The organism is Edaphocola aurantiacus, from assembly GCF_019797745.1.
GTDB lineage: Bacteria > Bacteroidota > Bacteroidia > Chitinophagales > Chitinophagaceae > Edaphocola > Edaphocola aurantiacus.
On record NZ_VOSI01000001.1, the window covers coordinates 246,928 to 304,598 of the forward strand.

Here is a 57,671-nt window from a genome sequence, read left to right on the forward strand (position 1 = left end):
ACCCACCAAAAAACTAAAATTTTTTATAATTAGTGTTGTCCCCCCCGGGCCGGGCGCCCCAACACTTTTAATCTCTTATAATCGTAATGCTTCCATCCTCTTCCCATTTCACAATCCGCGATGGGGGCTGAATGGCGGTATCGTCCTGACGGTGTGTGACTACATAGTCAACACCCTCTTTGATACGGACATCAATATCAGTAAACAATGGTGCCGTTGGCATCCCGCTGATATTGGCAGAGGTGGAGACAATCGGTTTCTTATAACGTTTCAGTAGTGTTTTACAAAAAGGATCATTTGTAACCCGGATAGCCACTGTGCCATCGGCATGCACGGCATGCTCTGCCAATCCTATCGCCTGCGGGTAAATAACTGTAGTAGGCCGGTCAAAAGACTCCAGCAGGCCCAGCAGATCAGGAATGGGATTGGCTACATAATTGAACACCGATTTAGCATCCGGCAGTAAAATGATCAGGCTCTTACGGTCATCGCGTTGCTTGAGTGCAAACACTTTTTTTACCGCTTCATCATTAGTGGCATCACACCCTATTCCCCATACCGTATCGGTCGGATACAAGATCAGTCCTCCTGCGGATAATACTTCTATAGCGCGGTTTACGTCTGCATTCATGCCCCGAAATTAATCAAGATATCTGGTTTTATTACTGTAAATTTGTTCCCTATAAATTCATTGTTGAATGACGGAACGTTTAAGCATACTCATCATTACCTATAACCGTGAAGAAGATACTCTGGAGTTATTAAAAAGCCTTAAAACCCAGGTAGATTATGATCTTTATATAGGAGAAGTATTGCTTTTAAATAATGCTTCTACCGTTTCTTACGATCGCCTTAAAGCTTATATTGCAGAGCATCCGGAAATGAATATCCGCTATATTGAGCATTCTGAGAACCTCGGGGTGGCCCGCGGAAGAAATTACCTGATCCAGGAGGCAAAATACCCCCTGCTCTTTGTGCTGGATGATGATGTGGTTTTTGATGATGTCAACGGTATTCGTAATGCTGCCGGCACCTTTAATGAACCCCTGTTTGCCCAGAACAATACTGCTATAGTTAGTTTCTGCGTATTTTACTATGATACGCTGGAGCGCCAGAAAACGGCATTCCCCCATAAAAAACAATCAAAATATATAGGCCGTCAACAATTCCTGACCTCTTATTTTATCGGAGGGGCTCATTTGGTGCGCAGGGCCTTGTTCAATGAAATTGGCTTATATCCTACCACTTTCTTTTACGGTACAGAAGAGTATGATCTGGGATTCCGTATTTTAAATGCAGGATATACAATAGGCTATAGCGAAGCGGTTAAAGTCCTGCATAAAGAGTCTCCTTTAGGCCGCGTGACCAATAGTGAGAAACAGGCCATGCTATGGTACAACAAATCGACAGTAGCCTGGAAATACCTGCCTAAAAAGTACTTTTATACCACAGCTGCCCTCTGGTCTCTGCTCGTGCTGAAAAAGACCGGCTTTGATCTGAAAACATGGTTTAAAACCTGGTCAAAGATAATGCGCATCCCGAAAGACCAGCTGCGTACTCCGATCAGTAAAGAAGCATTAAGCTATATAGACGCTGTTGAAGGAAGGCTTTGGTATTAATACTCCATTCCGGCTAAAGCACAGCCTGATATCCTAGAAAGCACTCAACGATTTTAAACTTCAAGACAATAAAAAAGCGTACTCCGAGGAGTACGCTTTTTGTATATAAATACTTTAGTATTAACCTTGTAATGCTGCTGCACCACTTACGATCTCGGTCAGCTCGGTAGTGATCGCTGCCTGGCGCGCTCTGTTGTAAGAGATTTTCAGGCTTTTCAGAATCTCATTTGCATTTTCAGTTGCTTTATCCATCGCAGTCATACGGGCACCGTGCTCAGAAGCATGTGCATCCAGGATTGCTTTATACACTTGTGTATTCAGGATACGTGGCATCAGTTCTGCAATCAGGGTATCTTTAGACGGTTCGAAGATGAAGTCCGTTTCTTTTTGATTCTCTGCTTTTTCTACTTTAGGGATCGGCAGGTATTCTTCTGTTACGAAAACCTGAGTAGCTGCATTTTTGAATTGGCTGTATGCCAGTTCTACTTTATCAAATTCTTTATTCAGGAATGCCTGTTGTGCATAGATTGCAGCTCTTTTTACATTTTCAAAGCCCAGATCAGCAAACATGCTCCAGTAATCCGCATTTACAGTATAACCATGTTTTACGAAATACTCATAACCTTTCTTACCGATAGGCAGGATAGTTACTTCTTTATTGGCATATTTATCAGCGATCAGTTGTTTCGCTGCCTTAATTACGTTTGTATTATATGCACCACAAGTACCTCTGTCAGAAGTAATAACGATAATCAGTACACGCTCAATTGCACGCTCATCTGCCAGTTCCAGCACCATATTATCACTAAGGCTACTTACGATATTGCTCAGCATTTCCTGCATCTTCTGTGTATACGGACGCATTTGCAAAATCGCATCCTGAGCACGGCGCAGTTTAGCAGCACTCACCATTTTCATTGCTTTGGTGATCTGTTGCGTGGAGGTAACCGATTGTATGCGTAATCTTACTTCTTTAAGTTGACCTGACATATATTTATAATAAAATTATCTATTAAATTTGGGTGCAAAGGTACGCCTCGTAACTTATTATTCCAAATCTAAGTACTGATATTTGCGTTTAAATTTCGACAGTAGCTTTCATCCGTCCGGCAATCTTTTTGCCCAGTCGCATAAAGGGTAGCTCTATCCAGTGATAGATGGCCAGGGCCAGCAAGGTAGAGGTTCCCAGCAGGGCAAAAAACAACAATATAAAGGTGCGTTGCTCCGACCCGCCCAGCAAATCGTTCAACCGGTCCCAGTGATCATATATAAATCGCACTAACACCCAGTGTACCAGGTAGATACCGTACGATATTTTACCATAGAACAATAATAGCTTACTCTCCAGGATACGCTGTACGCCTTTGAAATGAATACAATACACCAGGAAAATGAAAGAGGCAATGCCGGAATAGACAAAGAAATCTATATGGGTATAATCGGCAAATGTCTTAAAAAACGGTCCGAAAGCAGAGAGCCTGTCTATTTTACGTAAAGAAAAGAGTACCATGGCCACTAAAACCAGCGGAACCCGGTATCTGTACAAGGCTGATTTATGAAATTCAGGTCCGGAAATAAGATTGAAATTTGCAGCTACCCAGATACCTAATGCAAAGTGAATCATAAATGAACCGATCACCAGGTTGCCCAGGAATATGGCCAATAAGAGCCAGTTGGCCAGTTTCTTATTGTACCGCACAGCCAGGATCAGGAAAGGTATCAGGAAAGATGCTGCCATCTCAATGCCTAAAGTCCAGCCGGGAAGAAAATGCTGATTATTGCCCCGAAGCAGGAAAAATTCCTGCCAGAAGCCCCTGTCGCTGTGCAAAAGAACTTTACTCACTTCTGCCCAATTCAGATCATGGCGTATAGAATATATATAGTTGATCAGGAAGGCGGCCAGGAAACCGGGATACAGTCTAAAGAAACGATTGACGTAAAATTTCCCGATATCCATTTTCTTATCCAGGACCAGGAAAGGATATGCCAGCACAAAACCACTCAGCACAAAAAAGAAGGATACGGCATCATTTTCATTGACCAGCAGGGAAAGATAACGCACTGCCATATGATGATCAAACTTCCAGCTGATGTAATGCCCAACCAGTACCATCATGGCGGCAATGCCCCTGGCAGAATCAAGGTAATGTAAACGGGAATGATGGGTTGTTGCCATATGGTTTAAAAGTGTGATGTACCCTTTTCAAGGTACATCACTAAATTATATTCAATTAATACTGATTGATATAGAGGACATTAATCAATACCCATATCTTTTTCCACCTTTCCCAGGTCTTCGGCCATTTCAGCCATTCGGTCTGCACGTTCTTTGCTTTTTCTCGCGGCCCTGAGGTTAACCATTTCTACGATTACAGAGAAGGCCATTGCGAAATAAGCGTAATTTTTCAGGTGTAAATCATGTGCTTTTTCAGCATTCCAGCCCTCTACCAGTAGCACAAAGCCGATCATAACCAGGAATGATAAAGCCAGGATCTTAATGGTCGGATGCTTTTCAATAAAACTGGCGATATTGGGACTGAAACGGAACATTACAAACATTGCCACTACTACCGCAGCTACCATGATTTCAATATGTTTTGCAGTACCGCCTGCAGTAATGATACTGTCGAAGCTGAAGATCATATCGATCAGGATGATCTGAGAAACTGCCTGTGGCAGGCTCAGCATCGGCTTATTACCCGTCTCATGGTGCTCCTCCCCTTCCAGCTTGGCATGAATCTCTTTTACCGTTTTATATATAAGGAATGTACCGCCTAGCAGCATAACGAGGCTCGCCAGGTCAAAGCCCTTGTCCATTATCGTAAATAAAGGTTTCCCTTTCTGTGACAGTAACCAGCTCAACGCCATCAACAGCAGGCAGCGCACAGCAATACCGGTAAACATCCAGATGGTGCGTCCCTTTTTGCGCAGGTGCTCCGGGAGGCGGTTCAGGATAATGCTGACAAAGATCACATTGTCAATACCCAGTACGACTTCTAGTACGACCAGGATGACAAAACTCAGGATACTGTCAAAGGATAATAAATGTTCCATTGTGTTTTTGCGTTTTCTTGTTTTTGTTTAAGAGGTACGAAAATATATATTTTTCAGCATTCAGCATTTAAAATAAGGCCTGGTATATATCAGAGACCTTATTTACCGAACGCACTTCTATTTTGAATTTACTGATATCAAGCCCTTTAGTATTTGCTTTGGGAATAAATACGGCATCCATACCCATTTTATCTGCTTCTGCGATGCGTTGCTCAATACGGTTTACAGCACGGATCTCACCGGAAAGGCCTACCTCCCCGATAAAGCACACATTGGCCGGCAATGGCTGATCTTCGTATGAAGACAATAATGCACAAACAATCGCCAGGTCAATAGACGGGTCTTCAATACGCAGGCCTCCGGCAATATTGAGGAATACATCCTTCATACCAAAGTGAAAACCACCCCTCTTTTCCAGTACCGCCAGTAACAACTGCAGGCGACGCAGGTCAAATCCGTTCACGGTACGCTGCGGCGTGCCATATACGGCCTGCGACACCAATGCCTGTGTCTCGATCATCAGCGGACGCATCCCTTCGATAGCTGCCGCGATGGCAATACCACTCAGGGCTTCTTCATGCTGTGTAATGAGGATATCTGAAGGATTACTCACACCGCGCATCCCATTATGTACCATTTCATATATACCCAGCTCGGCGGTAGAACCAAAGCGGTTTTTCAGGGTACGCAAGATGCGGTAGGCATAATGCCGGTCTCCTTCAAACTGCAACACGGTATCAACCATATGTTCCAGTATTTTAGGACCAGCAATACTACCCTCTTTTGTAATATGACCGATTATGGACACCGGTGTATTGGTCTGCTTGGCAAAACGCTGCAGCTCGGCCGCGCATTCGCGCACCTGCGATACGCTACCCGGGGCACTCTCTATATAAGGAGACTCCAGGGTTTGTATGGAATCAATAATAACCCAGTTGGGCTGTATCTTCTTTACTTCCTGAAATATTGTCTGGGTATTGGTGGCGGTAAGCAGGAACAGGTTTGGATTGGAAATACCGATACGGTCTGCACGCATTTTGATCTGGTGCATACTTTCCTCTCCCGATACATATAGTACCCTCAACTGTGTGGCTTTCAGTGCTGCTTGCAGGAACAATGTCGATTTTCCAATTCCGGGATCTCCGGCAATGAGGGTTACAGAGCCCTGTACCAGTCCCCCGCCCAGGGTGCGGTTCAGTTCCTCATCCGGTAGTGCATAGCGTATCTCCTCTTCTGTCTGTATTTCAGATATGCTTTTGGCTTTATTCATAGCCTTAACCGTATCTTCGGTCCACAATTCTTTAATATCTGCCTTTGCAGAAGGCTTCTCTTTGACTTCTTCTACAAATGTGTTCCACTCATTACAATTCGGGCATTTTCCGGCCCATTTTGTACTTTCATAACCGCAGCTCTGGCAAAAAAAGGCCGATTTCGTCTTCATTTCTATCGTTTTTATATAGGTACTGGTAATTGCGCTGATAAAAAAAAGCGCACTCAAAAGTACGCTTTCCTGTTTTATTTAAAATAAGGTATCCTTTAAAGGGTATTGTTTTCTTTAGGGAAAATAATTGTAGGCTCATATTGCTTCGCCTCTTCAAAATCCATAATACAATAAGAGATAATGATGATCATATCTCCCGGAGTTACTTTACGTGCAGCCGGGCCATTCAGGCAGATCTGACCGCTACCTCTCTGGCCTTTAATCACATACGTTTCCAGACGCTCTCCATTATTGATATTTACAATCTGAACTTTTTCATTTTCAATGATATTAGCGGCATCCATCAGATCCTGATCGATGGTAATGCTACCGATATAGTTAAGATTAGCTTCCGTAACCGTAACTCTATGGATTTTGGACTTTAATAACTGAATTTGCATAGCGGATGCAAAGGTAGTAAAAAACCTAAATATCAAATTATTAAAGTAGATAAATTAAATTAGTTTTACGATATTCGCGATTGTTATATAACCTTCGTTAAACGTTACATCCTTAGTGATTAAGCTGTTCAAAAATCAGAATCCCTATGCAATCATCATATTGCTCATTCTGACTTTAGTCCTGAAATTCAATGTATTATCTCATGCTGTTGTACCACATATGGAACAACATCAGGTTTTATGGGGCATATTCCTGCGCAAATTCATGGACATTTTCGGTGGAGGAAGCTTTTTCTATACCTTCCTGGCCACTGTGAATATTGCCGGACAGGCACTCTACCTCAATTACATTACCAATAAATTCCATTTTTTCAGCAAACGGACCTATTTACCGGCATATACTTATATAATGGTCAGTTCTTTATTGCCGGAATGGAGCCTTTTTTCTGCAGAGATGCTGAACAACTGGCTGTTCCTGGGCCTGATCAACCTGGTCTATTCTACCTATGCCGATCAGCATGCCCGTAAAAGCCTGTTCAATATCGGTTGTCTCTACAGCCTGCTGTTTCTGCTCAGCTTCCCGAACGTATTCTTTATATTTTTCATTACCATAGCCTTACTGATCCTGCGCCCTTTCAAGCTGGTGGAGTGGATGGTGACGCTGCTGGGTATGGCTACACCAGTATATATACTGGGCGGAATCGCTTACCTGACCGATAGTCTGTATATTTTTTCCAGCATCTTCTCAGTACATTTCACCCTGCCCAAACTGCTGCCGGTACCGGCGGTAATTGCGACCGCAACCCTAGGATTATTGACGATTACAGGTTTTATCCTGCTCAACCAGCATATGAACCGCATGCTTTTCCAGATCAAAAAGATGTGGTGGATCAATATTATCTTCCTTTTTGTCAGTATTTTAAGCACAATTCCGATTTTTACTTTGGGTAATGAGATTTGGATTGTAACTTTGCTGCCTGCTACTCTGTTTATCAGCAATATCTGGTTCCTTAAAAAACCGAAATGGTTTGCAGAAAGTCTGAATTTTTTACTGCTGGCGGTAATCATTTACCTTCAGTGGTTTTATCATTAAGATTATACAATTTTAGAAATATATATACAATATGAAATTTGGTATCGTTGTTTTTCCCGGTTCTAACTGTGACAGAGACATGCAAAATGCCCTTCAGGACGACCTGCAACAAGAGGTAAAAATGTTATGGCATAAAGACAATGATCTCAGCGATTTCACAACTGATGACTGCATTGTGCTTCCGGGAGGCTTCTCTTACGGAGACTATCTGAGATGTGGTGCACTGGCCCGCTTCAGCCCAATGATGGAACAAGTGATCGAGTTTGCCAACAAAGGTGGTAAAGTACTGGGTGTATGTAACGGTTTCCAGATCTTATGCGAAGCAGGTTTATTGCCAGGTGTGTTATTACAGAACGATCACCAGAAATTCACATGTAAGAATACTTATATCGTTAATGCTGGTAGCAACAACATCGTATCTGATGTAGTAGGTAATGGTGCCCTGAAAATTCCGGTGGCACACGGCGAAGGCCGCTACCACGCTGATGCAGAAACACTGAAGAAACTGGAAGAAAACAACCAGATCATCTTCAGATACTGTGATGAGAACGGCGAGATCTCTGATGCAGTAAACCCTAATGGTACTACACTGAACATTGCCGGTATCTGTAACGAAGGCCGTAATGTATTCGGTATGATGCCTCACCCTGAACGTGCCTGCAGCCCTCAGCTGAACAACCTGGACGGACAGGCGATCTTAAGAGCATTTGCACAGAACTAATCTTCTGTTAACCATACTTTTAAAAAGGCAGCACATTTTTTGTGCTGCCTTTTTCGTTTTATAGATAATTGAAATCACCATACGGTATGCGCAAATATCTACTCTGGCTCTTTATGAGCATCCTTCCGTTTTTATCTTATGCACAGACTGCTACTTATCACAATCTGGTATTTGAGGGTGGAGGCATCAGGGGAATCGCCTACAGTGGTGTGATTAAGGTCCTGGAGCAGGAGCATATTCTACCCGGCATTCAGAAAGTCGGCGGCACCTCTGCCGGCGCCATTACCGCACTGATGGTGGCGCTGGGCTATTCCTCAGAAGAAATATATCACCTTGCTGAAGAAACACCATTCGAACAATTCAATGATGGAAAGTACTGGTTTGCCGGTGGCTGGAGCAGGATGCGCAGGCATTATGGCTGGTACCGAAAACAGGCATTTGAACGATGGCTGGGCGATGTCATATCCCGTAAAACCGGTAATGCAGACATTACCTTTGCAGCAATGCAGGCCGCCGGTTATAAATCTCTTTATGTGACCGGAACCTGCCTGAACCGGCAGCAGCTACTGGTATTCTCCCGGGAGACCTATCCGGACATGAAGGTTAAGGATGCCGTAAGCATATCCATGTCCATCCCTTTATATTTTGAAGCGTCCTTTATTGATGCACAGGGCACAGTATATAGAGGCAAACATATTCCGCCTCGTCTGGACATCGTTGTAGACGGTGGCCTTACCGGTAATTTCCCGATATTTCTTTTTGACCGTATCGATAATACCATACAGCCTGCCCTGCGCATCCCCAATCCGGCAACACTAGGTGTACGCATCGACGAGCCGGAACAGATCAGTCTGGACGGACAACAATCGGGCACACTCGCGCCTGCATCAATACGGAATCTGAACAGTTACATTACCGCGCTGTATGTTTATACTATCGAAAACCTGAATCGCAACACGCTTACACAAGCAGATTGGGACCGGACAATCTCCATTTCCTCTTCAGGGATTGGTCCGCGTATCCGTAAATTATCAGAAAGCGAAAAACAGCAATTGATCCGCAGCGGAGCATTGTATACCAAACAATTCCTGAAAAAATAATCCTATAAAAGAGCAAGCCGGGGCGTAATTACGCCCCGGCTTGCTCTTTTCATCATTCCCCGCTCAATCTCTTATTTCGGCATCAGTACACCGTCAATCACATAAGTAACGCCATTCTTACTGATCACATCAGGAATCGTAATCTTAGCACCATTAACCCACCAGGAGCCGTCTTTCATCATCAGTTTTATTTTTCCACCCTGCACCGTAGTCAGTTCCATACCATCTTTCAGGTCTTTAGAGGTATAGGCACCAGCTACCACATGGTACGTCAGTATTTTGGTCAGTGCTTCTTTTTGTTCTGGCTTCATCAGGTTATCCAGAGTAGCTTTAGGCACTTTTGCAAAGGCCTCATTTGTAGGGGCAAATACCGTAAATGGTCCCGCACCGCTAAGTGTTTCTACCAGGCCGGCTGCTTTTACAGCAGCAACCAGTGTGGTATGATCATTCGATCCCATAGCGTTTTCCACGATATTTTTAGAAGGAACCATCATATCGCCACCTACTTCTACCCCTTGCTCTGCTTTTGGAGCTTCGGTTGCAGGAGCGGCATCTTTCATTGCTGCAGTTTGCTCCGTTTCACTTTTAGAATCCGTTGAAGACATACAGGAAGCCATTCCGATTACTGAGGCACTGAACATCATCCATAATAGTGCTTGCTTTTTCATAATTAATTCGTTTAAAGGTTGTTTGGTATATCCTTACATACGAACAAAAGACCAGGATGGATTGCCCAACCTGGTCTTTTTTGAAAATTATTTATCTCGAACTGGATCTAAGGTCTGGATTTCCAGATCTTATCTGCTGCTTCCAGGTATTCCGGCAATGCTGCCGAACCGTACCAGGGGTAGATCTCCGGCTCCAACAGACCACTCTGTATCGCAGGATCAGTTTGTAACAAAGCGCCTGCTTCTTCGATAGTCTTTATATCATTCAGGATAAATATACCCCGGTAGTTATGATCATTTTTACCCAGAGGCCCGGCTACAATAATTTTACGCGCCTCGGCCAGGCGTTCAATATTAGCCAGATGCCCTTTAAAAATAGTACCGACAGAATCCTTATTGGTCATCACAACCGGACCGGTTTTCAGAATAACAAGCCAGTAGCTTTTCATACCATATTCATCCCCTCCCAGTTTACGGGTCAATGCTTCATCATACCTGGGATTGTCAATAGCTTGTGCAGTGGCAGGCATTTCCGGAAGTACCCTGTTCATGATTAATGTAAAGCCTTTAAGCCCGCCATCTGTTACCTTAACCTTCAACTCATTCGGACCAATGAGCCGGTAAATGATCTGTTTAGGAAAATCATGTGCTTTGTTCTCAAAAACAAATATACTATCCGAGCGCACCAGTTTAAAGTCGACCGGCTTACCCTTATTCTGCCCCGGCACAGTAGCCGTATATATAATATCCTTTCCCTTGTAAGTAATAGACAGGTATTCCGTAGTCTTGTGTGCATCATTCTTACGCACCTCATACCCTTCTCCTTTTAATACAGTAGGGGTCTCCAGTGCCCAATGCTCAAAAGTATTCTTCCCCTCAACCTTCCAGGTGCCGGTCAGAAAATAAGGAAATTGACTCTGTGCAAAAGTGGTTCCTGCACACAATAAAAAGATACAGGTAAAGATTGATTTCATACAAATATTTTAAAGCTAAAGTACATCAATAAAAAATGCCATACAAACAGCTCAGAGGCCATTATCTACCCTGCATTTCAGCACTTGAAATCACGCACGTCAAATTGTTTATTAACAATAGTTAACGCCGGATATTTAAAGAAACACATTGATACACAAGCCCTTTATTGCCGTACCTTTGTAGTACTGTTTCCAAATCACCAAGACTATGACCTCCACGCATACACTGATCCGTTATTTCCAGAATATTGTTTCCCTGTCTGAAGAAGAATCCAAAGCTATTGCAGACAGTATGGAGGTACGCAAATATCCCAAAGGAACTATATTGCTCAAAGAAGGTCAGATTTCGCGGGAATGTTATTTTGTACTCAAAGGCTGTGTCCGCTCTTATATACTGCATGAGGGAACAGAAAAAATAGACAACTTTTTTATTGAAGAAGACTGGATCGTTGCTTTGGACAGCTTCCTGTACCAGAAGCCATCGCTGCATTACCTTGTCTGTTGCGAGGATACGGAACTGGTAGTAGGTACCGCTTCTAAAGAGCAGGATTTGTACGAGGCGCATCCGCGTTTTGAAAGTATAGCCCGCAAAATAATGGAGCAGTCTTTTGCGCAGATGCAAACCGATATGCGCAAATTCTACATGGAAACACCTGAAATGCGCTACAAAAAGCTCATCCGCGAGCGTCCGTCTTTGATACAGAGGGTTCCTCAATACCAGATTGCCAGTTATATAGGCGTACAACCCGAAACGCTGAGCCGGATGAGAGCCCGTATGGCACGCAACCGTACCTTATAGCCTGTTCCATCCCCGGCCTATCAGGCGTATACCCAATGTCAGTTCAAACAGTCCTCCGGGAATGGATGCATATAAGCCCCAATGCAACCCGCACAGTTCAGCAACAGCACCGGCAGCAAGAAAACCATATCCGGCAAATCCCCATACAGACCAGGATAAGGGTAGTAAACGATGACGGCACAACAAGCCGCAAAAAGCCATACTACCTGTACCTAACAGCAACATTGCTACCTGGTAACAATCCCTGTAAAAAAACAGAGCCGCATTCCGAAACATGGGCTCAGGAGTAAGCTCAGTATGTATGCCGGCTCTCAAAGCAAACATCCCCATCAGCAACAAAACGGCTTCCATTAGCCTTGCAGCCAGGTATGCGGCGGCTACAGCTTTGCTATATTGCTGCAGTAAGGGATAAAGGATTGCCGCAACAGCAACTACTGTCACCGCATTCAATATCCACAACAGCGTACCAGCCGCAATCAAAACAGGATCAGCCACTGTAGTGGTCTTCAGTGCAGCGTCAAATAAAGCATTTCCCAATCCGTAAGCCAGTAATGGCAACAGGAACAGGCAACCGGTAAGGCGGTCCTGTATCAGCACACGATTCATAAGCGATTATATTTTTAAGCAAATCAAGGGTGAGTACCGCAGGAATCGATTGATTCCGGTCAAGAAATGGGCATTTCATTAATTTTTTATGCATATTGCAGACAGATTACAAACACTCATCAACATGAAATACATTCTATCAATGCTATTACTCGCCTCGCTGGCTAGTTGTGAGGTAACAACAAGCCGTACGGTAACACCGGAATATATCGATGCAAAAAAGATGGAAGCGGAATTAACAGCATTAGTTAAAGAAGCAGAAGACATCAGCATCTCGGGACAATCAATTACAGAAAACGGAAAGCAAAAAACACAGCTGGAGGTCATCATAACCAACAGTCCGGCCATTCCCAAAGCAACCGTAAAGCAACAGGAACTGGCAAGAGCCATTGCCAAAAGCCTGAAGAGTAATCTTAAGAACCAGCATGCCTACCAAACATTCGACATACAATTTGTGTATGAGGAGCATGCAACGTTCTCCGCAAAAACAGAAACAATAGAAACGATATTCGAAAATAAAGACCTTTAATATGCAGTACACACCAGAAACAACCCAGGAGCAAAACATTATTCCGGAATACACCCCGTATAAACTGTTTAAGACAGGGGCTATAGGAGCCGGTGCTTTTTTCGGTGGCATCATGGCCGGGGCTATTTTACTCTCTGAGAACTTTAAAATACTGGGTCAGAAGAAGCAGGCACGCAATACCCTGCTCCTTTCTGCCATTGCCTCCTTTACATTAGGAGTATTAATGGCCTTTATTCCTGCTATGGAAAATATACCCAGAATGGTTATTCCACTCCTCTCCGGCATTGCATTTCAGCTCCTTACCAATCGTTTTCAAAAAAACAGAATAGAAGAGCATATTGAGAATGGAGGAACCACTTTTTCTTTCTGGAGAGTATTGGGTATGGTATTACTGGGCACCGTGTGTACCGCTATACTTATTGCTATACCGATCTTCATCTCCATGCTCATACTTGAATAATTATTTGTTTTAAAATTGATATTATGGATGCAATTGTCGAAACCCAAATGATGATCCGCAGGCCGGTAGCCGAAGTATTTCGAGCATTTATCGCCCCTGCTATAACTACTAAATTCTGGTTTACAAAGTCTAGCGGACCACTCGAAACCGGTAAGACCATCACCTGGGAATGGGAAATGTACAGCGTTACTACCGAGGTACAGGTACTGGAGATCGTACCCGATCGGCTCATTGCTACGGTATGGGGTGATCCTGCCACAAAGGTTGATTATATCTTTACCGCACTCAATGCAGACCAGACTTATGTGGTGATTAAGAACTATGGTTTTGAGCTGAGCGACAATGAATTGCTGCGCACCGTAATGGACAGCACCGGTGGTTTCACCACTGTCCTCGATGGCATGAAAGCTTACCTGGAACATGGTATCCAGCTGAATCTGATTGCGGATAAATTTCCGGGCAATATACCTTCCTGAATAAGCGTTTTACATAAAACGATGGTCCATTGACGAAACTCAGATTCAGAAAAACATCGACAACATTCTATGCAGAACTGAAAGCAGAAGCTGAGGCCCTGCTCACAGAGCCGGTATTACAGCGAGCCAGGCGGCTGATGAAGATCAAATGCTGCTTCTATGCCCTGCTCTTCATCGGACTGTGCCTGAATGTATACAATCCGGCAGTCAGCGCAAGATCCTGGCTACTGATCCTGAACTATACTGCGCTGGGGCTTTCCGGCATCCTGCTGGCCTTTAACTGTGCTCATGACTGCGTACACAATACCTTTTCTTCCCGCAAGGGTACCAACAAATTATTGTTTTACCTGGTCTTTAATGCACAGGGCGTCAATGCAAGCCTGTGGCGTAAGCGGCATATCGCGTCTCATCATATCTTCCCCAATGTAGATGGCTGTGATGCTGATATAGATGACAATCCATTTATCCGTCTTTCTGCCAGTCAGCCCTTGCGCAAAGCCCAGCGATATCAGCACTGGTACGCCACCCTGCTGTATAGCCTGTATACCCTGCACTGGATATTGGTCAAAGACTTTATCTATCTACGCAAAAAACAACTGGCCAACCTGGGCGAACAGCGGTACTCCGCAGCCTTTATTGCAGAGCTGATCTTATTAAAAGCAGTATACTTTTTCTACATGATCGTCTTGCCCGTCTGGATGGGCGGCATCCCGTTTGCTACAGTATTAACGGCATTCCTGATCATGCATATATGCATTTCATTGTTCTTTGTACTCACCCTCATTATCTCTCACCTGAGTATGGAAACGGCATTTCCTGTTTCAGATGAACAAGGTTTACTACCCTATGATTACTACGAACACCAACTGGCGGTATCATTAGACTATCATCCCTGCAATCCGCTGGCCAACTGGATCTTCGGCGGGTTCAACTCTCATACAGCACATCACCTTTTTCCACATCTGCCACATACGGTATACAATTATGTAAGTCCCAGTATCAAAAAATTATCGGCAGTGCATGGCCTGCCCTATCATGAACTGAGTATTCCCAAAGCCATCGCCTCGCATTACCGCTACCTGAAGTATTTGTCCCGACCCTGATAAAGGCGGTTAATTGTATATTTGTATCCATCATCAATACCGCACATCATGAATCCGGATATACAAGCCTACAATAATGCTCTGAGCAGCGAGGATGCAGCTGTCGGTAACCTGCTCGCACAGGAAATAGATAAGCATTTACCCGAGGCCGAAAATAAGATATGGCATGCCCATCCGGTATGGTTTCTAGATGGCAATCCTGTAGCGGGTTACAGCAAATTAAAGAACTGTATGCGCCTGCTCTTCTGGAGCGGACAATCATTTGAAGAACCGGCATTACAAAATGAAGGCACCTTTAAAGCCGCAGAGATGCGCTACACCGATGTTGCACAGGTAAATGCCGAAGAGCTTAAACGATGGCTTGAAAAAGCCCGCGATATACAGTGGGATTATAAAAACCTGATCAAACGAAAAGGGAAACTGGAGCGTTTGAAGTAAACAGATATTTTTCCTATTTTTACATCAGTGAAATTCTTAAAACACATATTACGCCTGCCGTTTTTCAACAACTATTATCGCCTGACCGTAGTTCGGGCAGGGTATGTGCATGCCATTAACCAGGCATATCTATAGCAGATCATACTTACTTATTTTATATCCACCAGCCCGGACTTTATGTCCGGGCTTTTTTTATTTTAAATATCCTTAATCATGAATGTATTGAACACATTATCAGAACAGGTCGCTATTATGCTACCGGAAAGCGGCCTGAAGCAGAAACTGGCTGCAGCAAAAGCAGCACAGCGGCCGCTCCTGATCAAACTAGGTTTTGACCCTACTGCACCGGACCTTCATCTGGGGCATGCTGTTGTGCTGCGTAAGCTACGCCAGTTCCAGGATCTCGGTCATCAGGTGATCATCGTCATCGGCAGCTTTACGGCAAGTATCGGCGACCCTACGGGTAAAAACAAAAGCCGCCCGCCCCTGAGCCGCGAACAGGTTATGCAAAACGCAGCTACCTACCTGAAGCAATTAGCAAAGATCATTGATACAGAGAAGGCCACCGTACGCTTCAACGCCGAATGGCTGGATAGCTTGTCTGCAGCTGAACTGACGATACTACTCTCCAGGGTTACCCTAGCACAACTGCTGCAGCGTAACGATTTCAATAAACGCTTTACAGAACAGGTACCCATAGCGATGCATGAATTATTATACCCTATTCTACAAGGTTGGGATTCGGTACAGATCAAGGCAGATATTGAGTTAGGCGGAACAGATCAGCTGTTCAACTGCACTATGGGCCGGCAATTACAGGAAAGTATGCACCTGGAGGCGCAGGTCGTAATGTGTATGCCTTTGCTGCGGGGCACCGACGGAAAAGAAAAGATGAGTAAATCACTGGGCAATACGATAGGGCTTACCGACAGTCCCGAAGACATGTTCGGCAAAACAATGTCTATACCGGATGCATTGATACCAGAGTTTCTGCTCCTTTGTACTGACTTTAGCATAGAGAAAAAAGAAAATCTGTCTGCGCAACTTGCTGCAGGAACCAACCCTATGCTGATCAAAAAAGCAATTGCCCGTAATATTATTACACAATACCACTATGCAGCTGCAGCACAGAATGCAGAAACCCATTTCCATAAACAGTTTCAGCAGCGAAACAGTGCCAGCCAGGCTTTTGTACCCATTCAAATTGCAACGATCAGTGCAGCAAAAACGGAGATGCCACTCTGCGAACTGATTCCGAAACTCATGCAGGACCAGACAAAATCGGCTATAAAACGGCTCATAGTTAGCGGAGCAGTACAGGTAAATGATGCCAAAATCACGGAGATCATGCAGCCTGTTTCATTAGCAACAGGCACTAAAATCCGTATAGGAAAAAGAGGTTTTTACGAATTGATATAGTACTAATTGAGTATTCGCTTACGGGAAACCTAAGACTAGTATTACTGTTTATATCTATAGCTACCTTTTGCCTTGATGCAAAAGGTACCGCCAAAAAATCAAGGCTGTATAAATCCCTGGCTAAAAATCAAGGTGTCGGCCGGTCGCAAACCAGACTCGCTGCGCTCAGACAGTGGTTTCCGACTTTATCGACCGAGCCAATGATTTTATTAACGCCGGATTTATAAGGCCTTTCGAGCGATCTGTTCTGTACGGATCGCTTATTGTTTTCATCACAGCGATAGCCATTTTGGTTGGAGATGCGATCGTTGAGCAGCGAACGCGTCACACGTTAAGCTCAAACGATCAATGCACGCAACGGTACAAAATGGCGGTGCCTTGCAATCGCCTTGATGAAAACAAAGGCATTTTTGGTCCTTTTGTTGCCGGACAAAAGGACGAACAACAAGGCTGCATACATGCATCCTGTCCATTCATACAAAATATGTCGAGCATTCTCCACAAAACACAAACAATTGATTTTCAATGAAAAACAACACCATACTACCCTCTCTATATAATACACAAAATAATGAAAAAAGTCAAGCGTAAACGCCCCGAAATATTAGCCGTAAATCTACGCTGGATAAGGTTTAAACGGCATTATAGCTTTGTGTATTCACCAAAAAGCAAAATATTATGAAACGAATTCTACTCTTCATTACTGCCATATTTAGTTATCAACAATCATATACCCAAGACTTTAATGATGTCAGAGTATACATAGAAGATCTTAAAAGCAAGGCCATTAGGGATACATCCCTAATGTCAGATCAAGGGCTCAATATTTTTATGGCAAAAAAAGTAAACACTTATTTAACAGGGTCTGGTGATCTAAGTATGAATAAAAATTACTTTATCATCGACCCTACAGATGGCCGGCTGTTTCTTGGACATAATTGGGCAAAAGATCCATCACAAGATACATTCAGAACAAAATGGATATTTACAACTGGAATCAAAAGCAATGTTGCTGAAGCATTTTCCACTATATATTCTGGTAAAGATAAAAAGCTCTCAAATAATACTGGATTGGCATTAAAACTAACTCTTTTAGGAAGAGGCATTATATATTTTGGGGAAAATGGCACTCAAATACAAACGAAAGAATTAAAAAAATTTGGCCTTACTGATACTACTATGGACCGTTACCAACAACAAGAAATAGCTAACTACTATAGGGAGCAATTGAAAAATGAAATAAACGATCTCATAATTATTGATTCTACGAAGTTTGAAAACAAAATCGAAAATACTGGGACAGAAGCCTTTCGAGCACTAAAGAGAAAAGAATTCTATTCTAAAAAGGCAAAATTTTACAAAAAGATGTTTATTGAGGAAGAGTCTAGATATATTGAAGAAGAAGAAATATACAATGCATTTTGGAATCATTGGGTAAGCTTAGATATTTATATACCTATAACAAGACAGCAGTATCGCGTTGCAGAAAGTTTTACCGCTTTAATCGAAGATAGAATGCTTTATAATTTTGAAGGAACATTAATTTGGAGTAACATTTATGAAAGAAAAAAAATGAGGTTACTTGCTTCAATTGGTTTAGGAACTAAAATAATGAATAATATAACAACTGCTGAATTAGAAAAATACTCAATAGGCTCATATAAACAACTAGGGGGCACAGATACTCTCTCTCTAGCCCAAATAAAGACCGATGAAATATACATAGGAAATTATAACCAGTTTTTTATTCCGTTGCTGAAATTCAATTTAGTGAATTTTTTCCTCGCTAATAAACAAATTGGACTAAGTTTATTAGCCGAAAAACATTTTGGAGCTTATAACCCTTTAAACATTAAAGCAGGTATTCCATTCAATCTTAAAGGGAAAGATGATGACACAAAAGTCAGTTTTGAATTACAGTTTAAATGGAATGACATCAATAATAATATACTACCAGATGTAAACCCGTCTGATAAATTCATGATTGGCTTAAGTGTAGGTATACCATTAACAAGTCAATTATATTAAAAAACACCAAACGTAGAAAAGCCCGGTAGTAATACCGGGCTTTTCTATGTCCTATACATTCCATAAACATACTCCTCTTTCACTTCAATTCCATGGGGAATAATCGTCAACCTTTTCGGGGATAATCACCCGTAGAGCAGCTCCGGGACCATCCTAGCTTTGTATCAGAAAAGACACAGAGTCATTCAGCCCTTTCTTAAACGAGATTCAGATGATGTTCCGAGCGCACAATAATATCCGTTTCCTGCCCAGTGGCAGCGCATCATATGCCGTTCGATGGGCATTGCTGGAACAGGCCCGCTCAAGCATACACCTGGTAACCTTCTCTTTTATGAAAGACGAGACGACTAAAAAGCTCTTTGCACTCCTGAAACAAAAAGCCCTTGCGGGTGTTAAGGTGCGTATCATTTATGATGAGATCGTAAACCGCACCACCTTTATCATTCCGCTGATCAAGGAATTGCATCAGTATGGTATTGAGACATACGGGTATAATTCCCTTAAGGATAACTGGAATATCGATTTCAAAAAAGGGCGCCCGTTCAAACAACTGATGCTGAATGTAAAGCTGAAACTGAAACAACACTTCCATGAAAAGTACTTTATCGTGGACAATAAGCACCTCGTTATCGGGGGCATCAATTGGGGCGACAAGTATGCCTATGGCGGCATTCAGCCCAAAGCATGGAGAGATACGGATGTGTATATTACAGGAGAAGTCGTACAGGATGTACAGGACCAGTTCCTCAGCGATTTTGAAATGCAGAAGACCTGGCAGATCCTGAAACATACCAAGATACAGTATGCAGCATTTGCGCATCAATACCAGACCATATATAAGGACACCTCATTACGGCGTCATCAGTATCCCGAATGTTTTGACCCTATACCCTTGCTGCACCCGGAACAAAGAAGCATACCAATCGCATACATGGCACATAAACCTTATGATGAAAATGAACTGAAACTGACCAATTACCTGCTGGAAAAGATTAAGGCTGCAAAGAAAAGAATTTACTGGGGTTGCCACGGCATAAGACCGCCACGCATTTTCGCAGAATATTTTAAAGACGCTGTAGACAGAGGTGTAGAGATCAAATTAATTACTAATTCTAAAAAATCGTCCCGGACCCTGATGGTCAACGGACTCATGGGCTGGATGTACTGGGAGTGTACCAAGCATTATAAATACCTGCTCGAACACGGCATTGAAATTTATGAATGGCAGAAACCCGGTGCCTTCCACTCCAAAAACCTCATCATCGATGATGATTTCGTATCCATAGGTTCTTTCAATATTGCCAACGGATCCTCCTTTCATCATTCAGAAAGTAATATAGTGATACAGGATCAGGCATTCTGCCAGGAAGTATATGAGCAGTTCCTGATCGACCTTAAAGATTGCAAACAAATAGACCCGAATACGTTTAACTATCCTAAAGTGAATGCCTTTGACCGCATCCTTCATGAGCGCAATAAAATGATCAGACCGGACCTGCTTACACCCTCTATCCGACAAGACCTTGCCGAAGGAAAATTCAAAGACTTCCCGCTATATGAATTTATCGATATCAGTTAATCCCCAAAATCCAAGATCATGTTTTCCTCCATACGCAACGGTTTCCTGAAATTTTTCGGTGATATAAAGGTGTTTAAGTTCCCGTTCTTCATGCTGTATGATCCGGGCAGTTATAAAGTAAAGGGCCATGAGATCAGGAAAGTGATTGATAGCCTGCAGCCCGGCGACATTATGATACGCGGTTACAGCAATTACTTAGACGGCTTTTTCATTCCCGGATTCTTCAGTCATGCAGGTTTATACCTGGGTGAGACCAATAAGAAAGACCTGCTGCTACCAGAAGTGCTGGAAAGTAAATTCTACGAAGGCCGGCAGGTGGTCATTCACTCTATGGCTGAAGGGGTATTTATGGAAGATGCCATCACTTTTTGCAAATGCGATTACCTGGTTATACTCCGGCGCAGTGCCGATACAGAGCCTGATGCAGACTTTGCAGCTGACTTCAAAAATGTATACCAGAAAGCATTGAAAAACCTGGGTAAAGGCTACGATTTCAAATTCGACTTTTCCAATATCGGTAACCTCTCCTGTACGGAACTGGTCTACGTCTGCAATGACGATTTCCTCTCCCGCTACGAGGTGAAACTAAAACCACGACGTGTCCTCTTTAGCAAGCGTAACCTTCTGATCCCGGACGATTTTATTACTAAAGCGTTCCAGATCGTTTTCGCATCGCAATCTGTAGGTGCAGAAAGAATTCAAAAAATAATCAACAAAAACACTGTATACAATGGCTAAAAAAATCACGAACCGAAGTACCACGCCCGCCAAAGGCCTGGATGGTACTGCCGGTACAGGCAAGGACCGCCCTGTAAAGGCACCTTATGCCGAAACGTTATCTAAACTCGCACCCCATATCAAAATGCATATGGAAGAGTTGTTCAGTAACGAGGAGCAAATCCTCAAACAACTGAGAGATCCTAAGCAGATGAACCTGCTGATGAAAGATCCGGTTCAGTTTTTCGGCAAATCAAAAATTGAGATCAGCCCTCTGCTCAAAAAAAGAATGGCAGCCTTCAACCTTGAAGAGCAATTTGCCGCTCAGGGCTTTGTTCTGCCCAATGGACAGATCATGAATCCCAATATTAAAATAACCATTAAAGAAAAATAATCATGGCAGGCACACAAACTCACGGCTTCGATATGGTTATCGAGATCAGTACGCTAACCATACAGAATTTACTGTCTGCAACCTTCGATAATGATGGTTTATTAGGCAGTCTGCTTCCCGGCACAATCGGGAGCCTGGACGGATTCGGATTATCCGTTGACTTCAACCGCCCTTCCGGCATTCCGGCTAGCGCAGTTAATCCGGTTCGTCTTTTATTTAATTTAAACTTCAGCAGTGGCAACTCCGGCACACTGGAAGTTGTGGTCGGCATGGACGTAGACCGTACAGACAGCGATTTTGATAAAGTCATTCTCGATTTCATCAATAAAATATACCGCTGTACCCTGAGTGTTTCAGGAATACCGACTGCGATCACTAATGTTGCTGCAACATTTATCCAGGATAAGCTGAACAATAATAACATTCCGCTGATCCCGATCCCAGTCAACAGAACCAGTACCAGCACCACTTCTATTACAAGAGCAGATGTCAAAGTAATCGATGACAGTACTGCTACGAATAATGATGCTATCGGTATTATGCTGACCTATGGCGGCGGTGCAGCAGGTAATATTAATGATTTCACCTCGGCCTTCGCCCGCGAGGGTGCAGGAGCAGCAGTAGCCATTAATTTCGACTGGATCTGCAGGAACATCAGTCCGCGCATAGAAAGCGGCATTGGTCTTCCGGCGGGCTCTTTCTCCGGTTGTACCTTCAATGGCAACTTCGAAATCCGCGATGGGGTAAGGCTTACCAATCTGTCCGTAAGGCCGGCAGATGATCATATCGTACTCTCCGGACGCGTCGCGAAAAGTGGCTTCTGTTATGAGGCCAGCGGCTCGTTCACTGCAAGAATACGGGTAGCTATTGTAGGCGGAGAGCTGCGCGTCAGCTTTGAAACCGACAACCCGGATATAGATCTTGACATCCCCTGGTATTGCTGGATTGGCGCTGCTGTACTCGGTGCCCTGCTGGGTGGTATAATATTCGGTGTAACCGGAACCATTGTCGGTGCTATCATCGTTCCGTTACTACTCTGGATCGCACAATCTGTAATCGAGTCTACCATTGAAAACATTACCGGGCAGGTAACGGATTCGATCAACGGCATTGATGATATCAATATACAGCTGGTGGGTATTGACACGATACTGGATCAGGCCTTTATTGATGACCTTACGGTCACCTACGATATGTCGCCCAGAGAGTACTGGCCGGTTAAGTCGGAAGGTGTACTGACGGTACGCAGCGGTCAATATTTCGACCTGGATAACGGCATCATTAAAAATGAGCAATTCGGAGGTGCAGACCTGCGCCTGGAGGGCTGGGAACAGAGCCGAAACCTGAAGGTATTGTGCGGTAGTGCTATAGCAACTTTGGCCAATGGCAAACCGTTCTCCTCTATGAGGCACTTTGACCTGCTGATGCTCAGCTATGGCATAACTGGTAATCTGCCACTGCCTTACTTCGCCAATTATGTGCCCATACCGTTTATTTCAGATCAGTATTTTGAAACGGGACGCATTACAGCCATTAGAACATCCGACAATGCTTTGGGCCTCTTCGTAGTTATCAATGTAACGAGGGATGAGTTTATCATCCGGTATAAAACCTATAAATCTGATATCTATACGATCGACTTCAGCGGCAACTTCAGTTGCAAACCGTTCCGTTTCTTTGATGAACACATCAAACTGGAAGAGGTCAGCTATATAGATGCCCGTAACATCAACAATAAAATGCAGGAACGCCTGACTGCCCTGGCCACACAAGCGCAGAAAAGCGTTGCTCATGTAATGCGCACTGCAGTACCATCGGGCGCAACTGTAAACAAAATGGAGCGCCTGCCGGTAATGGTAGATGAAAACATCCTTAAAGCACAGATCATGCAGGTGAATAAACCTGCCGGTAACTGGATCGGGCGTTATATTACGGTGCGGGATAAAAAGACGGCCAACTTTACAGCCAGAATAAATGGCAACCTGCAGGTAACAACCTATACCTGGGTGGTTGATGGGCATGCGCTGGGCCAGCAGGCCAGTGGTGTAGTTAAAGTCAAAAATGAAGATTTTGAGTATACAACCAATGGCAAAACCCTCACACTGGGCTCCAAGTCAGCCGCTGAACTGGATGTTCCGATCAAACTGATGGTGACTTTCGACAATGGTATTGCCGACTCGATCATCAAATGTATACCGTACAAAAACACCTGTGTCAGAACCCAGAGAATAGTTCCTTCTATAGGTGAGTACCTCGCCAAATTCGACAAAGAATACGGAATTGTGAGGATCTAAAAGGATATTGACCCCTATATACAGCAACAGCCCGGTAAGACTACCGGGCTGTTTTTACACTAAAATAATACCAAACTTATGGCATCAAAACTTGGTCAATCACATGGATCACTCCATTGGACTGATTTACATCGGCAATAGTTACTTTAGCATCATTGCCTTTATGGTCTCTAACATACAAGTCTTTTCCTTTGGTCCAGAAAGTCAGTTGCTCTCCCTGTACTGTTTTCATGGTGGCTTTACCACCGCCTTTCTTTACCGCATCCCAGATCATCTGCGCGCTGAAGCGGCCAGGCAATACATGATAAGTAAGAATAGTCGTAAGCTGAGCTTTATTTTCTGGTTTCACCAGCGTTTCTACTGTACCTTTAGGCAGTTTGTCAAATGCAGCATTGGTTGGTGCCAGTACTGTAAATGGTCCTGCAGATGATAAAGTTTCTACCAGTCCGGCAGCCTTTACTGCTGCAACCAGTGTAGTATGGTCTTTAGAATTAACAGCATTCTCTACGATATTTTTAGAAGGATACATTGGCGCTCCTCCGACCATTACGGTTTTTTCTTTAGCCATTTTCTGTGCCTGCACAGCTGTACCAAATGTGCAGCTCATAGCCAGCATACCTAATGCGATAATTTTTGTGCTTGTTTTCATGTTTTTACATTTAATGAGATGAATGTTGTTGTTTGATTGTTTGATGTTATCTACGAGAAACAGAAGGACCCGGTTTTTATTTTTCAAAAAATTATTTCTGATCCGGTTCAAACTCCAGGCTTACAGAGTTCATACAAAACCGCTTTCCTGTAGGCGCAGGACCATCATCAAATACATGACCCAGGTGCGCATCACAACGGCCGCACAATACTTCTGTACGGGTCATATTATAGGAATAGTCTTCTTTATACCGTACACTGTTTGGGCGCAGTGTTTCAAAGAAAGAAGGCCAGCCACAGGTGGTTGCAAATTTTGAGGTAGAGCGGAATAATGGATTACCGCAGGCGGCACAGTAATACGTACCTTTCACATCAAACTCATAATATTTTCCGGTAAATGCCATTTCAGTCTCTCCCTCCCTGGCTACGGCATATAGTTCCGGGCTCAGTACTTTTTTCCATGCTGCATTACTGATGGTTAACCTGGTGGTATCGGTACGGGAATAATATGGATTATGCAGCGGTGTATTCTGTGCTGTACTGTTACAGGCATACAGGCCCGTAAGGCCGGCTATCAGCGTCATACATATTATTTTAGCGACTTGCTTTTTCATTGCGGATGTAATTTATTTGTCTTCATCTACGAAAAGATTTCGCCAATGGTTTCAAAAAAACTTTGTCAGTCTGTTAATTTTTATACTTTTGTCCTACACACCGAACCAGGCGCTATTGAATCCGACCGTTAAACTCTCCGAAGAAGAACTGATCTCTTTATTGAAAAATAAAGATGAGAAGGCGTTTAATTATCTGTACGATAATTATTCGGGAGCTATCTATGGTCTTATTTTAAAAGTGGTGGTCGCTTCTGAATATGCCGAAGAGGTAATACAGGACGTGTTTCTGAAAATCTGGAAGAATATAGACCAGTATGATGCATCCAAAGGTCGCCTGTATACCTGGATGATCAATATTGCCCGGAATACGGCACTGGACTTTCTGAAGTCAAAAGGCTATCAGAATGAACAGAAAAACCAATCGCTCCACAATTTCGTACATAAGGATGATCCACCCATACTAGCCGGTCAGGTAGATGAAACGGGGATCAAACGAAGTGACCAGATCGGCATGAAAAATATAATATACAGCATGAAGAAAGAGTGGCAGGAGTTGATAGAGCTGGCATACTTCCAGGGATACACCCAGACCGAAATAGCAGAGAAGCTCAACATCCCGATTGGTACCGTGAAAACCCGAACACGGAACGCATTAACTGAATTAAGAAAATTATTAAAAGACTACGAGTAAATTGGATATCCAGGCTTACATATCATCAGGTATTATAGAGGCATATGTCATGGGACTCGCTACAGAAGAAGAAATTCAGATTCTGCAGTGTGTACAGAAGCATAATGCTGAAGTAAGACAGGCCGTGCTGGATGCGCAGTTAAGCCTTGAGGGGCTGGCTACGCAAGAGGCCGTGCCTCCACCTGCGCACCTGAAAGCAGCCATCTGGTCCAAAATACAGGCAGAAGAAGCCTCTTCTGCACAAGAGGAACGCATCGTTTCTGCTCCGGCAACTCCTGGTAATACTACTGCATTTATACCTGCTACTCCAGAAGTAACAACTGGCGGAGCGAAACAGAATATCTTCCGTCCCCTTGCCCTGGCCGCATCTCTCTTGTTACTGGTAAGTATTGCAGGCCTTACATACCTGGTCCGCGAACAGAACAGCATGAAAACGCAGCTGGCAGCTGTACAGCAAAAGCAGCAGTATACTGCTCTTGCCTATAATCAACTGCAACGGAAATGGGACATGAGCAGCAATCCGGAAATGAAAACGGTAATGCTGAAAGGCGTGGAAAAACACCCGGGTATGAAAGCTATGGTTTATGTAGACAATAAAACCAAGCAGACATACCTGAGTCTTGAGAACCTGCCGAAGGCGCCGGAAAATATGCAATACCAGTTATGGGCCATTGTAGATGGCAAACCGGTAGATGCCGGTATGTATGACCAGCAATCGGGTGACATGGTACAGAAAATGTATATTATCGAGCATGCCCAGGCATTTGCCATTACCCTGGAACATGCAGGGGGCAGCCCTACTCCGACTATGGAGAATATGTATGTAATGGGCGAAATCTAACACAATATTTGATTTTATTTAAACAATACCCGGCCTTTGCGCCGGGTATTGTTCTATGAGCACTTTTGCAATAGCTATAGGTAAAATGCAACCGGGTTGCAGGGCAGATCATGTATCTTTGTATACACAGTAAAAGCTAAGTTTATGAACGCCGGACAGAATGATGAACGTAACGTGCAGATCCTGCTGAACAAAGAGATTCAGCCTACAGCCATGCGCCTGCTTACCCTGGAATATTTGCTGGAGCAGCAGGCTGCAGTATCGCTTGCTGATATAGAATTGCACTTTCACAAAGCAGACCGTATAACCCTGTACCGCACCCTGAAAACATTTGAACAGAAGGGAGTGATCCATAGCATACAGGAACAACAGGTAACCAAATACCTGCTTTGCGATGAGTCCTGCGCCACCGGTATACATCATGATGATCACCTGCACTTTTTCTGTACCAAATGTAGAAACACCACCTGCCTGCACCAGGTAGACCTTTCTGTAATGAGCCTGCCACCAGGCTTTTCTGTAGTACAATGGCACTTCTCCGCTTCCGGCATCTGTGACCGTTGCGCCGGAACAATGCAATAACATTGCATATCCTGATGAGTACCTTTGTACAGAACAACAATAAAGAACAAGCATTATGACCCAACATACCGCCCCATCATGCAATTGCCACGATGATACTCCGGTCCTGAATACCCATGAAGGACATGATCATGACCAGAGTAACAGCACACAAACCTTCCGCTTCTTTCTTCCGGCAATCTTATCATTCATCATACTGTGCTTGGGCATTGTAATGGATAACTGGTGGCCACAGGCCTGGTTCTTCGGACCGGTAAGACTGCTCTGGTATATTGTAGCGTATATTCCGGTGGGCATTCCGGTACTGCGGGATGCCTTAAAAAGCATTCGTAAAGGAGATGTGTTCTCAGAGTTTTTGCTGATGGCCATAGCCACCATAGGGGCATTCAGCATTGGCGAGTACCCGGAAGGCGTTGCAGTGATGCTGTTTTACTCAATAGGAGAAGTATTTCAGGGCATGGCCGTACGCCGTGCTAAAGCCAATATCAAATCACTGCTGGATCAGCGACCAGATGTAGTAACTATTGTGGTGAATAATGAATATAGTACCATTAAGGCAAACCAGGCAGAAATCGACCAGGTGATCCGTTTAAAACCCGGAGAGCAGTTGGCACTTGATGGCGTCCTCTTGTCTGACACCGCATCATTTAATACTGCTGCACTGACCGGAGAGAGCAAACCTGACACCAAAACGAAAGGGGAAACAGTACTGGCCGGGATGATCAACCTCAATAGTGTATCACAGGTGCGTATTACAACCGCATATGCCGACAGCAAGCTCAGCAAAATACTGGAACTCGTACAGAACGCAACGGCACAGAAAGCACCGACAGAACTATTCATCCGCAAATTTGCCCGCGTATATACACCCATCGTAGTGTTGCTGGCGGCACTAATATGTTTGCTGCCCATGCTGTTTATGGAGCACTACAATTTTCAGCAATGGCTATACCGTGCGCTGGTGTTCCTGGTGATCTCCTGTCCCTGTGCGCTGGTCATTTCTATCCCGCTTGGTTATTTCGGAGGCATCGGGGCAGCCAGTAAGCGCGGCATACTCTTCAAGGGCAGTAACTTCCTCGACCTTATGGCCAATATTGACCATGTAGTGATGGACAAAACCGGCACGCTTACCGAAGGTGTCTTTGAAGTGCAGGATGTTGTATTTGCACCCGGCACTGATACAACCCGCATACTGCAACTGGTCAATGCCCTGGAGCAGAACAGTACACATCCGGTTGCGACGGCCATTCACCAGTATGTAGGGAACGATTCCGTAAGTATCAACCTAACCGATATTACGGAAATACCCGGAAAGGGATTAAGTGCCCTGCATGAGGGCAAACCCTTACTGGTAGGCAACTTCAAACTACTCGACCATTTTAACATCACTTACAATACAGACATTTCTGCTATTGTATATACGACTATTGCGGTAGCCTACGAGGGTAAGTATATCGGCTACCTGACGATTGCCGATAAAATCAAAGAAGACGCAGCAAAGGCCATCCAGCAATTGCATCAGCTGGGTGTACAGACCACTATGCTCAGCGGAGACAAACATACGGTGGTGCAGTATGTTGCCCAAACGCTTAATATTAATAATGCTTACGGAGACTTACTTCCTGAAGATAAGGTGAATAAGGTAAAAGCCTTAAAGACACCACAGAAGCGTATTGCCTTTGTGGGTGACGGGGTAAATGATGCACCAGTAGTTGCTTTAAGTGATGTGGGTATTGCTATGGGTGGATTGGGCAGCGATGCGACCATTGAAACAGCAGATGTGGTGATCCAGGACGATCAGCCATCCAAAATACCAATGGCCATACGCATCGGGAAAGCTACCAGAAAGATTGTGTGGCAGAATATAGGTCTTGCATTCGGGGTAAAAGCTGTTGTGCTGATCCTGGGTGCCGGTGGCCTGGCTACAATGTGGGAGGCAGTGTTTGCAGATGTGGGTGTGGCACTGCTGGCTATTGTAAATGCCATACGCATACAGCATAAGCAGTTTTAGCGATCTTACATCCTCGAGGGAAAATATTAATTTTGCAAAGAACCATAGGATAGTTTTAGGGATATGAGTACAGAAAGACCAGGCTTCCGCCAGGAGCTGCGCAAAGAGATCAGGGCATTCTTCCATTTGAACAAGAGTAATCGTGTCTGGCACATTCCGGTACTGGCGGCCTTATCGGTAGGTATACCCCTGATCATTGGTTTGTGCACCGGTAACCTGAAGAACAGCCTGGTGTCCAGTATGGGTGGATTGGTGATCCTGTACTATGCTCCTTCCCTACCCCTGGCCAATCGCATGATTACCCTGCTGACCTGCGCCTTTGGTTTTATGCTCTCCTATACTATTGGTCTATTTTTCAGTTTCAATCCTTATGTTTCTGCGATGGTATTTGGCCTCTGGGCAATGGCTGCACACTGGATCGTGTCCTTCTTCAAAACGAAACCTCCCGGTAATTTTTTCTTTATCATGATGGCTTCTATGGCCAGCTGTCAGCCTTTTGACCTTTCGGTCATACCACAGAAAATAGGCCTGCTGGGACTGGGCTCTATGCTGGCCTGCCTGCTGGGCCTGACCTATGGCCTGCTGATGCTGCGTAAACAGGCTCCGGCATCTTCACAGAATATATCCGTTACCATAAGAAACAATCAATACACTTCCCTTGTAGAATCCGGTATTATGGGCCTGTTCATGTTCGCAGCACTGCTGACGGGTCATTTACTCGCCTTTAAAAATCCGTACTGGATACCTATTTCCTGCCTGGCAGTGATGCAGGGTGTATCCCGTGTACATATCTGGCGCCGTGCAGTACACCGCGTTATCGGTACATTGGTAGGACTGGGCTTATGCTGGCTGGCATTGTCTATCAGCAAAACCCCGCTCAGTATCTGCATCAGCATTATTGTACTGCAATTTGTGGTAGAACTGCTGATCGGCCGTCACTATGCACTGGCTGTGATCTTTATTACACCCATGACCCTATTACTGGCAGAGGCAGCCAATCCGTTGGTGCAGGATCCCAATCACCTGCTGAGTGCACGCATAACTGATATACTGGTTGGTAGCCTGATCGGTGCTATAGGTGGCTGGTTTATCTATCATGAAAAAATACGCCAGGGAGCCGTACGACAGATCCGCAAGACAAGGATATTCATTCATAGAAGGCAGGTATAGTCCCCGCAAATCCACTATCCTTCAGCATTCCAGGCTATAGGAAAATCATTAACAAAACAATTACATCGTTTTCGTGTTAATGATTTTTTTGTTTGTTCAAAACACATATATCTTTGTGGTACAAATCACAACACGGTGAACACACTCAAGCCCATTCTGTTTATTACGGCTTACATACTGCACAAGTTTAACACCTCTCCTCCGAAAGTGTAAACATCCCCTTATTTAATATTTATGGAGTACCGATAGCCATTCTTGCGTCTATTGCACACTCCTACCCTGAAGCATATGCTTCGGGAATGACCTTTTATTTTTCATACTAAAAACAATCATAATTATGTTTTCATTTTTACTTGCGCATAAAGCGCTGAGCATTATTCTCATCTTGCTTCTGGTCTGTGCAGTGCTGCACAAATTTATTTTACGCGTCCTGTTGGGTATGGTCATCGTACCGGAGAACAGGATCGGTATGGTCACTAAAAAATTCGTACTCTTCGGTGCTGCCAAATCACTACCCGATGGCCGCATCATTGCCACTAAAGGCGAAGCGGGCTTCCAGGCCAAAACGCTTGCTCCCGGCCTGTATTGGGGTATGTGGATATGGCAGTACAGCATAGATATGCAACCCTTTATCGTGATACCGGAAGGTAAGATCGGACTGGTATTGTCTAAAGATGGTGCTGAAATCCCTACAGGACGTATCCTGGCACGTAAGATCTCCTGCGATAATTTCCAGGATGCAGAGAAGTTCCTGCAGAATGGCGGACAGCGTGGCCGTCAGACGGAATTTATCACTGCCGGTTCATACCGTATCAATACTTATCTTTTTGAAATCACGGTTACCGACCAGATTACCATCAGCGAAAACCGCGTAGGTATTATTACTACGCTGGACGGTGACCCGCTGCCTTCCGGACAGATTGCCGGACAACATGTAGGCGGCCACAACAACTTCCAGGATATAGACACCTTCCTGGGTCAGGGTGGGAACCGTGGTCTGCAGCCACAGGTCATTCTTGCCGGTTCTTATTACATCAACCCATGGGCAGTACAGATCGAAGAAAGGGTGATGACGGAAGTACCTATCGGCCATGTAGGTGTGGTGATCAGCTATATAGGTGAAGACGGAAAGGATGTAACCGGTGAAAATTTCAGACATGGTAATATTGTGCAGAAAGGATTCCGTGGCGTATGGCTTGAGCCCCTGGGACCGGGTAAATACCCGATCAATGTGTATACGATGAAGGTAGAGCTGGTACCGACGACCAACCTGGTACTGAACTGGGCTAATGCCCGCAGTGAGGCGCATGCACTGGACAAAAACCTGTCTACGATTACCGTTCGGTCCAAAGACGGTTTCCCGTTCAACCTGGATGTGGCACAAATCATACACGTTCCGGCCAATGAGGCTCCAAAAGTAATTGCCCGATTCGGTAGCATGAACAACCTGGTATCGCAGGTACTGGAACCGACCATTGGTAACTATTTCCGTAACTCGGCACAGGATAGTGATGTGATCAACTTCCTTACCTCACGTAAAGAAAGACAGGATGCTGCTAAAAACCATATCCGCCAAGTGCTGGATGAGTATAACGTAAATGCAGTGGATACCCTGATCGGGGATATCGTACCTCCGGAGGCGCTGATGAAAACCCTTACCGACCGTAAGATTGCGGAAGAGGAGCAAAAGACCTACCAGACACAGAGAATGGCACAGGAGCAACGCCAGGGTGTAGAAAAAGAAACAGCCATTGCCGATATGCAGAAAGAGATTGTAAAAGCACAGCAAAGTGTAGAAATCTCTCAACGTACTGCCGATGCGACCGTTAAAAAAGCAGAGGGTGATGCGACCAGTATGAAACTGCAGGTAGACGCAGAAGCACAGGCGACCAAAATGAGGGCGCAGGCTGAAGCGGAGGCCACTAAAGCCCGTGCAGGTGCGCAGGCCGAGGCGACCAAACTGAATGCCAGTGCGGAAGCAGAACGCATTGCCAAAACCGGTAATGCCGAGGCAGAGAAAATTCTTGCGATTGGTAAATCTACCGCTGAGGCCTATGAACTGCAGGTTAAAGCGATGGGTGGCGATAACTTTACCCGTTATAAAATCACGGAAGAGATTGGTAAAAACCAGATCAAAGTCATTCCGGAAGTGCTGATCGGAGGTAACGGCGGCAATGACGGCCCTATGAGTGGTTTGCTGGGACTGAAACTGATGGAGATGATGGACAGTGATCGCACGATCAATAAGCCTAAGGACGATACTCCTGTAAATTCATAAACAGGATACAAATCCATTTTATACATATAAAGCGCTGCCCGAAAGGCAGCGCTTTATTGATTTTATAGTACATTTGAGGGTACCTAATCTTGTTTCATGCAACCCGCGGCATTACTGGATCTCCTTATTCAAAACGGCATTGCCATTCAACAGCAAGTATATGCCCGTAATGCCTATTTGTGTCATGCGGGAACAATGGCTACAGACATTTATTATATCGAAGAAGGATCAGTACAGGTTTATGTTACGGACCAGGACGAAGAGCAGATCATCCGCTTTGGATATGCGGGTAATATTATCGTAGCCCTGGACGCTTTCCTGACCGGACAACCGACCTCTTTTTATATGCAGGCAATCAAAAAAACGAAAGTGCATATCATCCGGAAGGAAGCGTTTATGCAATGGGTCTATTCAGACATTGCCTATACACAATTATGGGCCAGGCTGATGGAGGACCTGGTGGTACAACAGATGGAACGGGAGATAGACCTGCTTACTACGGCGCCTAAAACCCGCTATGAAAGAGTACTGGCCCGCAGTCCGCAATTATTCCAGCAGATCCCGAACAAATATATTGCCTCTTACCTGCGCATGAGCCCGGAAACCCTGTCCCGGCTTAAAAAGTCTTGATCTCAATCAATAATCATACGTAACAGGTTCCTGATCTTTGCATAAAGAAACTATTTTATGAAGATACAGACACAATTACTGATTGCAAATCTGAAACAGATTCTGGAGGAGCATAAACAACAGGCGAACTCGCTACTGGATTTACCGGATGCGGTGCTGAACTGGCGTGCAGCAGCAGAGAGCTGGAGTGTGCTGGAATGCCTGCAGCACCTGAATCTATACGGGCATTTCTACATTCCGGAGATCGGTAATGCTATAACTAAAAGCCGGTATGCGGCAACCACAACATTCCGTAGTGGATGGCTGGGCAATTATTTTGCCAACAGTATGTTGCCCAAGGCTAAGCTGAACAAGATGAAAACATTTACGGCTATGAATCCGATCCATAGCACATTAGACAAAACGGTTATTGAGGAATATATCCGTCAGCAGGAGCAATTACTGAACCTGCTGGTCAAAGCGGAAAAAGTAGACCTTGCCAAAACAAAGACAGGTATCAGCATCAGCAAACTCATCAGGCTAAGACTGGGCGATACATTCCGTTTCGTACTCAACCATGAGATGCGCCATATGCAGCAGGCTATGCGCTGCCTGCAACAGCAGCAGTAAGGTTTACTGATCTTTTTTATAGATATGTTTTGTCTCTACGATGCGCTTACCGGTAAGCTTGCGTATAAGGTTACGCAGTTTACGGTCCAGTGCCAGTAATATTTTCTTCACCGGCTCTTCGGGACGACCGTAGAAACTGGTCACATGAAAGTAGTTCCCATCTTCCAGTGAATGCGGAGAAAAATAATAATTGGATACACAGCAACGGCTGGACTCTGCAGTTACCTTGCTTACTGAATGAATAGAGGTTTTGTTGGTGATCATGAGTGCCAGGCGGTTAAATGCCGACACTATAGTTCGCTGTTGCTGTTCTGTACCATGATCCCACAATTCGAGATTACCCCCGTTTTCCAGGCTCCAGTCCGGCGATACATAATACAACAGGTTCAGTACCCGGTACAGGCTACGATCATTGTCATGTGAATTATCCAGATGCGGATTCAGGAAATTCCCTTTTGTCATCAGGCTGATGCCTCCGGCATACAGGTGCTCATCTGGACGCATATCCGGGATACCGGTTATGGACTCCACAATACGCACTACCCGCTCATCCTGGAAGGCATATATAATCTCTTCCAGCAATGGGTTGTACAGGTTCATCTGTGCCGCCACCTTTTTATATTCTCTTATAGACCGATGCTCCCCCATCTGTTCCGGGGTTGGAAACGCCTTGTAAATCTGCAAGGCAATCTCTTCCGGCAGCAAATTATCAATAGTGCAGGAATGAATTTTATCTGTCGCTTTGAAATTTTGCTCCAACTGGTCCTTCTCCTGTTCTAAACGTTTCAGGATCATATCGGCAAGCTGTACTCGGGTATATGGGCTGGTCATAAGATTTATTGGCTGATCATTATCTTGGCACTCAAAAGTACGTTTATTCCTTCAAATATATTGTCAGTTCTGATAGCCGGTTTTCGAAAAAATGGCATTCGGTATCAAGGAAATACCGGCTACATTGCATTACTTATAATGCTCCAGGTTGCTCTTAGTTGAAAATTGTTCCAGGCCTTCAAAAACTTTATATTCCTGGGTACTATCCAGATTGAAATAATGTTTATTTAAAAACACATTCGGCAATACATTAAAACAGGCATGAAAAGAGTCTGCGATTGGCCTGATCTCAAAGTTTTTATCAACGATTTTAAAGGTCACCAGAGGATCATATTTTTTCACGCCTGACAAGAGCATACTTTCTGTCGGCGTACCCCAGGTCATTACAAAATCGTTATTAGCCACTTGCTCATCTGCAACAATAAGTGCCTTATTGATGCCCTGATCGTGTAGTCTTGTGGTAATGGCATCCAGGTTTTCGAAACGGTGATGATAAAACTGATAGGAATCGAAAATGTAAAACAATCTGATGGCTACAATTATGGAAAAGATACCCAGCACCAGTTTCTTGTTCCGGAGCGCCTCAAAAATCTGCAGGACAAATGGTGTGGCGAGGATAATGGCTAAAGGCGCCCATTCATTTTCATAATAAAAGAGCATATTGCGGTCGTAAGCATCGGGATAAACGACACAAACCAGCACGAAATAGGCAAGACCAAACAGCAATACTAAGCCCAGCTGAATAAACTTTCTGTCTTTAATAAGCAATACAAACCCTGCCAATAAAATGGGAATGATAACCCAGTAATTATGCAGGAGTAATTTGGCAAATGTGACGGCATGCCCGGATGTAAACGCATTAAATAGGCTGTGCACACTCATATCATGAACATGTGACAGTTTCATGGAATCATACCATCCCGAATTACTGATCTGGTATCGCATGAATCCCAGTCCCAGTAATACCACAGAATAAATCCAGAATTTCTTGTCTTTCCATAATGCCTTTAAAGGACTATTGTCAACATTAAGGTACAACCATAAAAATGCAAATGGGAACAACATGATCATGTGGCATACCAATCCGAGAAAGGCAAAACTGCATAAGAGCACATGACTAAACCAACGATGAGGCTTCTGTTGATTGAAATACATGGCAAAAAACAGGAACATCCAGGTTATGCCCTGAAAAATCTCCCCTACCGTACAGAAATAACCATCGCTGATAAACAAAATCAGGTATAGACATAGTAAAATCGCAAATTGCTTTTGCTTCCATCGTAGCCCAATGATGAGGACCGCTACCAGGTAAAACAAATAAAACCCTACTGAAAAAATCATCAGTATAGACTTTAGTGACATGCCTAAATAACCGGCGCCCAAAACGCCTATCTGTGTAATAAAGGCACCTAATCTGAACTCTGTAAAAAAGAAAGTCTTTTTGCTCAGGATGTTTAAAATAAAGAAACTGGAATCAACAAACATTGTTCTCTCTTTATATGCCACAAGCGACAACAGTGTTAACAGCAGCAGAGAGATCAAAGAAATATTGTAGGCTATACCTATATTCTTGAGTTTATCATTCATTCCACGAAAATATTAAGGAGTTGCGATAAAAGAAGGATAATTAATGGGATTTATTTCAATGTCATTACCGCAGCGGGAAAATCCACCATGAAGAAGTGTACATGCTCATTGTTTCGATCATTCCATGAATATATAAAACCTATTATATATTATACATATTTACAAAGTGTAATACTATCAAATTGATCCATAAAGCAATTATTTATAAGCATGCTCTTATAGAATTATGGAATAATTGTTAAGAGTATATATAAATTTTATAATGGTCGATTATAGTCGTACCTTTGCGACCTCAAAATTTTCACAAACAAAATGATTAATGTAAATAACCTCTCCCTTCGTTATGGGAAACGTGTGCTATTCGAAGATGTAAACCTTAAGTTTACGGAAGGAAACTGCTATGGTATCATTGGTGCAAACGGAGCGGGCAAATCTACGTTCATAAAAATTTTGTCCGGAGAAATAGACCCAACAGGAGGAAAGGTAGATATCTCTAAAGGTATGCGTATGAGCGTACTGAAGCAGGATCACCACAAATATAATGAAACGCAGGTACTGGAAACCGTAATTATGGGTAATACAGAACTGTACAGTGTGATGAAGGAAAAGGATGCCATCTATGCTAAAGAAGACTTTACAGAAGAAGATGGTCTCCGTGCCGGCGAACTGGAAGGTATTTTTGCGGAAATGGACGGCTGGAATGCGGAAAGTGATGCCGCTACCCTGTTAAGCAACCTGGGTGTAAGCGAAAGCAAGCACTATGCTAATGTTCAGGACCTGGATGGTAATGAAAAAGTAAGGGTATTATTAGCACAAGCCCTGTTCGGTAACCCTGACATCCTGCTGCTCGATGAGCCTACGAATGACTTGGATCTGCAAACAATCGGCTGGCTGGAAAACTTCCTTGCTGATTATGACAAGATCGTATTGGTTGTATCGCATGATCGTCACTTCCTGGATACCGTATGTACACACGTTGCGGATATCGACTTCGGCAAGATCACTATCTTTACCGGTAACTACTCGTTCTGGTATGAATCAAGCCAGTTATTGTTAAAACAACGTACTGATCAGAATAAGAAAGCGGAAGATAAGATTGCTGAACTGAAAGAGTTCATTGCCCGTTTCTCGGCCAATGCCTCTAAATCTAAACAAGCAACCAGCCGTAAGAAAGCCCTGGACAAGATCAAACTGGAAGATATGACGGCATCTACCCGTAAATATCCAGCTATCCTGTTCAACAACCAGGTGCGTGAAGCCGGTGATCAGATCCTGGAAGTAAAAGGTCTGAGCAAAACATTGAATGGTGAAGTACTGTTCAAAGATGTGAGCTTCGATATGAAACGTGGTCAGAAACTGTCTGTATTATCAGAAAACTCTCTGGCAACAACTGCATTCTACAAAATCCTGAGCGGAGAAGATACTGATTTCGAAGGCGAATTCAAATGGGGTGTAACGATTACTCCTGCTTACCTGCCTGGTGACAATACTCCGTATTTTGAAGGTGTTGACCTGAACCTGGTAGACTGGTTACGTCAATACTCAGAAGAGAAGGACGAAACATTTATCCGTGGCTTCCTGGGACGCATGCTGTTCAGTGGTGAAGAAACACAGAAGAAATGTAATGTACTGTCCGGAGGAGAAAAAGTACGTTGTATGCTGAGTCGTATGATGATGCATAAAGGTAATCTGCTGATGTTTGATGAACCTACCAACCACTTAGACCTGGAGTCTATCACTGCATTGAACAATGGTATGAATGACTTCAGAGGTACGGTTATCTTCACTTCCCGTGACCATGAGCTGACCCAAACTGTTGCAGATCGTATCATTGAGATTTCTCCGAATGGCATGCTGGATAAAGACATGACCTTTGATGAGTACATCAGCGATGATCGTGTAGCGGCACAAAGAGAAGAATTACACAAGGTAAATGCTTAAGCGCAGTTACTGAATATATAAAAGATAAGGGCTTTGCATTTTGCAAAGCCCTTATCTTTTATAGCTAAATGTATATCGACCTTTAGGGAACAAAGTATAATTGCTATCTACTTACTCATTTGTACCTCATTTCTTTTGCTACCTTTTGCCTTGATGCAAAAGGTACCGCCAAAAAATCAAGGCTGTATAAATCCCTGGCTAAAAATCAATGTGTCGGTCGGTCGCAAACGCAGACTCGCTGCGCTCAGACAATGGTTTCCGACTTTATCGACCGAGCCAATGATTTTATTAACGCCGGATTTATAAGGCCTTTTAAAGCGATCCGTTCGAAAAAAGATCACTTTCCCTCTTCCTTATAACTCCCCTCTTCTACCTGTTGCTGGAAACGTTTGATTGTTTCTTCAAATCGGGCATTCATTTCCTCATCGGTAATCTTGCCTTCTTTGAAATTCTCATGAAACTTAGGCAGGGAAAAGGTCTCCAGTACATATGCTGCGAACTGCGGGAAGAATGTTTTTGCGGTATTCATTACATTACCACCACCGTATCCGCCCGGAGAAGTACTCATCAGCAGCATAGGTTTATGCTGAAATAGTTTAACCTCTATACGGCTGCACCAGTCATACAGATTTTTAAATGCGGCACTGTAACTGCGGTTGTGCTCTGCCAACGAACAAACGATCAGGTCTGCATCACCAATCTCTTTTAAAAAACGGTGGGCTTCCTCTGGGTAGCCCTGCTCTTTTTCTTTATCTACAGAAAAGAGTGGCATTTCAAAATCGTTCAGGTCCAGCAGGTTGATTTCATATGCTGATTCCGGAAAAAAGCGCAAGGCGTATTCCGTAAGTTGTTTATTGATCGAGTGCCGGCTGCTGCTTCCGGCAAAAGCGGTGATTTTCTTTTTCATATCTGTGCATCTGTTTTATAAATCAAAAAAGTACGTCCTTTATTTCTGGTGTCTTATCAAAAACACTTTTTGCAAACGGACAAAGCGGCATGATCTTCAGGTGCTCCTGGCGGGCATATTCTACAGCAGCCATGAGCATTTTATTACCTACACCCTGACCTTTAAATCCAGGATCAACCTCTGTATGATCGATAATAAACTTGCCTGGTCCGGCATGAGTATAGGTCATCTCTCCCGCCTGGCGACCATCTTCTGCTACTGCCCTGAAACTGCCTTTACTCTCATTGTGTATGTGTAATATATCCATAATTTTCTGTCTGTTAGATTGTTAAGTTAATGAATCCAAAGGTAAAGTCCTAATGTAAACTGAATATTGATCTATGATAAGATCGGTCAATTTATCCCGAAATGACTAAAATATAATGTACAGGTCCTTCCTTTAATCATCTTCAGCTATTATTTTCACATCACTGTTAATTAACACTCATCCTTTATGAACAAACTACAACACTCTATGAGGGGGATGCTCTGCACCCTCCTCTGCCTGCTCTCCTTTTATGGCAGCCAGGCCCGACACAACACAGCCCTCGCTATTGCTGCTACAGTAGGCTCAGCCATTAATCTTACGGATATTGAAAAACCGGTCGTGGCTCCATTCTTTAAGAATGCCGATGAGTTTGCCGCCACCTTTGACCGTAACGGTGCACTGAGCTCTGAACAACGCCAGACGGCTTTTGACCTGTACAACCAGCAAAAGTGGAACGAGCTGGAAGCGCTTTTTAAATCCAACAGCTGGAATGGTGGCTGGCCTCCGGCTAATGGTGGCTACAACATCATAGATGATGTACCACTTAAAGCTGGGATGAAATTTGACCGTTACAGTGCTGCAGTAGGTAATTATACCGGAGAGGGCACGCCTAATCTGGGTGGCAGCTTTACCAGTCCGCTACTCAACGGACAGAGCTATACATTTACCCAAAGAGCACTGAACCAGGCAGAGCATACCTACGATTTCTATTATGAGATTGAAGTGCTGAAAGACCTGCCGTTTAAAGGACAGATCGCAGATATCATTCCCTGGTTCGGACAGGCGGGCAATGGCAAACAAACCATGTGGAAGATACCGGTAGACCCGGCCAGTGGTTATCCTAAAACATGGAACCAGCTGGCTAAGGAAGGATATATAAAAGTAATCATAAAGCAATCTCCCAGCGGGAAATATCCTAATATTGCAGGAACCATAATTCCATAAGTTATGTACAGAATAGACCATACAATACGCCTGCTGAAAGCAGCTGCAGTGGATAAAAAGGAATTCCGCAATGAAGAAACAAGGCCATCTGCCTGGACGCAGTTTCACTGTACCCAATGCGGAGAAGCCAATCCCTTGCTGATTACGCCTTACGAAAGCGGTTTTCCGATCTTAAGTCTTTACGACGGCACTATGCCCAAATTGAAGCAAGAGGAACTGCTGGAACATAAGGCCCTGCAACATACCCATCAGAGCATGCTGCATGTCGGTGCATTGACCGTGCGCGACCTGCCTACCCTATACTTCGGTACCGATTGCCATAAATGCAACACTCCGCATATATGTATATTCGGTTACGGCGAGCAACAGCCGGGACTGGAAATACTGGAGGTATCTGGTGTATGGCAATATGCCATAAGATAAATGAACTGCTATTATACTAAAGGGGCGCGTTGATCAACGCGCCCCTTTGATGTTTTGTATTATTTCAGTAAAGTCAGTTCACCGGAGAATGATCGAACATCGTTATTGAGTAGTCTTACCTTAATCGTATAATAATATACACCCTGCTGCTGCAATACTCCTTTACTACTGCCATCCCAGCCCGCATTCACATTGGATGTACTGTACAATATCTGCCCCCAGCGGTTATATACATTAAATTCCAGGAAGGTATACGCACGATCAATACTTAACTGTGGCATGAATACATCATTACGACCATCACCGTTTGGCGTAAAAGCATTGGGCAGTATGATTTTCGGATCATAAGGTCTTACCTGTATCGGGATCGTAACAGAATCAGCACAATTATGTCTGCCTACAGCTGCAACCAAAACATTCACCATACCTGGCGCAAGGGCTTTAAAATTGTTGCTATATGCCGTCTGGTCTGCAAACAAGACAGTGGGCTGCCATTTTGAGATCTCATAAGATTGTCCGGTGCTGCTGGTATTGATATACACAAACTCATCTTCGTAAGGGTTGGTTACTGTTGCAACAGCATCCAGATCGAAGTTTACAATATCGATATTGATATGGCGAATGATACTGTCACAACCATGTACTGTACGTATTGTATCCTGTACATAAACACTTTTGGTATACACTACGCCATTCAGCGTAAGGCGCTTACACGCAAAGGTATCAATGCTGATTATAGTAGGATTTTGAGGATATACTTTAATAGTAGCAATGTTATATACACTATCACAGCCCAGGCGGGATAAAAGCGTATCGCTCACAACTGTATCAGCATAATAATTCTGTCCTTTATAACGCAGGCTCCCACAGCCTTCCAGCTGTTCATTTACTGTAAGCGGATTGACTGGAACAACGGTAAGGTTGAGGGTAATGATGCTATCACAACCCGCGGCATTGATCAGGGTGTCTTTGGCTGTATTATTTGAAGCAGTGTACTGCTGCCCGTTAAACTGGTAGCTGCTACCCTCGCAGACAGATGCCTGTACTGTACCATAGGTAACTGGTTTGATCGTCACCATTTTAGTTTTACTCAAAGCACATTGACCAGCAGCAGGAATAAAAGTGTAAGTAGTTGTATTATTACTGTTCCAGGAGGGCACCCATGTCCCGTTTATTCCATTGACTGAAATTGCCGGCAAAGGACTAGGCGCACCTCCACATAAAGGTAAAATAGTATCAAATGCAGGTACAATCATCGGTGTGCTCGTAACCGTTACCATTACAGAAGAAGGACTGTAACAATCATTTACCGGATCGTAATAAAATGCAAAATAAGTGCCTGAAGCTGCAGCAGCCGGAGTGGCATAAGGTGTACCGGAATGGGTATTATTGGTATACCACTTAAGGCTGATCCCAGGGGCAGCAGTACTTATCACAAGATTGCTCAGATTCGTTTTTGTTGCCGGACATACAATGCTGGCAGAATCATTACTAAGAAGCGGTGGATCTCCTGCCGTAGCACAATTAACGGTCATTTTATGCACAAATGCATCTTTGCCTCCATTCGACGTTAGCGTATAAACACCACTACCAGGATCAAAATCAGCCGTATTGTTATAGAAACCCGTCAAATATATATTGCCCTGATTGTCCCGCTCAAGACCATTTGCCCAGTCATATCCTGGGCCTCCCATTGATTTGACCCAGATAAGCCCACCTAACGGATTCAGTTTCTGAACAAAAACATCAGTTTGCCCAGCGGAGACCAGGTTAAGTACAGCCGGCCCCGGATCGAAGTCTGCGATGTAAGCATAATAGCCTGCAGAATATATATTACCAGCTGCATCTGTAGTAATTGAAAGCAAATTATCTATATTTTCCCCTCCCATTACCTTAACCCATAGAAAGTTACCTAAGGGATCAAGTTTCATAACCATACAATCTCCTCCGTACGTGCTCTGTGAGGTATGAATGGCAGTACCGGGGCCGGGATCAAAGTCAACCGTACCGCTATATGTACCACCAATGATAATATTACCATTAACATCAATTGTGATACATTCACCAACTGACCCACCTGATTGCAGGTTAATGCCTTCTGTTTTTCTAGCCCAGATAAAATTACCAGCCGGATCAAATTTAGAAACATATAAATCATATGGCTGTACTGCTGTCATGTTATAAACACCTGGTCCTGGGTCAAAATCTTCTGTGCCTGAAAAGAATCCAGTTGCATATAAATTTCCCGAAGCATCCAAAGCTATAGAATTGCCAATATAGTGTCCGAGCCCTCCAAGTTTACCTGCCCATAGAAAGTTTCCAGAATTATCAAGTTTGCAGATAAAAATACTCTGACCATTATTACCGGTAAGATTATAAGTCCCGGCACCGGGATCCGCATCGATAGTTCCTTCATAAAGAAAGCGAATATAACAGTTCCCACTTGCATCTGTCAGGATTGTATTACCTGTACCAGAACCAGATCCCATTAAGCCTTTGGCCCAAATGAAATTACCAGATGAATCCAATTTAAGTACAAAAATGCTTCCCATTCCTGAAAGGTTAAAAACACCTGGTCCGGGGTCAAAATCAACCGTTCCATTATAACAACCCGTAATATATAAATTACCTGTTGCATCTACAGTAATTGAATAGCCAATTTCTACTACGGTACCATATATGGCTTTAGCCCATTGAAACTCCCCATTGGCATTTAGCTTTGAGATATACATTGCTGCTCCCCAGGTAGTTTTGACAAGATTATAAACGCCAGGTCCCGGATCGAAATCGGCAGTATATTCAAAAGAACCGGTGGTATATACATTTCCGTTAGCATCTACAGCTATATCCCGTCCCTCTTCATCACCATTTCCGCCAAGACTTTTCGCCCATTCCAGCTGTACATTTTGTGCATTGGAATGCAATACCACCCCAAAAAAAATAAAAAATAAAAATATTAATCTCATCAAAAGGTGATTTAACTATGCCTACAGTAAAAGTAAGAAAATAAGAAAGGATATAATTAAATTAACTGAGTATCCGCTTAAAGGAAACAAAGTCTAGCATTATGATTTAAGTAGCTTATATCTCTATTGCTACCTTTTGCCTTGATGCAAAAGGTAGCGCCAAAAAATCAAGGCTGTATAAATCCCTGGCTAAAAATCAATGTGTCGGCCGGGTCGCAAACCAGACTCGCTGCGCTCAGACAGTGGTTTCCGACTTGATCGACCGAGCCAATGATTTTATTAACGCCGGATTTATAAGGCCGTTCGAGCGATCTGTTCTGTACGGATCGCTTATTGTTTTCATCACAGCGATAGTCATTTTGGAGTGGAGCTGCGATCGTTGAGCATCGAACGCATCATACGTTAAGCTCAGGCGATCAATGCACGCAATGGTACAAAATGGTGGTGCTTTGCAATCGCCTTGATGAAAACAAAGGCATTTTTGGTCCTTTTGTTGCCGGACAAAAGGACGAATAAAATAGTTACCTAAATGCGGATAGTCAGTTTAAATTAATTACAGGCATTAAAGCACTATATATTTATAGCCGGGAAATATAAAACAGCCTTGAGAAAAAGATGCATCTCCGCTGCAGTTGATATAATAAGAAGCGCTACCCTTCGAGGCTCGAAGGGTATGTAAAATTATATGAACACTTAATCCTTAAAAAATCCGCTTCCGTTTGAACCAGATAAAGATCACCACACAAATAACAGCCATAAGACCGAGTACAGCAAAGTAACCATAGCGGGTCTTGAGCTCGGGCATAAAGTCGAAGTTCATGCCGTATATACCCGCGATAAAAGTAAGCGGGAGAAAGAAGGCGGAGAATACGGTAAGCAGTTTCATCACCCCATTGGTCTTCTGCGCATCTAGGTTCAGGTAAGAGTTGAGCAGGTTATTCGCATTCTCCCATTCCTCTTCAAAATTCAGTACGAGGTTGAGTACGGTATCGCGTACATCCTGCATAGGCACTTTCACTGCCTTGGGCATCTCGACCTGGTGCATCACATTCTGTGTAATGAGCAGCAGCTTCTTGATAATGCGGGTATGTGCTTTCTGAAAATATAATTCTTCGAGTGATACTTTGGCCCGCGTACGCAGGAAAATCGTGCGCTCCAGGTGTTCATTACGTTCCGATAGCACCAGGCTGGGCTTATCGTAGGTACGCAGGATTTTATGAATGAGGTATATAATCAATAACTCAGACTGGGCAAATTGCTGGGGTTTGACATTGGTCAGGAAGTCAAAATCGGCACGGTGAATGGTGATCACCATTTGCGGATTGTAAAAGAAAGCGACCTTATTGGTGATATCTGTAATCGAATTGCTCTTGTAATGAAAGGCATGGGTATAGGCACGCAGAATGAGGAAGTGATAGTCATCTCCCTTTTCATACTTCGGAAGGTGACCTGCTTCCAGGCTATCTTTTACCTGATAATAATCCAGTCCGTACATTTTGGCAATACCATCCAGATCCTCTTTCTGAGGGTCTTTAATATCGATCCACTTAAAGTTTCCGTACACCTTTTCGGTATACGCACAGGAGAATGGTACGGCCATCACAATATCTTTTTAGGTCAGGTATAGTTTAAAACAGTAATTACTGTAATAGCTTTAATTTAATCATACGTTTTACGGAAGCCTCAAACTGCTTGCCCAATGCAGAGCCTTTGGTAATCTCTGCTGCAATGAGTCTGTTGAGTTTGGCGGGATCTGCCGGCATCAAAACCAGGTCCACGCCTGCTTTGGCCGCTTCCCAGTCTGCATCCGGAAAGTTTTTGGAGGCCTGCATATTCATGGCATCGGTAGTGATAATGCCTTTAAAGTCCATTTTATCCCGCAGCAATTCGGTTACAATTTTACGTGAAGTAGTAGCGGGACGATCATTTTCGGTATTAAAACCTTCCGGATTATTGCGCACGGAAATATGTCCTACCATAACAAATACCGGTTTAGACTGGTTCATTACTTTTTCAAAAGTAGCCAGCTCGGTCATCTTGCCATTGATAAATACCGATTGCTTATGGGTATCTCCGGTAACGGCACCATGCCCGGGAAAATGCTTAATGGTAGCGGCTTTCCCGTCTTTCTGGGTCTCATCGATAAAAACGCCTGCCTGTTTCATGATTAAGGCCGGGTCATTACCAAAAGAGCGCTTGTTGATGATTGCAGCATTCTTAGCGATATCTACAATCGGCGCAAAGTTGATGCTGATACCGATTTCATCCATCAGGTGATTGATCGTATCTACTGAAGCACGTACGGCATCTTCTGTTTTCAGATTGGCCGTGGCATCCATCTTAGGTTGTCCGGGAAATTTATTGTGCAGTAAAGTAGGTTCACAGTCACAGGCAAACAGGGGTACCAGCCCTTCTATTTCATAACCAACCAGCTCATCATGCTGCTTAATGAATTGGTCACGTGTACCTTTCAGAAACAAAACGTTAGCTGCATTCTGTGCCTGGACACTGGTCTTTACGGTAGTTGCATAAGGATAACCCAGCGTTTCGCTGGAGGCTACCATAATCATTTGCGCGGCACGTTGCTGTGGGGTCATGGCTGCATACAGCTCCTCTACCCGCTTGTCTATGGCGGCATTAGCAGCGTAGTAGCGACTACCGATATCTTCGGGTGTACGCTTTTTTATGATCATCGGCTCGTTGCCGGTATTCTTATGTTTAGCAGTCGACTGTCCGTTACAGGCCAGGGCCAGAGAAGACAGTGCTGTGAGGAGCAGGGCAGATTTTACCATAATTAATATATGCTATGCAGTTTTGAGATTCTTTTTCAAACCGGCCTGTATCATCAGGGCGATCAGGATTACCAACAGGGATCCTATTACATTAAACCACAAAAAGCCTACAACGTTTAATTTATAAATAATAAAGATAAGGACTTCCGAAATAACCGCCGCCAGGAATACCGCTCTTCCTGAGACAGATTTGAGGAAGAAGGCAACCAGGAATATACCCAGTATCACGCCATAGAACAGGCTGCCCAGTTCATTTACCGCCTCGATCAAAGAACCCATACGGGTTGCAAACATGGCTACCAGGATACTGAATATACCCCAGAGTAAGGTGTATAGCCTTGCCCAGCGCAGCTCCTGCTTGTCGGTCATTTTCTTATGAGATAATAATAGATGAACATCTAACAGCGTACTGGAGGACAGCGCATGCAGGGCAGCTGATATGGAGCCCCAACTAGCCAGGAATACTACGGCGAACAACAGTCCTATCATCCCTACCGGCAGATAGTTGCGTACAAAGTGGAGGAAGATATAATTGGTATCATTAGCCTCCGCCGCAACCTGGTTTTTATCCACCATATCCCGGAAACGGGCACGGCTTTGTTCAATCTCTTTCTGCGTTTGTTGCAACAAATTCAGGTTATGACTTATGGCATTAGGATTAGGGGTATTGCGCAAAGCCACTGCAGTAGTGGCCCGCAGGGCTTGCTGCTCAGTAAGCATATTATACTGTATCGCCAGATCGGCATAGTCTGCCGGTGCTGCTTTCTGGGTAAGGGCTACAGCCTTCTCATTAAATGAGATGGGTGCTTTCTGTATCGAATAAAATGCAAACAATAAAGCGCCCAACAGCAAGATGAGGAATTGCATCGGGATCTTTACCATCCCGTTCATCAGCAAACCCAGCCGGCTGTCCCGCATATCCTTAGCAGATATATAACGCCCCACCTGGCTCTGATCGGTTCCGAAATAAGACAAGGCCAGGAAAAAGCCTCCGATAATTCCGCTCCAGATATTGTATTTATCTTTTATAGAAAAGTCGGTCGTGATGACATTAAGTTTGCCAGCCTTTCCTGCAAGATATAAGGCATCACCAAACCCAACGCCTTTGGGCATAGCCTGTACCAGCAGGTAGCCTGCAAAGGCCATAGAACTGATGATGATGATGAATTGTATTTTCTGTGTCTGCGCAATAGCCTTGGCCCCGCCGGTATAGGTATAGATGATCAACAATCCGCCTACCAGTACATTGGTCAGGTAGATATTCATATCTAATATGGAGGATAGGATAATGGAGGGTGCGTATACACTGATGCCGGTTGATACGCCCCGGGAAAACAGGAATAACATACCGGTAAGCAAACGTGTATTGCGACCGAAGCGTTGCTCCAGATATTCGTAAGCGGTATTCACATTCAGCCTTCGGAATATAGGAACAAAAACGGCCGAGATTACGATCATGGCCAGCGGCAGACCGAAGTAGTACTGCACAAAACGCATACCATCGGTATAGGCCTGTCCCGGACCGGAGAGAAAGGTAATAGCACTGGCTTGTGTGGCCATAATACCCAGCAGTACAGTGTACCAGGGCATTTGCCTTCCGGCCATGATATAAGATTCGCGGCCTGCTCCCCTACTCTGGTACAGTCCATATATAATAATGGCCATAAGGCTGCCGATCATAATGATCCAGTCTATATAACTCATTTGTACATTCGGGTAAAAAGGGTGAACAATAAGATCAGTATGGCCAGCCACAGGATAAGGGCCAGGTACCAGCTGCGCCAGTAACGACGCTCTTTCATCTGTCCGGGATCTATTGTTTTCATGTATCGGATATCGTTCCTGCAAACCTAATCCTTTTATGCTAGGCTGCAAAAGGCTTCATGCAAAATTATTGTTGGTTTACCCTGAATTAATTACTTTTGTGCGATCAATTTCGAGAAAGTACATTATTTAATATACCAAAAACAATTTTATTACTATGGCATACGATGTAATCGTAGTAGGTAGCGGTCCTGGGGGTTATGTAGCCGCCATTCGTGCTGCACAATTAGGTTTTAAAACAGCAATCGTTGAACGTGAGAACCTGGGTGGTATCTGCTTAAACTGGGGTTGTATCCCTACTAAAGCGTTACTGAAATCAGCACAGGTGTTTGAATACATCAGCCACGCACAAGACTACGGTGTGTCTGTAGAAGGTGCTAAGCATGACTTCGAAGCCATCATTAAACGTAGCCGTGGTGTTGCAGATAAGATGAGCAAGGGTATTCAGTTCCTGATGAAAAAGAATAAAATTGAGGTTATCAATGGTTTTGGTAAACTGAATGCAAATAAAGAACTGGAAGTTACTGCTGCTGATGGTAGCGTAACCAAACATACTGCAAAACATATCGTACTGGCTACAGGTGCACGCAGCCGCGAGTTACCTGCCCTGCCTATCGATGGTAAAAAAATCATTGGTTACAGAGAGGCCTTAACACTGCCTACACAACCTAAATCTATGATCGTTGTAGGTTCTGGTGCCATCGGAGTAGAGTTTGCTTACTTCTATAGTGCTTTAGGTACTAAAGTAACGATCGTTGAATTCATGGACAGAATCGTACCTGTTGAAGATGCGGATATCTCTAAAGAACTGGAGAAATCTTTCAAGAAAAAAGGTATCGAAGTTATGACTTCATCTTCTGTAGAGAAAGCTGATATCAGCGGCGAAGGCGTAAAAGCTACTGTGAAAACAGCTACCGGAGAGATCACCCTGGAAGCAGAGATTTTATTATCTGCTGCAGGTGTAAGCACTAACATCGAGAACATCGGTCTGGAAAGCCTGAACATTGCTACTGATAAAGGTCGCGTAACTGTTGACCCTTACTACAAAACAAATGTAGACGGTATCTATGCTATCGGTGACATCGTTCCTGGTCAGGCTCTGGCACACGTTGCGATGAAAGAAGCGGTAATCTGTATCGAAACTATCGCACATAAAGAAGGTAAGTTTGCACACGTACCTGCGGTATTAGACTACGGTAATGTACCAGGTTGTACTTACTGCAGCCCTGAGATCGCTTCTGTAGGTATGACGGAGAAGGCAGCTAAAGAAGCTGGTTACGAAGTTAAAGTGGGTAAATTCCCATTCTCTGCTTCCGGTAAAGCTAGCGCTGCCGGTGCAACAGAAGGTTTCGTAAAAGTAGTTATTGATGCTAAATACGGTGAGTGGTTAGGTTGTCATATGATCGGTGCTAATGTAACTGAGATCATTGCGGAAACGGTAACTGCACGCAAACTGGAGACTACCTACCATGAGCAATTAGACACTATCTTCCCTCACCCTACGATGAGCGAAGCAGTGAAAGATGCTATCGAAGTAGCTTTAGGCGAAGCAATTCACCTGTAGTAAAAATTTTACACAAATATTATAAAAGGGGCGATGTTACATACATCGCCCCTTTTTGCTGTAATATATATCCACAAAGGCTATTGCCTATATATAGTGTTTATATCACATATAATATATAAGTTAAAGATATATAATTATTTCACAAAATAATACTAATTTTGAAGTATGAAACATTAGTTCTACACAACTTAAAGTAATGAATGTATGAAGGCACATTTACAAACACATCTCAAAAAACCAAACAGTAAGCTATCACGGCGCATAAGACAATTCGCCTTGGTAGGTCTGTTAGGTCTATTCCAACATCAGGCCCTGGCACAGGTAAGTGTAAGCGCTACCGTTGGTACAGCAACAGGAACGTATACTACCGTTAACGATGCCTTTACGGCAATTAATGCAGGAACCCACAAAGGGGTAATCAACATTACTGTTACCGGCAACACTACAGAACCGGCTACCCCGGTACCCCTGTTAAAAAGCGATGGTACAACATCGTCTTATACCTCCATTACCATAAAGCCAAGCGGTAATGCAATCATTAACTCCAATGCAGCTCCTGTAACCAACAGGGGTATTATTGAACTGGCGGGTGCGGATAATGTAACCATCGATGGTGACGATCCGTTAACTGCAGGTACACAGAACCTGAGCATCGTTTCTGTAACCTCTGCTACCGCAGGTATTGCATGTATTCGTCTGTCGTCCAACTCTACTACAGGTACAGATGGCGCAGATAACAATACCATTAAGAACTGTATTATTACCGGTTCACGTAACAGTGCGACCAGTACTGTTGTAAACTATGGTATTCAGTTCTCTAACGGTGTTTCCACCAGTTCTGCTTCCACAGGGGCTTATGCAAGTACCAATACATTGATTCAGAATAATACCATTACCCGTTGTTATTATGGTATCAATGCTATTGGTGGATCTTCTACATATCTCCTTACTGGTTTACAAGTCCTGAATAATACTATCGGTAGTGCAACAGCTAGTGATTATGTTGCGTTTAAGGGCATTGCCTTATCCAATACTGCAACAACAGCTGGCAGCAGCTCTGCAATCATCAGAGGCAATGATGTAAGAACCGGTCACACTGCAGGAAACGCTAGTATGTCGGCAATAGAAGTTGGTGCAAGTAATGCCGGGATACAAATCCTGTCTAATAATATACATGACTGTATTAACCCTACTTCAGGAGTTTGGGGCATGTATGGTATTGGTATTATATCTTCGACGAGCAATGCTAATATCATGATTGCAAACAACTTTATCCGTGACATCGCTGGTTATACCGTAGGTTCTACCGGTAACCAATATGGCGGATGGGGTATATATGTAAGCGGGGATGCTACCAATATCAACATTATACACAATACTATTGCACAACAAGTTTCTACTGTTATCGGCGGATGTATCTTCCTGAACAGCAGTGGTGCTACAGTTGCTAAAATGCTTAATAATATTTTAGTGAATAATGTTGCCAGCCAGTATTCTGTGTGTATTTACAATACGGCAACAGCTAATATTTCTGCCGGTACTGTAAATAATAATAACTATTACATCAATACGACTTCCGGTAACCTTGGTTATTATGGAGCTACTATACCAAACCTTGTTGCCTGGCAAACGGCTACATCCAAAGATGCTCTGGCTAAAAATGAACTGCCTCCATTTGTATCTGCAACAGATTTGCACCTCACTGCAGGAGCAAATACTTTCCTGGAGTCAGGTGGAGCTACTGTGGCGACAACTGGTATCAGTAACGATATCGACGGACAAACAAGACCTGGTGCATCAACTTACGGATACGGTACTGCACCGGATATCGGCGCAGATGAATTTGATGGAAAGGCTGCCTGTGCAACTCTGATAGCCACAACAACAACAGCCACTCCGAACAGTAACCTGTGTATGGGAGCAACGGTTACATTTGCATTATCTGCTGCACAAAATGGCCCTGGTATTGTATATAACTGGCAATCTTCCAACAATGGTACTACTTACAGCAATATTTCCGGGGCTACCTCCAATACTTTAACTACTGCTGCGGTTGCGAATTATTACCGTTGTAAAATATCTTGTGCTTCCGGCACGGACAGCTTGTTCTCGACACCGGTTCAGCTTAATTTCATCAACAATATATTATCTGCTACCGGAGCTACACGTTGTGGTGCCGGTACAGTAAACCTTACTGCTACAGCAAACAGCGGGGGAACCATCAGATGGTATACTGCCCCAACGGGTGGCGCATCGATTGGTACAGGATCTCCATTTACGACTCCTTCTATTGCTGCTACAACCAATTTCTACGCCAGTTCAGAAGTGACCTCTGCAGGTACTTCTATTGTGGGTAGCGGTGCTACAACAAGTACCACTTATCCGAACCCTTTTTACAGTAACTGGTCTAATACCCATAACCAATACCTGATCACTGCTGCAGAATTGCAGGCTGCCGGTCTGACTGCCGGTAATATTACCAGCCTTGGCATCAAAATTATCAGTGGCACAACCGCTCTGCAGGAAGTTTCTGTAAAGATGGCGCATACTACTGCGACAAATATGTCTGCATTTGTTGCTCCTACCTTTACAAACGTGTATACTGCGACCACATTAACACCGGTAGTAGGTATCAACACGTTAACGTTCACCACACCGTTTAACTGGGATGGAACGTCTAATGTGGTAATCGAATTCTGTCATGGAAACAGTGGTAGTACTGCTACCATCTCCAGCAGTGCAGAAGCTGATAATACTACTTATGTATCTACAATTCACGTAAACAAGTCTGCTGCTACAGCTGGTAATGCAGCCTGCGCAGATCTGACAACAGGTCTGACTACTTACAGCGTAAGACCTCGTTTCTATTTTGGTGGCCAGGTTGTATGTGCGTCTCCACGCGCTGCCGTTACCGCAACTGTAAATACAGCACCTGTATTTGATGTAACCAATGACAAAACTGTATGTAATAACGCTATTACTACTTTAACGTTAACTTCATCTCAGGCCAGCTATAATAATGTAACCTGGAGCCCGGTAACCAATCTGTTTACAGATGCTGCAGCTACAGTAGCCTATACTGCCGGTACACATGCTTATACTGTATACCAAAAATCAGCTACTGCTGGTTTAGTTACTTATATAGCTACTGCAAATAACACCTCAACATTATGTGGTGCGGTAGATACTGCAAAAATTCAAACATTACCAGCAGCAGCTACAGCCATTGCAGCAACTGGTGTTTTATGTAATTCCGGCAGCAGCGTTATTGCACTGAGCCCGGCTATTACGCAAACTGGTGTACTGTACCAATGGCAGAATTCTGCAGATAACAGTACATTCGCCAATATTGCTACAAATGGTACCGGTGCAACCTATACAACACCGAGCATCACCGCTACTCAATATTATCGTGCAGTAATCAAAAACAGCGATAACACAACATGTTTCAATTCTGTATCTGATACAGTTCTGGTTAATAATCCACAAATACTGACGACCTCTCCTGCTACCCGTTGCGGTGTAGGTCCGGTAACTCTTAGTGCTACAACTAATGCGAATGCGAGTGCAGCATGGTATGCGGCAGCTACCGGTGGTGCTGCTTTAGCAACAGGTAACTCCTTTACCACTCCGTCCCTTGCTGCAACTACCAATTACTGGGTATCTGCAAGAGCATCAGGATCAACAGCTGGAAGTGCACAGGTTGGTACAGGCACAGACCTGACTACTGCTACAGAAGAGCTGACTGCTTTCTGTAACCGCAGGGTGAACTACAGAATGCAGATGATCTTTACCGCTGCAGAACTGAATGCCTTAGGCATCACCGGAGGTAATATCACTGGTATCGGATTTAACATCACCACTTTAGGCGATGCTGCTTCCAATGCAAACTATACCATCAAAATGGGTACCACTACCCAGAGTACCTTCTCGACCTACATCACTACTGGCCTGAATACTGTATATGGTCCGTTAAACTACACCCATGCTGTAGGTAATAATAACATCACTTTCGCTACTCCATTTGTATGGGATGGTGCTTCTAATGTAGTTGTAGAGGTTACGCATGACGGTATTGATAATATCAACAATGCACAGACGTATTATACGACTACATCCAGCGCAATGCTTGGTTATTCATATAACAGCAGCACAACAGCTACGACCAGCACTAAGCGTCTGAACACAACTTTCTTCTATCAGAATCTGTGTGAAAGCCCGAGACAACAAGTTACCGCTACGGTTACTCCTGCTCCGGCATTCGACATTACCAATGACAAAACAGCTTGTAATAACGGTATTACTACCCTTACCGTTAACTCTCCGGCTGCTAACTTTAATAATGTAACCTGGACACCGATTGCAAACCTGTATACCAATGCAGCAGCGACTACTCCTTATACTGCAGGTACCAATGCCAGCACTGTATACTATAAGAGCAACACTGCCGGTATCACTACGATTACTGCTAATGCATTAAATACAACTTCACAGTGTGCCAATCTGGATACCATTAAGATCCAAACCTTGCCTGCAAGTGTGACTGCTGTTGCAGCACCTGATTTAATTTGTCAGTCTGGTACATCAACAGTTACCATTTCTCCTGCAATTACGCAGACTGGTATGGGCTATCAGTGGCAGAACTCTACAGACAATGTAACCTTTACAGATATTACAACAGGTGGTACCGGCGCAAGCTATACAACACCGACCATCACCACTACCAGTTACTATAGAGTAACTGTAAAAAACAGTGATGGTGGAGTATGTTTCAATTCTGTAAAAGATACTGTTATTGTAAACAATCCTCAGATCTTAACAACTGCCCCAGCAACCCGTTGTGGTCCTGGTACCTTAACACTGGGTGCAACAGCTAATGCTAATGGTCAGATCAAATGGTATAGTGCAGCTACCGGCGGAACAGCATTAGCTACCGGCACAAGCTTTACTACTCCATCTCTGGCAGCTACAACTAACTATTTCGTAGCTTCAGAAATGGCTGGCCCTGGCCCTGCTACTGTAGGTGCCGGTGCTACTACAAGTACTACTTATCCGAATCCGTTCTACAGTCTTTGGTCCAACACCCATAACCAATACCTGATCCCAGCTACGGAATTACAGGCTGCGGGTCTGTTACCTGGTAATATTACCAGCCTAGCGATCAAGATCAATAGCGGAACACTGGCTATGCAGGATTTCTCTATTAAAATGGCTCATACTTCTGCAACAAATATGTCTGCTTTTGTAGCGCCAACATTTACGACTGTATATACTGCAACAACGCAAACACCTGTTGTTGGGGTAAATACAATGAACTTTACCACTCCGTTCAACTGGGATGGTACTTCCAATGTAGTTATCGAGATTTGTCACGGTAACAGCGGAAGCAGTGCTACGATGAGCAGCAGTGCTGATGTGGATAATACAGCTTATGTATCTACCATCCACGTACACAAAAGCACTTCATCTGCCGGTGCGGCAACTTGTACAGATTTAACCACTAACCTGACGACTTATTCAATCAGACCTAAATTTACCTTCAGCGGACAAACCATTTCCTGCGTATCTACTCGTACCCAGGTAACTGCTACGGTAAATCCAAAACCAACTGCTGGTCTGAGTCCTACCGGAACAATCAATATTTGTGATGGTGCAACCCAGACATTAACAGCTACCGGAAGTGGTAACTACAGCTGGCTGAAAAACAATGCACTGGTACCGGGCCAAACAGGCAATACACTTGCCGTAAATCAAACAGGTGGCTATAAAGTTGTGGTAACAAATACTTCTGGCTGTAGCGATACATCTGTTGCGGCTAACGTGACTGTAAATGCTAAACCAGTAGTAAATCTGGGTAATGATACTGCGGTATGTGCTAACGTACCATTGACTTTAAATGCTGGTAACCCTGGCGCTGCTTACCTCTGGAACGACAACAGTACCAACAGTACTTTAGTTGCAGCTGCAGCTGGTCAGTACCGTGTTAAAGTAACCAACAGCTTCAACTGTTCTACTTCTGATACAATCAATATCGCACACAAAGTTGTACCTGTGGTAAACCTGGGTAATGATACTATGATCTGTCATGTACAACCATTGATCCTGAATGCTGCTAACCCTGGTGCCGCTTATCTGTGGAACACCGGAGCAACCAGCCAGACAATCAGTGTAAACCAGGCAGGTAACTATTCTGTGAGTGTAACCAATACCAGCAACTGTACCGGTACCGATGCTATCGCCATTACAGTTATGCCACAACCTGTAAATGATGGGTTCAACTTCGAACCATTGTTTAATGAGGCTATGGGTAAAGTGCGTTTTGAACCGATCAACCCGGCAGCGAATTATACCTATGCCTGGAACTTCGGTGATGGTGCAACCAGCGCTCTGGACAGCCCGGTACATACTTACGCTGCGGCAGGAGATTACCTGGTGACTATGGATGTATCTAACGGCTGTACTGATACTTCAGTAACCCTGTTGATCAGAGTAGACTTTACAGTAGGTACTGCAACCGTAGTGAAAAATAATATCGACATGAGACTGTACCCTAACCCGGCGCAGGATCAATTGAAACTGGAACTGGTTGGCGACAACATCTACTTCCGCAACATTAGTGTACACAATGTAGTGGGTCAGAAAGTAATCGATCTGAAAACGCAGAAAACAGTTACAGAAAAAATAAACCTCAGTCAGCTGCCGGCGGGTATGTATATCCTGAAAGCAGAAACTGATAAAGGTATGGTAATGCGCAAATTTGAAGTGATCAAATAAGACGCTGTTATCTCCTCTGAATGCACGATGCCCTCCATATGGAGGGCATCGTTTTTTGTATTCCTATGCATCATAAAAAAGGTAATGGCAGGAAGCGTTCTTCCTGCCATTACCTTTTTTTATATAAACTGACTATCTGCATGTAGTCAACTATCTTATTCGTCCTTTTGTCCGGCAACAAAAGGACCAAAAATGCCTGTTTTCATCAAGGCGATTGCTAGGCACCACCATTTTGTACCGTTGCGTGCATTGATCGTTTGAGCTTAACGTGTAACGCGTTAGGAGCTCAACGATCGCAGCTCCACTCCAAAATGGCTATCGCTGTGATAAAAACAAGTAAGCGATCCGTACTGTACAGATCGCTCGAAAGGCCTTATAAATCCGGCGTTCATAAAATCATTGGCTCGGTCGATCAAGTCGTAAACCACTGTCTGAACGCAGTGAGTCTGGTTTGCGACCGGCTGACACCTTGATTTTTAGCCAGGGATTTATACAGCCTTGATTTTTGGGCGGTGCCTTTTGCATCAAGGCAAAAGGTAGCCATAAAAAGTAATTCGAGGGAAAAGGTAAATCTTTGTTTCCTGTAAGCGGGTAATCAGTTTATATAAAGTTGTCGAACTACTTCTGGTCAGAATAGACATTAGCCAGCGTTTCTTCGACCCACTTCATAGCCAGTTTCAGCTGCTCTTCCTGGGTCATATCACTGTTATCCAGTACACGGGCATCTTCTGCCTGGCGCAAAGGACTTTCTTCACGGTTGCTGTCTATATAATCACGCATC

At 43.9% G+C, this 57,671-nt stretch carries 50 protein-coding genes (1 of these 50 running past the window's edge); 29 read left to right on the top strand and 21 right to left on the bottom strand.

The window, feature by feature from the left end:
• Positions 1 to 67 precede the first annotated feature (67 nt).
• A complete protein-coding gene (locus FTD44_RS01005; RefSeq protein ID WP_222164762.1) occupies positions 68 to 631 on the bottom strand; it encodes an L-threonylcarbamoyladenylate synthase in 564 nt (187 codons plus the stop codon).
• A 67-nt stretch (positions 632 to 698) separates the two neighbouring features.
• On the opposite strand from FTD44_RS01005, the gene FTD44_RS01010 reads away from it, so the two are divergent.
• On the top strand, positions 699 to 1,619 hold the full coding sequence (locus tag FTD44_RS01010; RefSeq protein WP_222164763.1) for a glycosyltransferase family 2 protein: 921 nt from the start codon (positions 699 to 701) through the stop codon (positions 1,617 to 1,619).
• A 120-nt stretch (positions 1,620 to 1,739) separates the two neighbouring features.
• Here FTD44_RS01010 and atpG read toward each other — a convergent pair whose 3' ends face one another.
• The 5 genes from atpG to panD form a co-directional block, all read right to left on the bottom strand.
• Complete coding sequence (gene atpG, locus FTD44_RS01015; RefSeq protein ID WP_222164764.1) at positions 1,740 to 2,609, bottom strand: ATP synthase F1 subunit gamma; 870 nt, start codon at positions 2,607 to 2,609, stop codon at positions 1,740 to 1,742.
• Positions 2,610 to 2,697: 88 nt separating this feature from the next.
• On the bottom strand, positions 2,698 to 3,795 hold the full coding sequence (locus tag FTD44_RS01020) for an acyltransferase family protein (protein WP_222164765.1): 1,098 nt from the start codon (positions 3,793 to 3,795) through the stop codon (positions 2,698 to 2,700).
• A gap of 80 nt (positions 3,796 to 3,875) precedes the next feature.
• The gene (locus FTD44_RS01025; protein ID WP_222164766.1) at positions 3,876 to 4,673 is read right to left on the bottom strand and encodes a TerC family protein; all 798 of its coding nucleotides are present in this window, start codon (positions 4,671 to 4,673) and stop codon (positions 3,876 to 3,878) included.
• 67 nt (positions 4,674 to 4,740) lie between these two features.
• Positions 4,741 to 6,114 (bottom strand): DNA repair protein RadA, encoded by a 1,374-nt coding sequence (gene radA / locus FTD44_RS01030; RefSeq protein ID WP_222164767.1) that lies wholly within the window; start codon positions 6,112 to 6,114, stop codon positions 4,741 to 4,743.
• Positions 6,115 to 6,209: 95 nt separating this feature from the next.
• Positions 6,210 to 6,554, bottom strand: coding sequence for an aspartate 1-decarboxylase (gene panD / locus FTD44_RS01035; RefSeq protein WP_129021086.1), 345 nt, complete (start codon positions 6,552 to 6,554; stop codon positions 6,210 to 6,212).
• Positions 6,555 to 6,669: 115 nt separating this feature from the next.
• On the opposite strand from panD, the gene FTD44_RS01040 reads away from it, so the two are divergent.
• From FTD44_RS01040 to FTD44_RS01050, 3 genes are all read left to right on the top strand, one after another.
• Positions 6,670 to 7,647 carry a hypothetical protein gene (locus FTD44_RS01040; protein ID WP_222164768.1) on the top strand — a complete coding sequence of 326 codons (978 nt, stop codon included), beginning with the start codon at positions 6,670 to 6,672 and terminating at the stop codon, positions 7,645 to 7,647.
• 31 nt (positions 7,648 to 7,678) lie between these two features.
• Positions 7,679 to 8,368, top strand: coding sequence for a phosphoribosylformylglycinamidine synthase I (gene purQ / locus FTD44_RS01045; RefSeq protein ID WP_222164769.1), 690 nt, complete (start codon positions 7,679 to 7,681; stop codon positions 8,366 to 8,368).
• Between the two features lie 86 nt (positions 8,369 to 8,454).
• The gene (locus FTD44_RS01050) at positions 8,455 to 9,468 is read left to right on the top strand and encodes a patatin-like phospholipase family protein (RefSeq protein WP_222164770.1); all 1,014 of its coding nucleotides are present in this window, start codon (positions 8,455 to 8,457) and stop codon (positions 9,466 to 9,468) included.
• 71 nt (positions 9,469 to 9,539) lie between these two features.
• Here the strand turns inward: FTD44_RS01050 and FTD44_RS01055 are convergent, their stop codons facing one another.
• The gene (locus tag FTD44_RS01055) at positions 9,540 to 10,136 is read right to left on the bottom strand and encodes a fasciclin domain-containing protein (protein WP_246625304.1); all 597 of its coding nucleotides are present in this window, start codon (positions 10,134 to 10,136) and stop codon (positions 9,540 to 9,542) included.
• Positions 10,137 to 10,243: 107 nt separating this feature from the next.
• Positions 10,244 to 11,110 carry a DUF6265 family protein gene (locus tag FTD44_RS01060; RefSeq protein ID WP_222164771.1) on the bottom strand — a complete coding sequence of 289 codons (867 nt, stop codon included), beginning with the start codon at positions 11,108 to 11,110 and terminating at the stop codon, positions 10,244 to 10,246.
• A 208-nt stretch (positions 11,111 to 11,318) separates the two neighbouring features.
• Here FTD44_RS01060 and FTD44_RS01065 point away from each other — a divergent pair, with 208 nt between their 5' ends.
• Positions 11,319 to 11,909, top strand: coding sequence for a Crp/Fnr family transcriptional regulator (locus tag FTD44_RS01065; RefSeq protein WP_129021080.1), 591 nt, complete (start codon positions 11,319 to 11,321; stop codon positions 11,907 to 11,909).
• On the opposite strand, the gene FTD44_RS01070 is transcribed toward FTD44_RS01065, so the two are convergent.
• Complete coding sequence (locus FTD44_RS01070) at positions 11,904 to 12,515, bottom strand: DUF4386 family protein (RefSeq protein WP_222164772.1); 612 nt, start codon at positions 12,513 to 12,515, stop codon at positions 11,904 to 11,906. The two genes, FTD44_RS01065 and FTD44_RS01070, sit on opposite strands and share 6 nt — an antisense overlap.
• Before the next feature lie 124 nt (positions 12,516 to 12,639).
• On the opposite strand from FTD44_RS01070, the gene FTD44_RS01075 reads away from it, so the two are divergent.
• From FTD44_RS01075 to FTD44_RS01125, 11 genes are all read left to right on the top strand, one after another.
• The gene (locus FTD44_RS01075) at positions 12,640 to 13,044 is read left to right on the top strand and encodes a hypothetical protein (protein WP_222164773.1); all 405 of its coding nucleotides are present in this window, start codon (positions 12,640 to 12,642) and stop codon (positions 13,042 to 13,044) included.
• 1 nt (position 13,045) lies between these two features.
• The gene (locus tag FTD44_RS01080) at positions 13,046 to 13,504 is read left to right on the top strand and encodes a hypothetical protein (protein WP_222164774.1); all 459 of its coding nucleotides are present in this window, start codon (positions 13,046 to 13,048) and stop codon (positions 13,502 to 13,504) included.
• Positions 13,505 to 13,527: 23 nt separating this feature from the next.
• Complete coding sequence (locus FTD44_RS01085; protein ID WP_222164775.1) at positions 13,528 to 13,980, top strand: SRPBCC family protein; 453 nt, start codon at positions 13,528 to 13,530, stop codon at positions 13,978 to 13,980.
• A gap of 29 nt (positions 13,981 to 14,009) precedes the next feature.
• A complete protein-coding gene (locus FTD44_RS01090; RefSeq protein WP_222164776.1) occupies positions 14,010 to 15,083 on the top strand; it encodes a fatty acid desaturase family protein in 1,074 nt (357 codons plus the stop codon).
• Between the two features lie 48 nt (positions 15,084 to 15,131).
• Entirely contained in the window at positions 15,132 to 15,521 is a 390-nt protein-coding gene (locus FTD44_RS01095) for a DUF1801 domain-containing protein (protein ID WP_222164777.1), read from the top strand.
• 213 nt (positions 15,522 to 15,734) lie between these two features.
• Entirely contained in the window at positions 15,735 to 16,940 is a 1,206-nt protein-coding gene (tyrS, locus tag FTD44_RS01100; protein WP_222164778.1) for a tyrosine--tRNA ligase, read from the top strand.
• 678 nt (positions 16,941 to 17,618) lie between these two features.
• On the top strand, positions 17,619 to 18,968 hold the full coding sequence (locus FTD44_RS01105; protein WP_222164779.1) for a hypothetical protein: 1,350 nt from the start codon (positions 17,619 to 17,621) through the stop codon (positions 18,966 to 18,968).
• A 211-nt stretch (positions 18,969 to 19,179) separates the two neighbouring features.
• The gene (locus FTD44_RS01110) at positions 19,180 to 20,547 is read left to right on the top strand and encodes a phospholipase D-like domain-containing protein (protein ID WP_222164780.1); all 1,368 of its coding nucleotides are present in this window, start codon (positions 19,180 to 19,182) and stop codon (positions 20,545 to 20,547) included.
• Between the two features lie 18 nt (positions 20,548 to 20,565).
• Positions 20,566 to 21,285 (top strand): YiiX/YebB-like N1pC/P60 family cysteine hydrolase, encoded by a 720-nt coding sequence (locus FTD44_RS01115; RefSeq protein ID WP_222164781.1) that lies wholly within the window; start codon positions 20,566 to 20,568, stop codon positions 21,283 to 21,285.
• Positions 21,278 to 21,658 (top strand): hypothetical protein, encoded by a 381-nt coding sequence (locus FTD44_RS01120; protein WP_222164782.1) that lies wholly within the window; start codon positions 21,278 to 21,280, stop codon positions 21,656 to 21,658. Before FTD44_RS01115 ends, FTD44_RS01120 begins: the two co-directional genes overlap by 8 nt.
• 2 nt (positions 21,659 to 21,660) lie before the next feature.
• Positions 21,661 to 23,952, top strand: coding sequence for a hypothetical protein (locus FTD44_RS01125; protein ID WP_222164783.1), 2,292 nt, complete (start codon positions 21,661 to 21,663; stop codon positions 23,950 to 23,952).
• A gap of 76 nt (positions 23,953 to 24,028) precedes the next feature.
• Here FTD44_RS01125 and FTD44_RS01130 read toward each other — a convergent pair whose 3' ends face one another.
• Both FTD44_RS01130 and msrB read right to left on the bottom strand, forming a co-directional pair.
• Positions 24,029 to 24,601 carry a fasciclin domain-containing protein gene (locus FTD44_RS01130; RefSeq protein WP_246625305.1) on the bottom strand — a complete coding sequence of 191 codons (573 nt, stop codon included), beginning with the start codon at positions 24,599 to 24,601 and terminating at the stop codon, positions 24,029 to 24,031.
• A gap of 91 nt (positions 24,602 to 24,692) precedes the next feature.
• Entirely contained in the window at positions 24,693 to 25,184 is a 492-nt protein-coding gene (gene msrB, locus FTD44_RS01135) for a peptide-methionine (R)-S-oxide reductase MsrB (RefSeq protein ID WP_222164784.1), read from the bottom strand.
• A gap of 118 nt (positions 25,185 to 25,302) precedes the next feature.
• On the opposite strand from msrB, the gene FTD44_RS01140 reads away from it, so the two are divergent.
• From FTD44_RS01140 to FTD44_RS01175, 8 genes are all read left to right on the top strand, one after another.
• A complete protein-coding gene (locus FTD44_RS01140) occupies positions 25,303 to 25,905 on the top strand; it encodes an RNA polymerase sigma factor (RefSeq protein WP_246625306.1) in 603 nt (200 codons plus the stop codon).
• A gap of 49 nt (positions 25,906 to 25,954) precedes the next feature.
• A complete protein-coding gene (locus FTD44_RS01145) occupies positions 25,955 to 26,746 on the top strand; it encodes an anti-sigma factor (RefSeq protein ID WP_222164785.1) in 792 nt (263 codons plus the stop codon).
• A 144-nt stretch (positions 26,747 to 26,890) separates the two neighbouring features.
• Positions 26,891 to 27,328: a Fur family transcriptional regulator gene (locus tag FTD44_RS01150; RefSeq protein ID WP_222164786.1), complete on the top strand. Its 438-nt coding sequence runs from the start codon at positions 26,891 to 26,893 to the stop codon at positions 27,326 to 27,328.
• Between the two features lie 55 nt (positions 27,329 to 27,383).
• On the top strand, positions 27,384 to 29,339 hold the full coding sequence (locus FTD44_RS01155; RefSeq protein WP_222164787.1) for a heavy metal translocating P-type ATPase: 1,956 nt from the start codon (positions 27,384 to 27,386) through the stop codon (positions 29,337 to 29,339).
• Positions 29,340 to 29,402: 63 nt separating this feature from the next.
• Entirely contained in the window at positions 29,403 to 30,509 is a 1,107-nt protein-coding gene (locus FTD44_RS01160) for an FUSC family protein (protein WP_222164788.1), read from the top strand.
• A 337-nt stretch (positions 30,510 to 30,846) separates the two neighbouring features.
• Positions 30,847 to 32,787, top strand: coding sequence for an SPFH domain-containing protein (locus FTD44_RS01165; protein WP_222164789.1), 1,941 nt, complete (start codon positions 30,847 to 30,849; stop codon positions 32,785 to 32,787).
• Positions 32,788 to 32,883: 96 nt separating this feature from the next.
• Positions 32,884 to 33,417: a Crp/Fnr family transcriptional regulator gene (locus FTD44_RS01170; RefSeq protein WP_222164790.1), complete on the top strand. Its 534-nt coding sequence runs from the start codon at positions 32,884 to 32,886 to the stop codon at positions 33,415 to 33,417.
• A 57-nt stretch (positions 33,418 to 33,474) separates the two neighbouring features.
• Positions 33,475 to 34,026 (top strand): DinB family protein, encoded by a 552-nt coding sequence (locus FTD44_RS01175; protein WP_222164791.1) that lies wholly within the window; start codon positions 33,475 to 33,477, stop codon positions 34,024 to 34,026.
• A 3-nt stretch (positions 34,027 to 34,029) separates the two neighbouring features.
• Here the strand turns inward: FTD44_RS01175 and FTD44_RS01180 are convergent, their stop codons facing one another.
• Together FTD44_RS01180 and FTD44_RS01185 are read right to left on the bottom strand one after the other, a co-directional pair.
• Positions 34,030 to 34,857 (bottom strand): 2OG-Fe(II) oxygenase, encoded by an 828-nt coding sequence (locus FTD44_RS01180; protein WP_222164792.1) that lies wholly within the window; start codon positions 34,855 to 34,857, stop codon positions 34,030 to 34,032.
• Positions 34,858 to 34,986: 129 nt separating this feature from the next.
• Positions 34,987 to 36,444, bottom strand: a complete 1,458-nt coding sequence (locus tag FTD44_RS01185) for a hypothetical protein (protein ID WP_222164793.1) — start codon at positions 36,442 to 36,444, stop codon at positions 34,987 to 34,989.
• 312 nt (positions 36,445 to 36,756) lie between these two features.
• Between FTD44_RS01185 and FTD44_RS01190 the strand changes: the two genes are divergently transcribed.
• Entirely contained in the window at positions 36,757 to 38,385 is a 1,629-nt protein-coding gene (locus FTD44_RS01190; protein ID WP_222164794.1) for an ABC-F family ATP-binding cassette domain-containing protein, read from the top strand.
• A gap of 337 nt (positions 38,386 to 38,722) precedes the next feature.
• Here the strand turns inward: FTD44_RS01190 and FTD44_RS01195 are convergent, their stop codons facing one another.
• Entirely contained in the window at positions 38,723 to 39,292 is a 570-nt protein-coding gene (locus tag FTD44_RS01195; protein WP_222164795.1) for an NADPH-dependent FMN reductase, read from the bottom strand.
• Between the two features lie 22 nt (positions 39,293 to 39,314).
• A complete protein-coding gene (locus tag FTD44_RS01200; protein ID WP_129021057.1) occupies positions 39,315 to 39,599 on the bottom strand; it encodes a GNAT family N-acetyltransferase in 285 nt (94 codons plus the stop codon).
• Between the two features lie 186 nt (positions 39,600 to 39,785).
• On the opposite strand from FTD44_RS01200, the gene FTD44_RS01205 reads away from it, so the two are divergent.
• Together FTD44_RS01205 and FTD44_RS01210 are read left to right on the top strand one after the other, a co-directional pair.
• Positions 39,786 to 40,544 (top strand): glycohydrolase toxin TNT-related protein, encoded by a 759-nt coding sequence (locus FTD44_RS01205; RefSeq protein ID WP_222164796.1) that lies wholly within the window; start codon positions 39,786 to 39,788, stop codon positions 40,542 to 40,544.
• 3 nt (positions 40,545 to 40,547) lie between these two features.
• Positions 40,548 to 40,967: a hypothetical protein gene (locus FTD44_RS01210; protein ID WP_222164797.1), complete on the top strand. Its 420-nt coding sequence runs from the start codon at positions 40,548 to 40,550 to the stop codon at positions 40,965 to 40,967.
• A gap of 59 nt (positions 40,968 to 41,026) precedes the next feature.
• Here FTD44_RS01210 and FTD44_RS01215 read toward each other — a convergent pair whose 3' ends face one another.
• The 5 genes from FTD44_RS01215 to FTD44_RS16125 form a co-directional block, all read right to left on the bottom strand.
• A complete protein-coding gene (locus tag FTD44_RS01215) occupies positions 41,027 to 43,933 on the bottom strand; it encodes a T9SS type B sorting domain-containing protein (protein ID WP_222164798.1) in 2,907 nt (968 codons plus the stop codon).
• Between the two features lie 700 nt (positions 43,934 to 44,633).
• Positions 44,634 to 45,533, bottom strand: coding sequence for a CorA family divalent cation transporter (locus tag FTD44_RS01220; protein WP_222164799.1), 900 nt, complete (start codon positions 45,531 to 45,533; stop codon positions 44,634 to 44,636).
• A gap of 40 nt (positions 45,534 to 45,573) precedes the next feature.
• Entirely contained in the window at positions 45,574 to 46,725 is a 1,152-nt protein-coding gene (locus FTD44_RS01225; protein WP_222164800.1) for a glycoside hydrolase family 3 N-terminal domain-containing protein, read from the bottom strand.
• A gap of 12 nt (positions 46,726 to 46,737) precedes the next feature.
• Positions 46,738 to 48,429 (bottom strand): sodium:solute symporter, encoded by a 1,692-nt coding sequence (locus tag FTD44_RS01230; RefSeq protein ID WP_222164801.1) that lies wholly within the window; start codon positions 48,427 to 48,429, stop codon positions 46,738 to 46,740.
• Positions 48,426 to 48,551: a hypothetical protein gene (locus FTD44_RS16125; RefSeq protein ID WP_262901653.1), complete on the bottom strand. Its 126-nt coding sequence runs from the start codon at positions 48,549 to 48,551 to the stop codon at positions 48,426 to 48,428. Before FTD44_RS16125 ends, FTD44_RS01230 begins: the two co-directional genes overlap by 4 nt.
• 155 nt (positions 48,552 to 48,706) lie before the next feature.
• Between FTD44_RS16125 and lpdA the strand changes: the two genes are divergently transcribed.
• Both lpdA and FTD44_RS01240 read left to right on the top strand, forming a co-directional pair.
• Positions 48,707 to 50,113, top strand: a complete 1,407-nt coding sequence (gene lpdA, locus FTD44_RS01235) for a dihydrolipoyl dehydrogenase (RefSeq protein ID WP_222164802.1) — start codon at positions 48,707 to 48,709, stop codon at positions 50,111 to 50,113.
• Positions 50,114 to 50,320: 207 nt separating this feature from the next.
• Positions 50,321 to 56,890: an Ig-like domain-containing protein gene (locus FTD44_RS01240; protein WP_222164803.1), complete on the top strand. Its 6,570-nt coding sequence runs from the start codon at positions 50,321 to 50,323 to the stop codon at positions 56,888 to 56,890.
• A 618-nt stretch (positions 56,891 to 57,508) separates the two neighbouring features.
• Here FTD44_RS01240 and cmk read toward each other — a convergent pair.
• Positions 57,509 to 57,671: the end of a (d)CMP kinase gene (gene cmk / locus FTD44_RS01245; protein WP_222164804.1), read on the bottom strand. Its footprint extends 539 nt past the window's final position; the window shows 163 of its 702 coding nt (coding positions 540–702); its start codon lies off the right edge, out of view; the stop codon is at positions 57,509 to 57,511.

Coding starts and splice junctions, on each gene's coding strand:
- FTD44_RS01110 (WP_222164780.1), top strand. CDS start 19,180: ATGATGTTCCGAGCGCACAATAATATCCGTTTCCTGCCCAGTGGCAGC.
- purQ (WP_222164769.1), top strand. CDS start 7,679: ATGAAATTTGGTATCGTTGTTTTTCCCGGTTCTAACTGTGACAGAGAC.
- atpG (WP_222164764.1), bottom strand. CDS start 2,609: ATGTCAGGTCAACTTAAAGAAGTAAGATTACGCATACAATCGGTTACC.
- FTD44_RS01005 (WP_222164762.1), bottom strand. CDS start 631: ATGAATGCAGACGTAAACCGCGCTATAGAAGTATTATCCGCAGGAGGA.
- FTD44_RS01075 (WP_222164773.1), top strand. CDS start 12,640: ATGAAATACATTCTATCAATGCTATTACTCGCCTCGCTGGCTAGTTGT.
- FTD44_RS01240 (WP_222164803.1), top strand. CDS start 50,321: ATGAAGGCACATTTACAAACACATCTCAAAAAACCAAACAGTAAGCTA.
- FTD44_RS01200 (WP_129021057.1), bottom strand. CDS start 39,599: ATGGATATATTACACATACACAATGAGAGTAAAGGCAGTTTCAGGGCA.
- FTD44_RS01205 (WP_222164796.1), top strand. CDS start 39,786: ATGAACAAACTACAACACTCTATGAGGGGGATGCTCTGCACCCTCCTC.
- FTD44_RS01155 (WP_222164787.1), top strand. CDS start 27,384: ATGACCCAACATACCGCCCCATCATGCAATTGCCACGATGATACTCCG.
- FTD44_RS01080 (WP_222164774.1), top strand. CDS start 13,046: ATGCAGTACACACCAGAAACAACCCAGGAGCAAAACATTATTCCGGAA.
- FTD44_RS01120 (WP_222164782.1), top strand. CDS start 21,278: ATGGCTAAAAAAATCACGAACCGAAGTACCACGCCCGCCAAAGGCCTG.
- tyrS (WP_222164778.1), top strand. CDS start 15,735: ATGAATGTATTGAACACATTATCAGAACAGGTCGCTATTATGCTACCG.
- FTD44_RS01095 (WP_222164777.1), top strand. CDS start 15,132: ATGAATCCGGATATACAAGCCTACAATAATGCTCTGAGCAGCGAGGAT.
- FTD44_RS01020 (WP_222164765.1), bottom strand. CDS start 3,795: ATGGCAACAACCCATCATTCCCGTTTACATTACCTTGATTCTGCCAGG.
- panD (WP_129021086.1), bottom strand. CDS start 6,554: ATGCAAATTCAGTTATTAAAGTCCAAAATCCATAGAGTTACGGTTACG.
- FTD44_RS01215 (WP_222164798.1), bottom strand. CDS start 43,933: ATGAGATTAATATTTTTATTTTTTATTTTTTTTGGGGTGGTATTGCAT.
- FTD44_RS01070 (WP_222164772.1), bottom strand. CDS start 12,515: ATGAATCGTGTGCTGATACAGGACCGCCTTACCGGTTGCCTGTTCCTG.
- FTD44_RS01175 (WP_222164791.1), top strand. CDS start 33,475: ATGAAGATACAGACACAATTACTGATTGCAAATCTGAAACAGATTCTG.
- FTD44_RS01085 (WP_222164775.1), top strand. CDS start 13,528: ATGGATGCAATTGTCGAAACCCAAATGATGATCCGCAGGCCGGTAGCC.
- FTD44_RS01125 (WP_222164783.1), top strand. CDS start 21,661: ATGGCAGGCACACAAACTCACGGCTTCGATATGGTTATCGAGATCAGT.
- FTD44_RS01115 (WP_222164781.1), top strand. CDS start 20,566: ATGTTTTCCTCCATACGCAACGGTTTCCTGAAATTTTTCGGTGATATA.
- FTD44_RS16125 (WP_262901653.1), bottom strand. CDS start 48,551: ATGAAAACAATAGATCCCGGACAGATGAAAGAGCGTCGTTACTGGCGC.
- FTD44_RS01055 (WP_246625304.1), bottom strand. CDS start 10,136: ATGAAAAAGCAAGCACTATTATGGATGATGTTCAGTGCCTCAGTAATC.
- msrB (WP_222164784.1), bottom strand. CDS start 25,184: ATGACGCTGATAGCCGGCCTTACGGGCCTGTATGCCTGTAACAGTACA.
- radA (WP_222164767.1), bottom strand. CDS start 6,114: ATGAAGACGAAATCGGCCTTTTTTTGCCAGAGCTGCGGTTATGAAAGT.
- FTD44_RS01220 (WP_222164799.1), bottom strand. CDS start 45,533: ATGGCCGTACCATTCTCCTGTGCGTATACCGAAAAGGTGTACGGAAAC.
- FTD44_RS01105 (WP_222164779.1), top strand. CDS start 17,619: ATGAAACGAATTCTACTCTTCATTACTGCCATATTTAGTTATCAACAA.
- FTD44_RS01230 (WP_222164801.1), bottom strand. CDS start 48,429: ATGAGTTATATAGACTGGATCATTATGATCGGCAGCCTTATGGCCATT.
- FTD44_RS01050 (WP_222164770.1), top strand. CDS start 8,455: ATGCGCAAATATCTACTCTGGCTCTTTATGAGCATCCTTCCGTTTTTA.
- FTD44_RS01145 (WP_222164785.1), top strand. CDS start 25,955: ATGGGACTCGCTACAGAAGAAGAAATTCAGATTCTGCAGTGTGTACAG.
- FTD44_RS01160 (WP_222164788.1), top strand. CDS start 29,403: ATGAGTACAGAAAGACCAGGCTTCCGCCAGGAGCTGCGCAAAGAGATC.
- FTD44_RS01195 (WP_222164795.1), bottom strand. CDS start 39,292: ATGAAAAAGAAAATCACCGCTTTTGCCGGAAGCAGCAGCCGGCACTCG.
- FTD44_RS01065 (WP_129021080.1), top strand. CDS start 11,319: ATGACCTCCACGCATACACTGATCCGTTATTTCCAGAATATTGTTTCC.
- FTD44_RS01170 (WP_222164790.1), top strand. CDS start 32,884: ATGCAACCCGCGGCATTACTGGATCTCCTTATTCAAAACGGCATTGCC.
- FTD44_RS01150 (WP_222164786.1), top strand. CDS start 26,891: ATGAACGCCGGACAGAATGATGAACGTAACGTGCAGATCCTGCTGAAC.
- FTD44_RS01165 (WP_222164789.1), top strand. CDS start 30,847: ATGTTTTCATTTTTACTTGCGCATAAAGCGCTGAGCATTATTCTCATC.
- FTD44_RS01190 (WP_222164794.1), top strand. CDS start 36,757: ATGATTAATGTAAATAACCTCTCCCTTCGTTATGGGAAACGTGTGCTA.
- FTD44_RS01185 (WP_222164793.1), bottom strand. CDS start 36,444: ATGAATGATAAACTCAAGAATATAGGTATAGCCTACAATATTTCTTTG.
- FTD44_RS01060 (WP_222164771.1), bottom strand. CDS start 11,110: ATGAAATCAATCTTTACCTGTATCTTTTTATTGTGTGCAGGAACCACT.
- FTD44_RS01210 (WP_222164797.1), top strand. CDS start 40,548: ATGTACAGAATAGACCATACAATACGCCTGCTGAAAGCAGCTGCAGTG.
- FTD44_RS01130 (WP_246625305.1), bottom strand. CDS start 24,601: ATGAAAACAAGCACAAAAATTATCGCATTAGGTATGCTGGCTATGAGC.
- FTD44_RS01180 (WP_222164792.1), bottom strand. CDS start 34,857: ATGACCAGCCCATATACCCGAGTACAGCTTGCCGATATGATCCTGAAA.
- FTD44_RS01025 (WP_222164766.1), bottom strand. CDS start 4,673: ATGGAACATTTATTATCCTTTGACAGTATCCTGAGTTTTGTCATCCTG.
- FTD44_RS01225 (WP_222164800.1), bottom strand. CDS start 46,725: ATGGTAAAATCTGCCCTGCTCCTCACAGCACTGTCTTCTCTGGCCCTG.
- FTD44_RS01010 (WP_222164763.1), top strand. CDS start 699: ATGACGGAACGTTTAAGCATACTCATCATTACCTATAACCGTGAAGAA.
- lpdA (WP_222164802.1), top strand. CDS start 48,707: ATGGCATACGATGTAATCGTAGTAGGTAGCGGTCCTGGGGGTTATGTA.